The organism is Microbacterium sp. LMI12-1-1.1 (assembly GCF_040676455.1).
Taxonomy (GTDB): domain Bacteria; phylum Actinomycetota; class Actinomycetes; order Actinomycetales; family Microbacteriaceae; genus Microbacterium.
Genome location: NZ_JBEGIA010000012.1, coordinates 1,135,711 through 1,193,381, shown reverse-complemented (window position 1 = coordinate 1,193,381; position 57,671 = coordinate 1,135,711). Strand labels below are relative to the sequence as shown.

47 protein-coding genes (2 of these 47 only partly in view) are annotated in these 57,671 nt (G+C 69.4%); 28 read left to right on the top strand and 19 right to left on the bottom strand.

Going from position 1 to position 57,671, the window contains the following annotated elements; genetic code table 11:
* Positions 1-1,072, bottom strand: partial view of a sugar ABC transporter substrate-binding protein gene (locus tag MRBLMI12_RS13845; protein ID WP_363357007.1) — the 5' portion only. 218 nt of this gene lie to the left of the window's left edge; the window shows 1,072 of its 1,290 coding nt (coding positions 1-1,072); it begins with the start codon at positions 1,070-1,072; the stop codon falls past the left edge of the window.
* A 41-nt stretch (positions 1,073-1,113) separates the two neighbouring features.
* Entirely contained in the window at positions 1,114-2,199 is a 1,086-nt protein-coding gene (locus MRBLMI12_RS13840; RefSeq protein WP_349426444.1) for a LacI family DNA-binding transcriptional regulator, read from the bottom strand.
* Between the two features lie 195 nt (positions 2,200-2,394).
* On the opposite strand from MRBLMI12_RS13840, the gene MRBLMI12_RS13835 reads away from it, so the two are divergent.
* Together MRBLMI12_RS13835 and MRBLMI12_RS13830 are read left to right on the top strand one after the other, a co-directional pair.
* Entirely contained in the window at positions 2,395-4,011 is a 1,617-nt protein-coding gene (locus tag MRBLMI12_RS13835) for a glycoside hydrolase family 68 protein (RefSeq protein WP_363357006.1), read from the top strand.
* Between the two features lie 117 nt (positions 4,012-4,128).
* The gene (locus tag MRBLMI12_RS13830) at positions 4,129-5,805 is read left to right on the top strand and encodes a glycoside hydrolase family 32 protein (RefSeq protein ID WP_363357005.1); all 1,677 of its coding nucleotides are present in this window, start codon (positions 4,129-4,131) and stop codon (positions 5,803-5,805) included.
* A gap of 54 nt (positions 5,806-5,859) precedes the next feature.
* On the opposite strand, the gene MRBLMI12_RS13825 is transcribed toward MRBLMI12_RS13830, so the two are convergent.
* From MRBLMI12_RS13825 to rplM, 6 genes are all read right to left on the bottom strand, one after another.
* Positions 5,860-6,909, bottom strand: a complete 1,050-nt coding sequence (locus MRBLMI12_RS13825) for a LacI family DNA-binding transcriptional regulator (protein WP_363357004.1) — start codon at positions 6,907-6,909, stop codon at positions 5,860-5,862.
* Between the two features lie 125 nt (positions 6,910-7,034).
* The gene (locus MRBLMI12_RS13820; RefSeq protein WP_363357003.1) at positions 7,035-7,874 is read right to left on the bottom strand and encodes a universal stress protein; all 840 of its coding nucleotides are present in this window, start codon (positions 7,872-7,874) and stop codon (positions 7,035-7,037) included.
* A gap of 98 nt (positions 7,875-7,972) precedes the next feature.
* Positions 7,973-9,886 carry a hypothetical protein gene (locus MRBLMI12_RS13815; protein WP_363357002.1) on the bottom strand — a complete coding sequence of 638 codons (1,914 nt, stop codon included), beginning with the start codon at positions 9,884-9,886 and terminating at the stop codon, positions 7,973-7,975.
* Between the two features lie 179 nt (positions 9,887-10,065).
* Positions 10,066-11,424 carry a phosphoglucosamine mutase gene (gene glmM / locus MRBLMI12_RS13810; RefSeq protein ID WP_363357001.1) on the bottom strand — a complete coding sequence of 453 codons (1,359 nt, stop codon included), beginning with the start codon at positions 11,422-11,424 and terminating at the stop codon, positions 10,066-10,068.
* 16 nt (positions 11,425-11,440) lie between these two features.
* Positions 11,441-11,917 (bottom strand): 30S ribosomal protein S9, encoded by a 477-nt coding sequence (gene rpsI, locus MRBLMI12_RS13805; protein WP_349426437.1) that lies wholly within the window; start codon positions 11,915-11,917, stop codon positions 11,441-11,443.
* A 25-nt stretch (positions 11,918-11,942) separates the two neighbouring features.
* Positions 11,943-12,389, bottom strand: a complete 447-nt coding sequence (rplM, locus tag MRBLMI12_RS13800; RefSeq protein ID WP_308867931.1) for a 50S ribosomal protein L13 — start codon at positions 12,387-12,389, stop codon at positions 11,943-11,945.
* 304 nt (positions 12,390-12,693) lie between these two features.
* Here rplM and galU point away from each other — a divergent pair, with 304 nt between their 5' ends.
* Positions 12,694-13,587 carry a UTP--glucose-1-phosphate uridylyltransferase GalU gene (gene galU / locus MRBLMI12_RS13795; protein ID WP_363356999.1) on the top strand — a complete coding sequence of 298 codons (894 nt, stop codon included), beginning with the start codon at positions 12,694-12,696 and terminating at the stop codon, positions 13,585-13,587.
* A 55-nt stretch (positions 13,588-13,642) separates the two neighbouring features.
* On the opposite strand, the gene MRBLMI12_RS13790 is transcribed toward galU, so the two are convergent.
* From MRBLMI12_RS13790 to MRBLMI12_RS13775, 4 genes are all read right to left on the bottom strand, one after another.
* Positions 13,643-15,490: an HNH endonuclease signature motif containing protein gene (locus MRBLMI12_RS13790; RefSeq protein WP_363356998.1), complete on the bottom strand. Its 1,848-nt coding sequence runs from the start codon at positions 15,488-15,490 to the stop codon at positions 13,643-13,645.
* Between the two features lie 161 nt (positions 15,491-15,651).
* Positions 15,652-16,392, bottom strand: coding sequence for a CPBP family intramembrane glutamic endopeptidase (locus MRBLMI12_RS13785; protein WP_363356997.1), 741 nt, complete (start codon positions 16,390-16,392; stop codon positions 15,652-15,654).
* A gap of 70 nt (positions 16,393-16,462) precedes the next feature.
* Entirely contained in the window at positions 16,463-16,987 is a 525-nt protein-coding gene (locus MRBLMI12_RS13780; protein ID WP_363356996.1) for an LPXTG cell wall anchor domain-containing protein, read from the bottom strand.
* 317 nt (positions 16,988-17,304) lie between these two features.
* Positions 17,305-18,159, bottom strand: coding sequence for a CPBP family intramembrane glutamic endopeptidase (locus MRBLMI12_RS13775; protein ID WP_363356994.1), 855 nt, complete (start codon positions 18,157-18,159; stop codon positions 17,305-17,307).
* 34 nt (positions 18,160-18,193) lie between these two features.
* Between MRBLMI12_RS13775 and MRBLMI12_RS13770 the strand changes: the two genes are divergently transcribed.
* The 19 genes from MRBLMI12_RS13770 to MRBLMI12_RS13680 all read left to right on the top strand — a co-directional run bounded on the left by MRBLMI12_RS13770 (position 18,194) and on the right by MRBLMI12_RS13680 (position 42,963).
* Positions 18,194-18,784 (top strand): low molecular weight phosphatase family protein, encoded by a 591-nt coding sequence (locus MRBLMI12_RS13770; protein WP_363356993.1) that lies wholly within the window; start codon positions 18,194-18,196, stop codon positions 18,782-18,784.
* A gap of 71 nt (positions 18,785-18,855) precedes the next feature.
* Positions 18,856-20,547: a polysaccharide biosynthesis tyrosine autokinase gene (locus tag MRBLMI12_RS13765; RefSeq protein ID WP_363356992.1), complete on the top strand. Its 1,692-nt coding sequence runs from the start codon at positions 18,856-18,858 to the stop codon at positions 20,545-20,547.
* A gap of 12 nt (positions 20,548-20,559) precedes the next feature.
* Positions 20,560-21,447 (top strand): hypothetical protein, encoded by an 888-nt coding sequence (locus tag MRBLMI12_RS13760; RefSeq protein ID WP_363356991.1) that lies wholly within the window; start codon positions 20,560-20,562, stop codon positions 21,445-21,447.
* Between the two features lie 352 nt (positions 21,448-21,799).
* On the top strand, positions 21,800-24,772 hold the full coding sequence (locus MRBLMI12_RS13755; protein WP_363356990.1) for a hypothetical protein: 2,973 nt from the start codon (positions 21,800-21,802) through the stop codon (positions 24,770-24,772).
* 80 nt (positions 24,773-24,852) lie between these two features.
* Positions 24,853-26,331, top strand: a complete 1,479-nt coding sequence (locus MRBLMI12_RS13750) for a SpaH/EbpB family LPXTG-anchored major pilin (RefSeq protein ID WP_363356989.1) — start codon at positions 24,853-24,855, stop codon at positions 26,329-26,331.
* Between the two features lie 98 nt (positions 26,332-26,429).
* The gene (locus MRBLMI12_RS13745) at positions 26,430-27,344 is read left to right on the top strand and encodes a class C sortase (RefSeq protein ID WP_363356988.1); all 915 of its coding nucleotides are present in this window, start codon (positions 26,430-26,432) and stop codon (positions 27,342-27,344) included.
* A 664-nt stretch (positions 27,345-28,008) separates the two neighbouring features.
* The gene (locus tag MRBLMI12_RS13740) at positions 28,009-29,628 is read left to right on the top strand and encodes a sugar transferase (RefSeq protein ID WP_363356987.1); all 1,620 of its coding nucleotides are present in this window, start codon (positions 28,009-28,011) and stop codon (positions 29,626-29,628) included.
* 22 nt (positions 29,629-29,650) lie between these two features.
* Positions 29,651-30,724 (top strand): glycosyltransferase, encoded by a 1,074-nt coding sequence (locus MRBLMI12_RS13735; RefSeq protein ID WP_363356986.1) that lies wholly within the window; start codon positions 29,651-29,653, stop codon positions 30,722-30,724.
* 207 nt (positions 30,725-30,931) lie between these two features.
* On the top strand, positions 30,932-31,987 hold the full coding sequence (locus tag MRBLMI12_RS13730; protein ID WP_363356985.1) for a glycosyltransferase family 4 protein: 1,056 nt from the start codon (positions 30,932-30,934) through the stop codon (positions 31,985-31,987).
* On the top strand, positions 31,984-33,099 hold the full coding sequence (locus MRBLMI12_RS13725) for a polysaccharide pyruvyl transferase family protein (RefSeq protein WP_363356984.1): 1,116 nt from the start codon (positions 31,984-31,986) through the stop codon (positions 33,097-33,099). Before MRBLMI12_RS13730 ends, MRBLMI12_RS13725 begins: the two co-directional genes overlap by 4 nt.
* Entirely contained in the window at positions 33,099-33,977 is an 879-nt protein-coding gene (locus tag MRBLMI12_RS13720; RefSeq protein ID WP_363356983.1) for a glycosyltransferase family 2 protein, read from the top strand. Before MRBLMI12_RS13725 ends, MRBLMI12_RS13720 begins: the two co-directional genes overlap by 1 nt.
* A 5-nt stretch (positions 33,978-33,982) precedes the next feature.
* A complete protein-coding gene (locus MRBLMI12_RS13715; protein ID WP_363356982.1) occupies positions 33,983-35,032 on the top strand; it encodes a polysaccharide pyruvyl transferase family protein in 1,050 nt (349 codons plus the stop codon).
* A complete protein-coding gene (locus tag MRBLMI12_RS13710; protein ID WP_363356981.1) occupies positions 35,032-36,492 on the top strand; it encodes a lipopolysaccharide biosynthesis protein in 1,461 nt (486 codons plus the stop codon). Before MRBLMI12_RS13715 ends, MRBLMI12_RS13710 begins: the two co-directional genes overlap by 1 nt.
* Before the next feature lie 51 nt (positions 36,493-36,543).
* A complete protein-coding gene (locus MRBLMI12_RS13705; protein WP_363356980.1) occupies positions 36,544-37,815 on the top strand; it encodes an O-antigen ligase family protein in 1,272 nt (423 codons plus the stop codon).
* Between the two features lie 222 nt (positions 37,816-38,037).
* Entirely contained in the window at positions 38,038-38,196 is a 159-nt protein-coding gene (locus MRBLMI12_RS13700; RefSeq protein ID WP_363356979.1) for a hypothetical protein, read from the top strand.
* 154 nt (positions 38,197-38,350) lie between these two features.
* Positions 38,351-39,043 (top strand): hypothetical protein, encoded by a 693-nt coding sequence (locus MRBLMI12_RS13695; RefSeq protein WP_363356978.1) that lies wholly within the window; start codon positions 38,351-38,353, stop codon positions 39,041-39,043.
* Between the two features lie 22 nt (positions 39,044-39,065).
* Positions 39,066-40,115 (top strand): acyltransferase, encoded by a 1,050-nt coding sequence (locus MRBLMI12_RS13690; RefSeq protein WP_363356977.1) that lies wholly within the window; start codon positions 39,066-39,068, stop codon positions 40,113-40,115.
* Positions 40,112-41,392, top strand: coding sequence for a hypothetical protein (locus MRBLMI12_RS13685; protein ID WP_363356976.1), 1,281 nt, complete (start codon positions 40,112-40,114; stop codon positions 41,390-41,392). The genes MRBLMI12_RS13690 and MRBLMI12_RS13685 overlap by 4 nt, the downstream gene beginning before the upstream one ends.
* Positions 41,389-42,963: a lipopolysaccharide biosynthesis protein gene (locus tag MRBLMI12_RS13680; RefSeq protein WP_363356975.1), complete on the top strand. Its 1,575-nt coding sequence runs from the start codon at positions 41,389-41,391 to the stop codon at positions 42,961-42,963. The genes MRBLMI12_RS13685 and MRBLMI12_RS13680 overlap by 4 nt, the downstream gene beginning before the upstream one ends.
* A gap of 342 nt (positions 42,964-43,305) precedes the next feature.
* Here the strand turns inward: MRBLMI12_RS13680 and MRBLMI12_RS13675 are convergent, their stop codons facing one another.
* The 6 genes from MRBLMI12_RS13675 to MRBLMI12_RS13650 all read right to left on the bottom strand — a co-directional run bounded on the left by MRBLMI12_RS13675 (position 43,306) and on the right by MRBLMI12_RS13650 (position 50,048).
* The gene (locus tag MRBLMI12_RS13675) at positions 43,306-43,629 is read right to left on the bottom strand and encodes a GIY-YIG nuclease family protein (protein ID WP_363356973.1); all 324 of its coding nucleotides are present in this window, start codon (positions 43,627-43,629) and stop codon (positions 43,306-43,308) included.
* 581 nt (positions 43,630-44,210) lie between these two features.
* Positions 44,211-45,899, bottom strand: a complete 1,689-nt coding sequence (locus tag MRBLMI12_RS13670; protein ID WP_363356972.1) for a S8 family serine peptidase — start codon at positions 45,897-45,899, stop codon at positions 44,211-44,213.
* Between the two features lie 43 nt (positions 45,900-45,942).
* Positions 45,943-46,506: an acyltransferase gene (locus MRBLMI12_RS13665; protein WP_363356971.1), complete on the bottom strand. Its 564-nt coding sequence runs from the start codon at positions 46,504-46,506 to the stop codon at positions 45,943-45,945.
* Positions 46,503-47,909 (bottom strand): wax ester/triacylglycerol synthase domain-containing protein, encoded by a 1,407-nt coding sequence (locus MRBLMI12_RS13660; protein ID WP_363356970.1) that lies wholly within the window; start codon positions 47,907-47,909, stop codon positions 46,503-46,505. The genes MRBLMI12_RS13665 and MRBLMI12_RS13660 overlap by 4 nt, the downstream gene beginning before the upstream one ends.
* Positions 47,909-48,838, bottom strand: coding sequence for a glycosyltransferase family 2 protein (locus tag MRBLMI12_RS13655; RefSeq protein WP_363356969.1), 930 nt, complete (start codon positions 48,836-48,838; stop codon positions 47,909-47,911). Before MRBLMI12_RS13655 ends, MRBLMI12_RS13660 begins: the two co-directional genes overlap by 1 nt.
* The gene (locus tag MRBLMI12_RS13650; protein ID WP_363356968.1) at positions 48,825-50,048 is read right to left on the bottom strand and encodes a glycosyltransferase family 4 protein; all 1,224 of its coding nucleotides are present in this window, start codon (positions 50,046-50,048) and stop codon (positions 48,825-48,827) included. The genes MRBLMI12_RS13655 and MRBLMI12_RS13650 overlap by 14 nt, the downstream gene beginning before the upstream one ends.
* A gap of 247 nt (positions 50,049-50,295) precedes the next feature.
* Here MRBLMI12_RS13650 and MRBLMI12_RS13645 point away from each other — a divergent pair, with 247 nt between their 5' ends.
* Genes MRBLMI12_RS13645 through MRBLMI12_RS13620 form a run of 6 tightly spaced genes read left to right on the top strand, consistent with a single transcriptional unit; the run spans position 50,296 to position 56,508 of the window.
* Positions 50,296-51,189, top strand: a complete 894-nt coding sequence (locus MRBLMI12_RS13645) for a hypothetical protein (protein ID WP_363356967.1) — start codon at positions 50,296-50,298, stop codon at positions 51,187-51,189.
* Between the two features lie 31 nt (positions 51,190-51,220).
* Complete coding sequence (locus MRBLMI12_RS13640) at positions 51,221-52,795, top strand: O-antigen ligase family protein (protein ID WP_363356965.1); 1,575 nt, start codon at positions 51,221-51,223, stop codon at positions 52,793-52,795.
* Positions 52,792-53,649 carry a glycosyltransferase family 2 protein gene (locus tag MRBLMI12_RS13635; RefSeq protein WP_363356964.1) on the top strand — a complete coding sequence of 286 codons (858 nt, stop codon included), beginning with the start codon at positions 52,792-52,794 and terminating at the stop codon, positions 53,647-53,649. Before MRBLMI12_RS13640 ends, MRBLMI12_RS13635 begins: the two co-directional genes overlap by 4 nt.
* Positions 53,646-54,509 (top strand): SGNH/GDSL hydrolase family protein, encoded by an 864-nt coding sequence (locus MRBLMI12_RS13630; protein ID WP_363356963.1) that lies wholly within the window; start codon positions 53,646-53,648, stop codon positions 54,507-54,509. Before MRBLMI12_RS13635 ends, MRBLMI12_RS13630 begins: the two co-directional genes overlap by 4 nt.
* Positions 54,506-55,450, top strand: a complete 945-nt coding sequence (locus MRBLMI12_RS13625; protein ID WP_363356962.1) for a glycosyltransferase — start codon at positions 54,506-54,508, stop codon at positions 55,448-55,450. Before MRBLMI12_RS13630 ends, MRBLMI12_RS13625 begins: the two co-directional genes overlap by 4 nt.
* 38 nt (positions 55,451-55,488) lie before the next feature.
* Entirely contained in the window at positions 55,489-56,508 is a 1,020-nt protein-coding gene (locus tag MRBLMI12_RS13620) for a glycosyltransferase family 2 protein (RefSeq protein WP_363356961.1), read from the top strand.
* 1,100 nt (positions 56,509-57,608) lie between these two features.
* On the opposite strand, the gene MRBLMI12_RS13615 is transcribed toward MRBLMI12_RS13620, so the two are convergent.
* Positions 57,609-57,671 carry the 3' end of a glycosyltransferase gene (locus tag MRBLMI12_RS13615; protein WP_363356960.1) on the bottom strand. The gene runs 1,122 nt beyond the window's last position, so only the last 63 of its 1,185 coding nucleotides appear in the window; the start codon falls outside the window, past its right edge — the gene reads right to left on this strand; the stop codon is at positions 57,609-57,611.

The following is a 57,671-nucleotide window of genomic DNA, read 5'->3' as shown; positions in this document are numbered from 1 at the left end:
ACTCCGACGCCTGCGCGGCCGCCTCGGTGGCGGGGATCACGACCTGCTTGTCGGCGAACTCGGTGATGTACTCGTCCTGGAAGCTGAACTCGAGGTACTCACGAGCGCCGTCGGCGTCGTTGCACTCCGACGAGATGCCCCACTGCCACGAGCCGCCGCCGATCTTCGGGCCGTTGCCGAGGTCCGGCGGGGGCAGGATGAGCAGGTCGTCGCCGACCGCGTCGAGCGCGGCGACGGCGTTCCAGACGCCCGTGTAGCTGAGCGCCACCTCGTCGTCGACGAACTCCTGGTTGCCCACGGTCCCGCTGTTGTCGGCGTAGCCGTCGGCGAAGAGACCGGCGAACCACTCGCCCCACGCGACCGCCTCAGGTCCGTTGAGCGCGCCGTCGGCGGTGAGCATGGTCGAGCGGTCGATGAGGTCGCCGCCGAAGCTCTGCAGGAACGGCGAGTACGCGTACGGCCACCACTCGCCGGTGTCCTCGGCGCCGATGTCGATCGGGGTCTCGTAGCCGGCATCCTTCAGCGTCGCCAGAGCGGCGCCGAACTCGTCGGCCGTCCACGGCTCCTCCATCGTCGGGATGCGGATGCCATTGCCCTCGAGCACCGACTCCCGCGCGAAGATGGCGAGCGCGGCATCCCAGTACCCTGCCGAGTAGATCTCGTCCTCCCAGACACCGACCGCGGTGGGCAGCAGCGAGTCGGTGAGCTCGGTCGGCAGCTCGAGCGGCTGCAGGTACCCGGCCCACGCCCAGTTGGGCATGATCGGCCCGTCGAGGTCGAGAAGGCAGGGAAGATCTCCGGATGCCGCGGCCGCGACGATCGCGTCGTTGTAGGCGCCCTGCGGGAACGACTCGTGGACGACCTCGTACTCGTCCTGCGAGTCGTTGAAGTCGGAGATGATCTGCTCGTAGACCTCGAGCTCGGCGGGGTTTCCCGCCGAGTGGGTCCACATCGTCAGCTGTGTGCGGCCGTCCGCGGTCGTGTCGTCTCCTTGACCGGCCTGCCCGCAGCCGGTCAAGGCGATCGCCGTGACCAGCCCCGCGGACACGAGGATCGGGGTCCTTGTGCGCATTGTTGTGGTTTCCTTTTCTTGGTGACTCACGCCCGCGTGGGTCACCGATCGGTGGCCGCCTGTGGCGGCCTCTCGGTGTGTGAAGCCCGTCGCCGGTTCGGTTTGGCGACTTGCGCCGGCGGCGGGCCTACGGAGTCTCGTCGGATGACGGGACACTCCATGAGGTGCGTGGCGTCCTCGTCCCCCTCTGCGCGGACGCCGAGCGCGACCTCCATCGCCCAGCGGCCCATGTCGTAATGGGGCAGGGCGATGGTGGTGAGGGGGGGATCCTGTTCCGCGGCGATGAGCTGCTGATCGTCGTAGCCGACGATCGAGAGATCCCGCGGGATGTCGAGGCCGCGGCGGTGCGCGGCGATGTACACGCCGACGGCCATGCGGTCGTTGAAGCAGAAGATCGCGGTGGGGCGCTGCTCCTCGGGGAGCTCGAGCAGCTGTTCGAAGGCGGCGCGCCCGCCGCGGGCGGTCGTCTCGCCGTGAACGTGGAGCGCCGGATCGACGGGGATGCCGTTCTCGGCGAGCACTTCGAGATAGCCCTCGTGGCGCAGGGTGGACGCGATGGGAGTGTCGTCGGTGTCGATGTAGGCGATGCGCCGATGCCCCGCGGCGACCAGTTCGCGCACGGCCGCCGCGCCCCCGGCGCGATCGTCGGGGACGACGGAGCGGAAGCCGCCGTTCTCGGGCCGGCAGTCGAGGAAGACCGCCCCGGCGGGCAGTCCGGCCGGAGCGGGGACCACCTGATGCCACATGCACGCGTAGATGAGCGCGTCGACCTGCTGGGCGGTGAGCGCGCGGATCGCGTCGGCTTCGATCGCACTGTCGCCGCCGGTGTCGATGAGGAAGACGAGGTGGCCGTTCGCTCGCGCGGCGTCCTGCGCCCCGGCGAGCATGTCCCCGGCGAACGGAGTCGTCGCGATCTGGTCGGAGATGAGGCCGACCGTGCGGGTCTGCTGCGTGCGCAGCCCGCGGGCGACGGAGCTCGGCGCGTATCCGATCGCGCGCGCAGCTTCGCGGACGCGAATCCTCGTCTCCTCCGAGATGCGCGACTCCACATCGTTCATGACGAGCGAGACCGTGGTCACCGAGACGCCGGCTGCCGCCGCAACGTCTGAGATCCGGGCCCTCGCCATGTTGTGCACTCCGTTGTGATAAATCGATTTATCGAACGGGTCGATTATGAACCGACGAGCGGCGTCGCGTCAAGCGCCATGTCTCTGAAGCCCGTGTCCCCCGAACGGCCGACATGCGCGATCCGCCATCCCGTGTCACTATGAATAGGCGATGCAAATCGATTTGCATCGCTCGATCTCGAAGGAGCTCCAGAAATGAACACTCCCCCGAAGCGCGTCAGGCGCATCCTGACCGGCGGCGTCACCGCTGCCGCCATCGCGGTATCGGCACTGGTCGGACTGCCGGCCGCTGCCGCCGTCGGTCCCGTCACCGCAGCAGCGCTGCCCGACCTCCAGGACGGACCCGAACCGACCGTCCACACTCAGGAGGCCTTTGCCCCTGAGGACGACTTCACTGCCAAGTGGACCCGGGCGGACGCGCGGCAGCTCAAGCGCCTGTCCGACCCGACTGCGGGCTCGAAGCAGAACTCGATGCCCGCCGAGCTCACGATGCCCGCGGTTCCGCAGGACTTCCCCGACATGAGCAATGAAGAGGTCTGGGTCTGGGATTCCTGGCCGCTGACCGACGAGGACGCCAACCAGTACAGCGTCAACGGCCAGGAGATCATCTTCTCGCTCGTGGCCGACCGCAACCTGGTGTTCGACGAGCGGCACGTGTTCGCGAAGATCGGCTACTTCTATCGCCCGGCCGGCGTCCCCGCCGACGAGCGTCCGGAGAACGGCGGCTGGACATACGGCGGCCTCGTCTTCGACGAGGGCGTGACCGGCCAGATCTTCCCCGACCAGTCGTACAGCCACCAGACCCAGTGGTCGGGTTCGGCGCGCATCTCGAAGAGCGGCGAGATCAAGCTGTTCTTCACGGATGTCGCGTTCTACCGCAACGAGGACGGCAGCAACCGCAAGCCCTACGACCCGCGCATCGCGCTGAGCGTCGGCAAGGTGCACGCCAACAAGAACGGCGTGAAGCTGACCGGATTCGACGAGGTCACCGACCTGCTGCAGGCCGACGGCACCTACTACCAGACCGGTGCGCAGAACGAGTTCTTCAACTTCCGCGACCCGTTCACGTTCGAGGACCCGGCGCACCCGGGTGAGACCTTCATGGTCTTCGAAGGCAACTCCGCCATGCCCCGCGAGAGCGCGACGTGCAACGAAGAGGACCTCGGCTACCGCGAGGGGGATCCCTTCGCAGAGACGGTCGAGCAGGTGAACGCCTCGGGCGCCACGTATCAGATCGGCAACGTCGGTCTCGCGAAGGCGAAGAACGAGGACCTCACCGAGTGGGAGTTCCTGCCGCCCATCCTGTCGGCGAACTGCGTCACGGATCAGACCGAGCGTCCGCAGATCTACATGAAGGACGGCAAGTACTACCTCTTCACCATCAGCCACCGCGGCACGTTCGCGAACGGCATCGATGGGCCTGAGGGCGTCTACGGCTTCGTCGGCGACGGCATCCGCAGCGACTACCAGCCGATGAACGCCGGCTCGGGCCTCGCGCTCGGCAACCCGACGAACCTGAACTTCGCCGGCGGGCAGCCGTTCGCGCCGGACTTCAACCAGCCGATCGGGCACTTCCAGGCGTACTCGCACTACGTCATGCCCGGTGGACTGGTGCAGTCGTTCATCGACACGATCGGCACCGAGGGCGACTTCCGCCGCGGCGGCACTCTCGCACCGACGGTCAAGATCGACATCGACGGCGCCTCGTCGGCGGTCGACTACTCGTACGGGGACGGCGGGCTCGGCGGCTACGCCGACATCCCGGCGAACATCAACGTCAACTCCGCGGGCAAGCAGAAGCCGCTGCGCTGACCCGAACTGCGCAAGAACGGATGCCTCGGCACGGCCTCGTGCCGAGGCATCCGTCCCGCTCCGTCTCGCCCCGCTTGCCCGACATTCTCTGCCCGCCCGATCCGGAAGGAACCCGCGATGCACGACGCACACGATGCCCAGACCACGTTCCCCTGGCGGCGCGCCCTGCTCTGGGCGGCAGCGGCCATCGCGGTGGTCGCTCTCGTGCTCGGAACGGCGGTCACCCTGCTGAGGCCGTCGGAAGGCAGCCCCGGGGTTCGGCCCACACCGACGGCACCGTCGGCGGGTGCGGGCGAGCGGCCGGCGGACTGGTCGCCGCATCGGCCGGGGATCCACATCACGCCCGGCGAGAACTGGATGAACGATCCGCAGAAGCCGTTCCTCCTCGACGGCGTGTGGCACTACTACTACCTGTACAACGCGGACTACCCCGACGGGAACGGCACGGCGTGGTACCACGCGACCTCGACCGACCTCGTGCACTGGCAGGACGAAGGCGTGGCGATCGAGAAGTACGCCAACGGCCTGGGCGACATCTGGACCGGCACGGCGGTGGTCGACGAGCACGGCACCGCCGGGTTCGGCGCAGGTGCGGTGATCGCCCTCGTCACCCAGCAGGTGGACGGCGTGCAGCGGCAGTCGCTCTTCTTCTCGCGCGACGGCGGGTACAGCTTCGAGTCGTACGACGGCAACCCGGTGATGGACAACCCCGGCGTCGCGGACTGGCGGGACCCGCGCGTGTTCTGGGACGACGCCTCCGGGCGCTGGGTGATGGCGCTGGCCGAGCACCACCGGATCGGCTTCTACACCTCGGCGAACCTGCGCGAGTGGACCTACGCCTCGGACTTCCCGACCGCCGGGCTCGGCGTGCTCGAGTGCCCCGACCTGTTCCCGATGTCGGTGAACGGGGATCCCGACGACGTGCGCTGGGTGCTCGCGGCCGGTGCCAACGGCGCGGCGGAGGGTATGACGACCGGCACCGCGTACTGGGTCGGTCAGTGGGACGGCGAGCGCTTCACGGCCGACGGAACCGGGCACCAGTGGCTGGATCACGGACCCGACTACTACGCCGCCGTCACATGGGACGACCCCCGCCTCGAGGGCGAGGACCGTCTGGCGTCGCGGTACGGCATCGGCTGGATGAACAACTGGGCCTATGCCGGCAGCCTGCCGGGCGAAGACTGGCACGGCGGCTCGGACTCCCTCGTGCGGACGATCTCGCTGCGCGCGAACGGTGCTGGCGCCACGCTGCATTCGACGCCGGCACCGGAGCTGGACGCGCTGGCCGGAGAGCGCCAGGCGCTCGCGGACGCGCAGGTGGACGCCGAGACCGCGGTCGAGGTCGACGCGCCGGCGTCGGGCGCCTATCGGCTGAGGCTCACCGCGTCCGAGGCGGCCGACGACACCGGCGAACTCCGCGTGAAGGTGCTCACCGGCGACGGCACGTTCGCCACCGTCGGCTACGACTTCGCTGCGGGGGTCGCGTTCGTGACGCGCGACGCGGACGCGGTCGCCGAAGGGATGCCGGAGGCGTACCGCGAGGTGCGCACGGCGCGCGTCGCACCGGTCGACGGCCGGGTGGAGCTCGACATCGTCGTGGATGCGGCGTCGGTCGAGGTGTTCGCCGGCGACGGGGCCGTCGCGCTGACGATGGCGACCTTCGGATCGGCAGGCGAGCGCGGACTGCGCATCGAGGGGGCGGATGGTGCGGTGAGCGTCACCGACGCGAGCCTCACTCCCCTGCGCGTCGCGCCCGTCGAGCGGACCGGTCGCGGCCAGACCGGTCGCGGCTAGCACGCGGCGCGCGGGTCAGCGGACGGCGGTCGCGGCTAGCGCGCGGCGCGCGAGTCAGCGGACGGCGGGCGCGGCGACGGAGCCGCGCTCGACGAGCCAGCCCCGCAGCTGGTGCACGCCGTCGCCGACGGGCGGTGCGGTGCCGTCTATCCGGTCCAGCAGCCGCGTCATCCCCCACCGTCCGATCTCGTCGTGGGGCAGCGCGACCGTCGTGAGCCCGGGGTCCAGGGCATCGGCGACCGGGCGCAGGTCGTCGATGCCGACCACCGAGAGCCCCGCCGGCACGGGGATCCCGCGTCGTGCGGCGGCCTGCATCACTCCCATGGCGATCTGGTCGTTGAAGCAGATGATCGCGGTCGGCGGACGGGTCTGGTCGAGCAGGCGTCCGCCCGCCTCACGACCCCCGGCAGCGTTCGAGGCGCAGAAATCGAGTCTGCCCTCGTCGAGGGCGATGCCGGCATCTCCCAGAGCCGAGCGCACGCCGATCAGGCGTCCGCGCGCAGCCCGCGACTCGTCGGTCGTGCCGACGTAGGCGATCTCGCGGTGGCCTTCCCGGGTGAGCCTCTCGCACGCGAGCGTCGCGATCTGCGCCTCGTCGGGCACGACGGCATCCACCTGCCAGCCGGGCTCCGGCGCCGCATCGACAAGCACCACCGGCACGTCGTCGGGTACGGCGGGACGATCCACGCGCTGGTGGTACATCCGGGCGATGAGCAGGCCGTCGACGCGCTGGGCGAGGAATCGCGAGACGAGATCGCGCTCGGCCTCGGCATCTCCCCCGCTCTCGGCCACCATGAGCAGCACGTCCCGTTCGAGCCCCGCGCGCCGGGCGCCCTCGATGATGCGGCCGGCGAACGGCGTCGCGGCGAGGTCGTCGCCGATCAGGCCGACGACCCCGGTGCGGCGTCGGCGCAGGCCGCTCGCCACCCGGTCGGGAACGTAGCCGAGCTCGCGCGCCACCGCGAGGATCCGCTCCTTCGTCTCGGCGTTGACGGCGCGGGCGCCGCTGAGGGCGTGCGAGACCGTCGTCGGTGAGACGCCTGCCGCCGCCGCCACATCGCTGACGCGCGGGCGGCCGCCTCCGGTCGTCGAGCGGTTCCCCATGGCTCCAGGTTAGGCCGAGCGGGGCTCCCGACGAGTGCGCGGCGACGTCGCCCCGCGAGTCCGGTGCAGGAACGGCGTGCAGACGACGCGACGCACCCGCCCGCACGAGTGCGGGGCGCCGAGGTTCAGCGCACGACGGCGGTGACGGTCGCGAGCCGGCTGAGCACGTCCTGACTGACCGAACCGAGCAGGAAGCGCGCCAGCGCGCCGCGTCCGCGCGACCCGACCACCGCGAGCCGTGCCGAGGATGCGAGCTCGTTGATGATCTGCGACGGATACCCCCGCTCGACACGACGCTGGATCTCGAGGTCGGGGTACTGCGCGCTGAGCCCGGCGAGCGACAGGCCGAGGGCCTCGGCGGTGAGCTTCTCCATGTTCTCGAGATACTCCGCGGGGTAGACGGCCGCCATGTTGCGCGGCGCCTCGAGCGGGGTCCATACGGCGACGGCGATCAGCGGCTCACCGAGGCGATCCGCCTCCGCGGCCGCGAACGCGATCGCCTTCTCCGACGCCGGTGAGCCGTCGACGCCCACCACCACCCCGGTGCGCTTCGACACGTCCACGTCGGGCACGACCACCACCGGGCAGTGCGCGCCGGCGGCGATCCGCTGCCCGTGCGCGCCGCGGCGTCCCCCGGATCCGTCTTGCTGATCGCTCCCGATCACCAGCAGCGACGCGTGGGCCGAGGCATCCGTCAGCACCGCGACCGGATTGCCGCGATCGACCCTCATGTACACCTTCAGGCCGAGGCGAGGGAGAGCGGATGCCGTGGCCTCGACGCGTTCGCGTGCTGCCGCGACCGCGCGCTCGAGGACCTCGTCCTCGCCGATCGCGCCGACCGCGCCGCCCACGACCTCGATGAGCTTGAGGGGAAGGCGGTGGGCCGACGCGCGTTTCGTCGCCCATTCCACCGCCCGGAGCGCGGCGGGGGCGTCTGTGACTCCGACGACAATAGGTTCGACCACGGTGTCTCCTCTCGGCTGCCCTCAGAGTAGCGGTGACGGGGCGCGCGGCCGGGACCGCCGCCTGCGCGGTGTCGAGGCGCGCGGATGGATGCGCCGCCTCAGCCCTGCCCCGGCCACGGCCCCCAGGGCCAGCCGTTGCCCGGGCCGGGGTCCGGTTCCGGTTCGGGTTCCGGTTCCGGATCCGGCTGCGGGTCGGGCTCCGGCTGTGGGTCGGGCTCCGGTTGCGGGTCGGGCTGCGGCGAGGGTGCGGAGGGGGTCTGCGGCGCAGAACCCTGGTCCGGCGCGGGTGCCGGAGCCGGTGTCTGGCCCGGGGACTGCTGCGACCGTTGCCGTTGCGCCGCGCGCTGCTGCTCCAGCTCGCGCAGCCGCTGCTGTTCGGCGGCGAGCCGCTCCTGCTCGCCGCGCAGCGCAGCCACCGCGCCCGCGTACGACCCCATCGCCGCGAGGGCGTCGGCGTCCTCGCGTGCCGCTGCGGCTGCCGCCGCTGCCCCGAGCACCGCGTCTCGCAGCTCGGCCCCCGGCAGCGGGTTCTCGGCGGCGATCCGATCCGCGGAGGTCGGCAGCGTCGCGCCGAGCGCGAGGAGCGCCGCGTGCAGCGCGTCGATCCGGCCCTGCAGCGCCGCGGAGTCCGCGCGAACATCGGATGCCGCAGCGACGAGGTCGGCGCGGAAGTCATCGGCGTCGTCCGTGGCAGCGGTGACGGCCTCGACATCCGTCGTGTCGGCCCCCGTCCGCGCGCTTGTGTCCGGGCCGGCGACGGGCGAGGTGCCGGCAGCACCCGCGTTCAGATCGTCGAACGCCACCTGGGCTGCCTGCAGCGCCGCGTCGTCGCTGATCCCTCCGAGCTGGGCGAGGACGGGTTCGGTGGCGGCGACAGCGGCGTCGCCGGCAGCGCCGAGCGCGGCGTCCTCGACGATCGCGGCGTCGAGGTCCGCTTGCGCCGCGACGACGCCCGCCTCGGCCTCGTCGAGCTGAGCGACGGCGGCTGCGAGCCGGTCTCGGGCCATCGCGGATTGCACCGTGACGGTTCCGGCGGTCGCGAGCGCTCCGACGACGATGACGGATGCCGCCACCAGCCCCCAGCGCGCCGCCGCACTCCTTCGCGCGGGGCGTCTGGTGCCCGGCGCGGTCGCGGCCGTGTTCGGTGGTGCCGTGCGCTGCGCCTCGACGACAGGCGCGGCCCCGAGCGGCGCCGCGCGCGGAGGCACGACCTGATCATCGACCGGGGCAGGCGCGGGGCCCCCTGGACCCATCGCGGCGAGCGCGCGCGGACTGTCCCCTGATCCGGGCGCGCTCGCCGCGGGTCCCCCAGTGGCGAGGGAATCGCCGCCGATGTCGGCGGGTACGGCGATGGCCGCGGCGATCCCCGGCGGGGTCGCAGCGACAATGGTGGGCGGAAGTGGCGGAGCCGGCTTCGCCGGGCGAGCGATGGGCGTCTCGGATGCCGCCGCGACGGCGGGCGCCGGAGCGAGCACCGGAGCCGGGGTCGCAGCGACAATGGTGGGCGGAAGTGGTGGAGCCGGCTTCGCCGGGCGGACTATCTGCGCGTCAGGCGACATCACGACGGCGGGGACCGGAGCAGGAGCCGGCTTCGCCGGGCCAGCGATGGGCGTCTCGGACGCCGCCGCGACGGCCGCGGCCGGCTTCGCCGGGCGGACTATCTGCGCGTCAGGCGACACCGCGACAGTCGGAGCCGCAGCCGGAGCCGCAGCCGCAGCCGGAGCCGGAGACGGCGCCGGAACGGTGACACGCGCTGGCGGGACCGACATCAGCGCGGCCACGGTCGGCGCGGTCGCCGGGACCGACGCCGCAGCGGCACCGTGATGCGCCATCACGCGGGCGCTGGCGGCGGCCACGGCGATCGGCTGCTCCCGCTCCCCCACGCGGAGCGGGCCGAACAGTCCAGCGAGCGCCGCTTCGCGCTCGCGTTCCGCCTCGAGGTCGTCGTCGTGCTCGTCGTGTGGCCGCGACGGAGCGCCGTGCGGTGCGCCGGTCTTCCCCCGAAGTCCCATGCTCAGCTCCGTCCTCATCGCTGAGAGGACGCCAGTGTACGTCCGAGAGGGCGCGTGCAGCATGGGGGTTTTCCCCTGGTCAGTGGGGTCGCCGGATCGGGACGGTCACCCTGTGGGTCGACCGTCCACCGCCGGCGCCGCGTCTGCGCCGCGCCTGCAACGCGCACCGACGGCGAGAGCTACAGCGCCAGCCGCTCCCGCACGACATCGGCGAGCGCGTCGGCGTGCCGGCGGGCGTCGTCCTCCGACCCCGCCTCGACCATCACTCGCACCATCTCCTCGGTGCCCGAGGGTCGCAGCAGCACGCGTCCGGAGAGGCCGAGCTCGGCCGAGGCGCGGGCGACGGCATCCTGAACCACGTCGTCGGAGCCCGCACGCGTACGATCCACACCGCGCACGTTCACGAGCACCTGGGGGTACACGGTCATGATCGAGGCGAGCTCGGCGAGGGTCTTGCCGGTACGTGCCATCTCGGCGACGAGATGCAGACCGGTGAGCACGCCGTCGCCCGTCGTGGCGTAGTCGCTCATGATGACGTGGCCGGACTGCTCGCCGCCGAGCGAGAAGCCGCCCTCGTTCATGCGCTCGAGCACGTAGCGGTCGCCGACCGCCGTCGTCTCGACGCGGATGCCGTGAGCCGACATCGCGCGGTGCAGGCCGAGGTTGCTCATCACGGTGGCGACGAGGGTGTCGTCCTTCAGGCGGCCGCGGCTCTTCATCGACACCGCGAGGATCGCCATGATCTGGTCGCCATCGACGATCTTGCCGGTCGCATCGACCGCGAGGCAGCGGTCGGCGTCGCCGTCGTGCGCGATGCCGACGTCGGCACCGTGCTCGAGCACCGCCTGCGACAGCACGTCGAGGTGCGTCGAGCCGACGCCGTCATTGATGTTGATGCCGTCGGGGTCGGCGCCGATGACGGTGACGCGGGCGCCGGCATCCTTGAAGGTCTCGGGAGAGACTCCGGATGCCGCACCGTGCGCGCAGTCGAGCACGACGTGCAGGCCGTCCAGGCGGTGGGGCAGCGAGCCGAGCAGATGCACGACGTACCGGTCTTCGGCGTCGGCGAACCGGCGGATGCGTCCGATGGCGCCGCCGGTGGGCAGCAGCTTCGGGCCGGACATCGCGCTCTCGATGCGCTCCTCGACGACGTCGGGCAGCTTCACGCCACCTCGCGCGAAGATCTTGATGCCGTTGTCGGGAGCGGGATTGTGGGATGCCGAGACCATGACGCCGAAGTCGGCATCCATGTCGGCGATCAGGAACGCGGCTGCCGGGGTGGGCAGCACGCCGGCGTCGAAGACGTCGACGCCCGAGGAGGCGAGACCCGCCTCGACGGCGGCCGAGAGGAATTCGCCCGAGACGCGCGGGTCGCGCGCGACGACGGCGCTGAGGCGCTTGCCGGCGGCGCGACGCGCCTCGGCAGTACGGCCCTGGCCCAGGACGACGGCGGTCGCCTGGGCCAGGGACAGTGCGAGATCGGCGGTGAGGGGGCCGTTGGCCAGCCCCCTCACCCCGTCCGTGCCAAAGATCGGCATACGGAGATGAAGCCGATCAGCGCTTCGAGTACTGAGGCGCCTTGCGGGCCTTCTTGAGACCGGCCTTCTTGCGCTCGATGACGCGGGCGTCACGCGACAGGAAGCCGGCCTTCTTGAGGGTCGGGCGGTTGTTCTCGGTGTCGATCTCGTTGAGCGCACGAGCGATGCCGAGGCGCAGCGCGCCGGCCTGGCCCGAGGGGCCACCGCCCGAGATGCGCACGATGACGTCGTACGCGTCGGTGAGGTTGAGCACCGTGAACGGGTCGGTGATGAGCTGCTGGTGCAGCTTGTTCGGGAAGTAGTCCTCGAACGCACGGCCGTTGACGGTGATGGTGCCCGAGCCGGGGATGACGCGCACGCGGGCGATGGCCTGCTTGCGGCGACCGACGGCCGCACCCGACACCGAGAGCACGGGGCGCTCGGCGGCGACGACGGTCTCGTCGACCTGGGACTCGGTGGAGTAGCTCGTGGGGGTTTCTTCGATGTTCGCCATCAGTGTGTCCTTGTCTCTACGGCGCTTACTGGGCGACCTGGTCGAAAACGTACGCGGTGGGCTTCTGCGCGGCGTGCGGGTGCTCGGCACCGCGGTACACCTTGAGCTTCGACAGCTGGTCGCGGCCGAGCGAGTTCTTCGGGAGCATGCCGCGGACGGCCTTCTCCACGGCGCGGACCGGGTTCTTCTCGAGGAGCTCCGAGTAGGTGACCGACTTCAGGCCGCCCGGGTAGCCCGAGTGACGGTACGCCTTCTTCTGCTCGAGCTTCTGGCCCGTCAGCGCGACCTTCTCGGCGTTGATGATGATGACGAAGTCGCCCTGGTCGACGTGCGGTGCGAACGTCGGCTTGTGCTTGCCACGGAGGAGGGTGGCGGCGTGCGAGGCGAGACGGCCGAGGACGACGTCAGTCGCGTCGATGACCAGCCACTCGCGCTGGATCTCGCCAGCCTTGGGGGTGTAAGTGCGCGTCACAGTAGTGCTGCTTTCTTGATTCGAACGGAGGAGTTCGTGAATCCCACTCCGGGGTGGTTCTGCTCCGGATCGGAGGCGGAACACGCCAGTGGAGGGCTCACGTTCGTGGTGCCGGGTCAGCTGAGCCGCACACCAAAGATCAATAGTACGCGACACGGATGCCTCGGCCAAACCGGCGCATTACCCGCAGACCTCGTCATGTCGGGAGCGCCACGCCGTGCGCCTCACGCGCCGGCTCGTTCACGCGGCATATCGTGCGACATCTGTCACACCTCGTTCACACGACGTCTCTAACCTTCTTCTCATGAATGCACCGTCGATCAAAGCAGTGATCCCCGCCGCAGGCTTGGGCACGCGCTTCCTCCCTGCCACCAAGGCGATGCCGAAGGAGATGCTCCCCGTCGTCGACAAGCCCGCCATTCAGTACGTCGTCGAAGAGGCGGTGGCCGCGGGCATCGACGATGTGCTCGTCATCATCGGACGCAACAAGAACGCGCTCGCCAACCACTTCGACCGCGTGACCGAGCTCGAGGACACGCTTCACCGCAAGGGCGACATGACGAAGCTCGAGCGGGTCATGCATTCCAGTTCGCTCGCGGACGTCCATTTCGTCCGCCAGGGCGACCCGCGCGGTCTCGGTCACGCGGTGCTGCGCGCCCGCAAGCACGTCGGCAACGAGACTTTCGCCGTTCTCCTCGGCGATGACCTCATCGACGCCCGCGACCCGCTGCTCTCCCGCATGATCGAGGTCTCGCAGGGCCGGTCGGCGACGGTCGTCGCGCTCATGGAGGTGGATCCGAGCCAGATCCACCTGTACGGGTGCGCCGACGTCGAGCCCACCGACGAAGCCGACATCGTGAAGATCAAGGCTCTGGTCGAGAAGCCGTCGGCCGACGAGGCACCGAGCAACCTGGCGATCATCGGTCGCTACGTGCTCAAGCCTGAGATCTTCGACGTGCTCGAGCGCACCGATCCCGGCAAGGGTGGCGAGATCCAGCTGACGGATGCCCTCGAGGTGCTCGCCGACGACGAGCAGGTCGCCGGACCGGTGCTCGGTGTCGTGTTCGCAGGTCGCCGCTATGACACCGGCGATCGCCTCGACTACCTGAAGTCGAGCATCCGGCTCGCGCTCGACCGCGAGGACCTCGGCCCCGAACTCGCCCAGTGGATCAAGGAACTCGCACCGCAGCTCGACTGAGCCGGACGCCGTGCTCACGGACGCTGCCGGCTCGGATGCCAACTCGGATGCCGACTCAGGTGCCGGTTCTCAGTCCGCCGCCCCTGGCATGCCCCACGGGGTGTGACCCTTCGTGGGTCCACGCGCCCGGGCTGCCGAGTCTCGGCGGAAGATCCGGCGGTTGCCGCCACTCGGCGCGGTCGGGGGGTCGGGGTGGATCCCACGCCCAGCTCCACGCCGACTTGGAGACGAGCACGATCGGGCCGCCCTCGCCGGCCGGCGGGCGGAGCACGAACGTCCCCTTCCCGTCTCTGGTGATGCGCCACCCGGTGTTGTGCAGCTTCATATGGTGGAACCTGCAGAGCAGCACGCCCCGATCGACGTTCGTCTCTCCGCCCTCAGCGAAGTGGTCGCAATGATGGGCTTCGCAGTACGACGGTGGTCGGTCGCAGCCGGGCCAGACACAGCCGCCGTCGCGGACCGCGAGCGCGAGTCGCTGCGCGGCTGAGTAGATGCGGGCTTCACGCCCGAGGTCGAACGGGTTGCCTTCGGGATCGACGATGACCTCGATGGCCCCGTTCGCGCACGCGTTGCGGTCGATCACCGAACCCGGCAGCGCGCATCCGCCGTCCATGTCGTGCCCGACCGCGACCGGTCGACCGAAGGCATCGCGGGGTCCGGCGTCCTTGACGACGACCATCCGCACACCCGGCTGCCGGGATCCGAACACACGCTTCGCCTCGGCGAGCGCGCCGGCGCGAGTCATGTCCATCAGCAGGTCATAGGCGAGCTGGTCGTTCGTGCGCGGGTCTTCGATGAGGCTCTCCGCGGCCGCACGCTCTTCGTCGGTCATGAAGCGCGGTCCGCCGCGGCGGGGGCGCAGCCCCGCGGCTAGCACGGACCGCACGAACGCGCCCATCTCATCGTCGAAGGCGATCGTGCCGCGTTCCTGCCCATCCGCGTCGATCCACATCCGGAATCCGCGGTTCTCGAACCGTCGACCGTAACGTTCCTCGGCCCCGACCGGGTCGAGCATGTCCCGCATGGTCCGCGCGCGCTTCGCCAGTTCCTCCACCGGCTGCCCTGACGCCTCCGCCGCGAGCGCTTCCGCCGCCAGCGTCCACGCCTCACGCACCATCGCTTCGCGCGCGGCCTCTTCAGCCGGATCCACCGGCGGGAAGAGCATCGACTCCGCCCCCGGATCCCCGTCGTCTCCGGGTGCATCCGCCCCACCCGCGCCCGCAACACCACCCGGGCCAGACTCGCCCGGCGTATCGTTCGCGCTAGGCACGGCACCGCGCTCAGCGGTCGCCACTCGAGGCTCACCGAGCCCCCGCCGGATCGCGTCATGCTGTGCCGTCGTCAGCCGCCCATCGAGCAGTCCCCGCCGCAGCGGCTCATCCCACGGCCCCACCCGCACCGGCGTCTCATCCGGCACGAGACCGCCGACCTCGTCGTCAGCAACGGTCCCCGGATGTCCATCGCCCGAGCCGCTGCCGACCCCGTCGGCACCGAACCCCGGAAGCACCGGAACCCCCGAGACGTCGCCGCCTGGCATGACCGCCGGAGGCGCAGCATCCGTCCCCTCCACGAGCGACTTGCCGACGCGCACCTGGCGCACAGCGTCGGCCCTCGTGCCGCCGGTGATCGACTGGATCAGCTTCTCGGGCGTGGAGAACCCCTGCCCCGCGGCGAGGCCACCCTGACCGCGCTCGCGCGAGGACCTCGTGGCCGCGACTCCGGCGAGCACCGCCTGCAACCGGTCGGCGTCGTTCGCGATCGCGCCGACCTCGGCGAGGACCTCGAGCACCGACGAATCGCTCAGCCGCGCCGCGCTCGACGGGAGCGCCTCAGCATCGACATCCAGCTCCGACCATGCCGCGAGCCGGTCGAGCCGGCCCCGCAGATCGGTGAGGATGTTCATATCTGAAGCATCTCACCAACCCCTGACATTCGAATCTCTGTTCGCATCCACGTGACTCGAATCCCCGCCGCTCCGGCACGTCCACGCCCGAACGCTCCCCGCCGACAACCGCACCTCACGATCCCTCTATATAAGAGGAACGGATGCTGCGCCCCGCCGCCTCACCAGATCAGCAGCGCGGCCCCGACCGCGTTGAAGACGACGTGCGCCGTCAAGGCCCCGGCGAGCCTGCCGGTCAGCAGCGTCAGCACGCCGCACCCCAGCCCCACAGCGACGGTGCCGAGCAGCAGGCCGACGGGGACGAACGGTCCTGCCGCCAGTGCGTGCAATCCCGCGAACAGCGCCGTCGAGAAGAGCACGGCCACCGGACCGGCGACCCACCGCCCCGCGCCGGCAAGCGCATCGCCCAACGAGCGCTGGAGCAATCCGCGGAAGAACAGCTCCTCGATCACGGGAGTGACGAGAACGGCGCCCGCGAGGGTGACGATCATCGCGGCCATCACGCTCGAGCCATCCGGGATCAGCCCGCCCCCGAGGCCACCGGTGGAGGGCGCGACGAGCTCCACGATCGCTCGCGCGACGAACCCGACACCCAGCCCCGCAACGACGTCGATCCACGAGAATCCGCGCAACCCGGTGGCCACCGTGAACCGCTCCTGCGTCACCCGGGCGGCCATGATGACCGCGCCGAGCAGCGGAGCCGACAGCAGCACCAGGTCGACGAACGCGACCAGGATCAGCGGCCAGGCCAAGATCACCGCGTGCACCGACGGGAGCCAGAGGATCACCGCCGCGGCGAGCAGTGCGCCGACGGCCGCCACCGCCAGTGCCACCCATGGATGTCGCCACGCGCGCCGGCGGCCCGGCGCATCTACCGACACATCGGCCCCGTCGTTCACCATCGCACCCCTCGTGCTGCGGAAAAAGACGAAGACCCCGGGCCGCAGCCCGGGGTCTTCGTGATGTCGTAGGTCAGCGGTTGGCAGCAGCGCGACGACGGGCGACCGCAGCCGCGACGGCGATGCCGCCGAGGCCGATGGCGCCGACGCCGAGCCAGATGAACGCACCCGGAACCTCGCCACCCGTGGCGGGCAGCTGGGCCGAGCCACCGCCGGCAGCGGCAGTCCCGACGGTGAGCGTCTGCGTGGCAACCACGTTGCCCTCGCCGTCCACGGCGGTGACGACGTAGGTGCCGGTCTGGCTGGCCGTGAACTGGACCGAAGCCGAGCCGTCGACGACCTGCTTCTCCACCCCGCCGCTACCTGCGGCGTGGACCAGCGATGCGAGGGTGACGCCCTGGCCGGGGGTGACCGTGATGCGGACGAAGGGGACGTTCAGGTTGTTGAACGTGATGGTGATGGTCTGACCCACAGCCGGCGTGGTGTCGCTCACGACAACCGTCGGGGGGTCAGGCGTGTAGTCGGCGGATGCCGCACCGGCGCCGCCGAGAACCAGCAGGCCGGCGACAGCAATCGCGGCGAAAGTCTTCTTGAACATGGCAGAGATCTCCCGAGTAATTGGCACGTCATCGGCTGGGGGGATTTGTGTCGGGCAAGCGCTCCCCGGTCGCCCGACGTGTCACACGCTATCGCATTCTGAGAGTTTGGCGAGAGGGCCAAGGTTTCCAGAAAGTAACAAATTGTCGCACCTGTCCCCCGAACGGAGGACAAAACACAAACTGCGCGTCCCCCACAATGGCGAAAGGACGATCCGAGATGCCCCAATGTCCCCCTTTCGGGGGACATATTGAAGGCGAGGTGCGAAATGTCCCCCATTCGGGGGACAAATTGAGCCCACGCGAAATGCCCGAAGACCTAGGTCATTGCGCCTACGAGCAGGCCCAGACCCACGTACGAGGCGTTGTAGACCGCGTGCACGAGCACGGCTCCCCAGATGCGCCCGGTCAGCAGCACCAGCAGCGCGCACACCATCCCCAGAAGCGAAAGCGACACCACGCCGCTCGCACCGCCGTCGCCCGAGATGCCGTGCACCAGCACGAACAACGCGGTCGAGGCGAGCGCTGCCACCAGTCCGGCGGTGAGCTTGCCGAACGGGCGCCGCAGCACGGTGTAGAGCGCGACGAGCACCACGGCGCGGAAGAAGAACTCCTCGACGAGCGGCGCGACCACGATGGGCGCCACGACGTCGAGTGCGATCGTCGAGAGCGCCCACGAGCCGTCGACCTGCAGCAGGGTCGGCAGCGTCGCCGCGCTGCCATCCAGCCCTTCGATCCATCCCTGGGTGGTGCGCAAGAGTGCGCCCGGCACCAGCCCGTAGAGCAGGTCGATGGCTCGCAGCCGCAGCAGGCCGATCGGTCGCGACCGGGTGAACGCCCAGACGATCGGGCCCAGCATCCCGATCCAGATGAGGACGGTGGCGGATGCCGCAGCCCACGGCGAATCCCACACCGTGGCGACGAGCGACCCGAGAAGCACGGCGGCGCCCAGCGACACCAGGGCGACGGCCAGCAGCGCCTCGCGCCACCGCAGCACGGTGCGCCCGCCCAGACGCCAGTCGGTGCGAGCCTCGTGCGAACCGCGCCGCGAGCGCCTCGGCGCCGGCTCGTCCACGGGGGCGTCGCCGCCGTCCGCGTCGACGATCGCGGCGGTCGGCGGCTGGATCGCCCACACATCGACCGTGGGCGTGGCGTCGCTAGGCTGGTCAGGCACGCGCCTACGTTACCCGCCCCGTGGAGGCATCCCCTTGTTCGCGATCCTCACGGTCTGCACGGGCAACATCTGCCGTTCGCCGCTCGCCGAGCAGCTGCTGCGCGCACGGCTCGCAGACCTCGCTCCCTACGTCGCGAGCGCCGGCACGCGCGGTCTGCCCGCGGCGCCGATGACGGTCGAGGCGGCGCATATCGCGCGGGCGCTCGGCGTCCCCGCCGCCGAGACGGACGCCCACCGCTCGCGGTTCCTCACCGAACAGCACCTCGACACGCCCGACCTGATCCTCGCGATGACGCGCGTGCATCGCCGTGCCATCGCCGAGCTGGCGCCGTCTCGCCTGCGTTCGACGTTCACGATCCGTGAGTTCGCTCGACTGGCCGCGGCCGTGCCCGCCGACGAGCTGCGGGCGGCGGCGGATGCCGCCGCCTCACCGTCCGAGAAGCTGCGGGCTGCGGCATCCGTCGTCGCGTCGTATCGCGGTCTCGTGCCCCCACCGGACGATCCCGACGACGACGATGTGATCGACCCGTACCGGCAGCCGTGGGAGACCTACCTGCTGTCGGCGCAGCAGCTCGAGCCCGCCGTAACGGCGGTCGCAGCGACAGTGCGCGCTGCGCTGACGTAACCCGTTCCGGGCCTCGACCTGGCCCTGTGTAAGAATTCACGAACCACACCGGCACCCCCGCGAGAGGCGACATGGAGCTCACCGACTACATCCGGATCCTCCGCAAGAACTGGGTCATCATCGTCGTGGCGACCCTTGTAGGCATCGGCATCGCCGCAGCCTGGTCGCTCACCCGCACGCCCCAGTACGAGGCGCAGAGCACGGTCTTCGTGTCGACCCAGTCGGGTTCGACGATCCAGGATCTGCAGCAGGGATCGAACTTCACGCAGTCCCGCGTGCAGACCTACACGAACCTCGTCACGACGCCGATCGTGATGAACCCGGTGATCGCCGAGCTCGGGCTCGGCACGACGGCGAACGACCTGGGCGCGCGGGTCGAGGCATCCGCCGCGCTCAACACGACGCTGATCACGATCACGGTGACCGATGCCGATCCGGTGCGCGCCGCCGAGACCGCGAACGCGCTCGCGATGTCGCTGACGGCGGTCGTGGAGCAGCTCGAGACACCCAACGGCACCGACACGAGCCCGGTCAGCCTCGAACGAGTGAAGGACGCGCTGCCGCCGCTCACTCCCTCCAGCCCGAACGTGCCGTTGAATCTGGCGCTGGGCGCCCTGGTCGGTCTGGCCCTGGGCATCGGCGTGGCGGTGCTGCGCGCGGTGCTCGACACGCGCATCCGCACGCCGCGCGACGTGGAGCAGGTCAGCGATCGCCCGATCATCGGCGCCATCGCCTTCGACCCGCGGGCGAAGGAACGGCCGCTCATCGTGCACGCCGATCCGCTCAGCCCGCGGGCCGAGTCGTTCCGGTCGATGCGCACGAACCTGCAGTTCCTCGAGAACGAGGGGCGCGCGTCGTTCGTGATCACCTCGAGCGTGCCCAGCGAGGGCAAGTCGACGACCGCCATCAACCTCGCGATCGCACTCGCCGACGCGGGCAAGCGGGTGGCCCTGCTCGACACCGATCTGCGCAAGCCCAAGGTCGCCGAGTACCTCGGCATCGAGGGCGGCGCAGGTCTCACCGACGTGCTGATCGGCCGCGCGCGCCTGAGCGATGTGATGCTCCCGTGGGGCAACCGCAGCCTCTACGTGCTGCCCGCCGGCAAGATCCCGCCGAACCCGAGCGAGCTGCTCGGCTCGAAGAGCATGCGCCAGCTGCTCGAGGCGCTCGAGCGCGACGTCGACATCGTGCTGTGCGACGCCCCTCCCCTGCTCCCCGTGACGGATGCCTCCATCCTGGCGAAGCAGACCAACGGGGCGATTCTCATCGTGTCGGCCGGTCACACCAACCGCCATCAGCTGTCGGGTGCGATCGACGCGCTGCAGACCGCGGGTGCACACATCGCGGGCATCGCGATGACGATGGTTCCCACGCGCGGACCGGACTCCTACGCCTACGGCTATGGCTACGGCTCGTACGGGTACGTCGACGCGGCTCCGGCGAAGAAGGCCAAGCGCACCAAGCCCCCGAAGTCCGCGAAGACCGCGAAGTCCGCTCCCGCGAGCACGCCCACGGAGACCTTCGCGCCCGCTCAGCCCAGTGCGGCTCAGCCCGCTGCCGCTCTGGCGCGCCAGACTCCCGCGGCTGCTCGCCCGGTGTCTCAGGCGGCTCCCTCCGCTTCGGCGCCGGTGCGGTCGATGCCGGCGACGCCGCCGGAGGAGCCGCGAGCGACTCCGCTGGACGGGGGGATCACGATCGACGACATCGTCCGTCAGGCGGGCGGAGCGCCGACGTCACCCGGCCGCAACGACCCCCTGCCCTGAGCCACCGGCCCCATGCGACGGTTCGGCGCGGCGAGGTGGCTCGCGATCACGGGAGTGCTCGCGCTCGTCGTCGTGGTTGCGGGGCTCGCGTGGGCCGCGTACCAGCACGCCAATCCTGACGCCGCCCGGGGCGAGGCCCAGCCGGTGCCGACCTTCTCGGTGGGGGTTCGGACCCAGACGCCGACGCCGACACCGACGCCCACGGCGAGCGCCGTGGACCTCACGCAGGCCCGCATGCTCGCGATCGGCTCCGAGGTCTGGTGGCGCGCGACCGCCGGCTCGTGCGCCGGCCCCGCGCCCGTCGTCGAGCGCTCGTACGACCAGGGCGCGACCTGGACCGACGTCACGCCGGCCTACCTCGGCATCGCCCAGGTGCAGACGCTCGAGGCCTTCTCCGCCCGCGACGCCGAACTGGTCGGCGCGACTGCCGGCTGCGAGGCTCAGGCGCTGCGCACCTACACGCGCGGCGAGTTCTGGGACTCTTACCCCGACGTGCTCGCCGCCTCCCGCTACGTCGACCTGCGCGATGCCGGGTCCGTGCAGCTGCCGTCCGGCCCCGTTCCCGCGCCGTGCCCGGCCGCGTTCGGACTCCACGCGTTCGGCGACGTGGTCGCACTGGTGTGCGACGACCGGGCGTGGTCATGGTCGGGTGCGCAGTGGGTCCCCCTCGCCCCCGAGCGCGCACTGGCGGTGGCGGTCGACGATTCCGACATCCTGGTCGCGCATCAGGCCGCCGACTGCGCCGGCATCGCGATTGCGCGCGTGGCCGCCGACATGTCCGGTGTCGCGTCGGCGGTGGGCTGCGCGGAGGGGACGGATGCCGCAGGCGCCGTCGCGATCGCAGCTCGGGGTGATGGCGTCGTGGCGTGGATCGGTGATGCGCTCGTCGGCATCCCTTGACGTGACGGCCATCGACAAGGGACATATCCCCCGTCCGGCATAGCTCCGACCGGGTTGCTTTGTCCGGTTGCTGAGCGGCGTAGTCGCACGCGGCCGAACCTCAAGATCACCGCGGTTTCTCCTCAAGTCGCGTAATGGACTTGAACCGTTTCGATCGGCACCCCTAGGTTCGGGAATGTCGCCTTTCGCCGCGACGCCGGGTACCCGAAGTTCACCGGCGGTCTCGCGAAGCGCGGCAATTCTGAGGGCAGAGCCCGTGCGCCGTGGGGGCGCGTCGGGTTTGGGGCTGCCTTCTTGAGCGATGCCTCTGGGGGGCACCGATATGAACCACGACGCCTCATCGCGCCGCGAAATGCGCCAGCATGCTCGGAACCGTCGCCGTACGCGGCGCTCGGCCGGTGCGGTCGCCGCCACCGTGCTCTCGGCGGGCCTCGTGCTCGGCGGGCTCGCACCCGCCCTCGCCCTGCCGTCGCCGACGCCCGACGCGCAGCCCACTGAGGCGGCTGCGCCGAGCCCGAGCTCGACCGCGCCGGAGCCCGCCGACACCGCGCCCACGCCCGACGCGACGCCGACCGGCGGCGAGATCGAGCCTCAGGTCACCGACTTCACCGCACTCCGCTTCTCGGACACTGACGAGCAGACCGCGATCTCGTCCCTCGCAGCGGGACCGGACGGAGCCACCACGTCCTACGTCTTCTGGGATGTCCGCGACCTGGACGGCGTGCTTGTCGCCGGCGCGACGTTCCAGCTGCAGGGCCCGCGCACCGGCAGGTTCAATTCCAACTGGAACGAGGTCGTCACCGTTCCGGACTGCGTCTCGACGCCCTGCGCCGGCCCCGACCTCGATGCCGACGCCGGTGAGTTCCTGGTGAAGGCGATCGACGATCACACGATCTCTAGCTCCAACCGCTACCGGGTTCGTCAGCAGACGGCACCCGCGGGGTACTACTTCACCGTGGCGGGCAACGAGTGGCAGACCATCCCGGGAGATGGCAACACGCCCTCCGGCTGGGAGAACAAGACTTACGATTTCGGCACGTTCAGCGTCGCTCGGGCCAGCGACAGGATCAAGTGCCAGCCCGGCTACGTGTACCAGGTCTCCGGCAGCGGCTGGTTGCGCCAAGTCGCCCCCAACGGCGCGATCACCAACCTCGCGCAGGCCGGAAACGTGTCGAGCTTCAACGGCATCGGGATCGGAAACGGCGGTTCGCCGGTGTACGCATACAACCGGACGAACAGCGACCAGACCGCGAACATCTACACATACAACCCCGCGACCAACTCGTGGACGAACACGGGCGATCACCTCGACACGAAGCTCGGGAACTCCCTGGTCGCGGGAGCGGTGAGCCTGTCGAGCGGAAAGTTCATGTTCGGGGGCTTCACCGCGGACGGCAAGCAGTTCCGCATCTGGCGCTACAACCCCGGCGAGTCACCGCGGTTCACCTCCGTGGGTTACATCACCACCGGCTCGAGCGCGTCCGCCACCAACGGCGACATGGCGTTCGACAACAGCGGAAACCTGTTCGTGGTGCGCGGCAGCGGGTCGTCGACGACCGTCTTCAGCATCACCGCGGCGAACCTCGCGGGTGCCGGCGGCGGGTTGATCCCGTCCTCGCAATCCGCGTCGTTCACGACCATGAGCAACGTCAACGGCGTCGCGTTCGATGCCGACGGACGAGCGTTCCTCGGCGCCGGCAGCGAGCTTCGCCGCTACAACATGCCGGACTGGAGCGGTGCGTCGACGATCACCGACGACATGAGCAGCAGCACCGACCTGGCATCGTGCGGCTCCCCCGCGACGATCACCATCAAGAAGGACGTGCGAGGCCGCGTCAACGCGGCGGATCAGTTCGCGCTCACCCTCGCTCAGAGCGGCACGACGCTCGGGCAGGCCACGACGACCGGATCCAGCATCGGCGTGCAGACGGCGCAGATCGGGCCGCTGCCCACCGTTCGCGGTGCAACGCTGGCACTCTCCGAGGCGGGATCGAATGGAGCCAACCTCGCCGACTACGCGTCCAGTTACGCGTGCACCGTCGATGATGTGCCGCTATCGCCGGCGGCGAGCGGTGCCGGCACGTCGGGCAGCGTCACGATCCCGAGCAGCGGGCAAAGCGTCGTGTGCATGTTCACCAATGCGCCGCTGCTCACCGAGGTGACCGTTCACAAGGTCGTGCAGGACGCGGCCGGCAAGAACCCGGCACCCGGCGTGGGCTGGACGGTCGGCGCGGCCGCGAGCGGCGCGCAGAACGGCACCCTTACCTCGACCCCGAAGGCGGGGACGCAGCAGACCGGCGCCAATGGTGCGGCTACGTGGACGTTCAAGCACGGTGCTGTGAACACCACGACCGACATCACGATCTCGGAGTCCACGACTCAGCCGATTCCCTACACCTTCGTCGAGGGCTCGTGCATCGTGGTGACCCTTTCTGGTGAAGAGCGCGAAGTGACGCTCGCGAACGAGGCCGGCGCCAAGCTCGAAGACATCGCCCCGGGCTCGACCGTGGACTGCACCTTCGTGAACAAGAAGCTCGCGACCAACCTGACTCTCGTCAAGAAGGTCTCGTACGGCGAGGTCGCTGCGACGACGTGGACCCTGTCGGCATCCGGTCCTCAAGGATCGCTTCCGGGGCCCCAGGGCGTGACAGGCGCGCCCAAGGCGAGCGCCGACGTGACGCCAGGTGTCGCCTACCAGCTGGGCGAGGCCGGCGGCCCGGACACCTACGTTCAGCAGGGCGCCTGGGCGTGCGTGAATCAGGCTCAGAAGGCGGTCACGGTCGCCGATGGCCGCGTCAACATCGTGGCCGGTGACCAGGTGGTGTGCACCGTCACCAACACGACCGCGAAGCTCACGCTGCTGAAGAAGACCGCTGACGGCTCGGGTCTGGTGCCCGCCGACTTCACGCTGACCGGCACACCGGCCTCGGGCTTCACGCTCGCGGCCCTGCAGACGGCGGGGGCGACCACGGCGAGCGCCGGCAACACGTTCGAGGTGCGTCCCGCGCACACGTACACGCTGGCCGAGACGACGAGCGACGGCACCATCGCGTACCGCAACCTCGCGCTGCAGAAGCTCAAGCCGGGCACCGACCCGGCGGTCGACGCCAACTGGGAGGACGTCGGTTCGGCCGACATCCAGCTCGTCGCCGGCGAGCATGCAACCTACCGATTCGTCAACGACAAGGTGCCCGCGGTCGTGCTGCCGCTCACCGGTGGCACCGCGTCGGACGCTTTCCTGCTCCTGGGCGGAGCCATCGTCTCGGCGGTCGTCGCCGTGACCGCGTGGCGCGCCGCCCGCCGAATGAAGCGAGGAACCGCCTGACCCGATCCGACGAGACCCGAACTTTTCGAATCATCCATCCGAAGCACCACTTGACCAACTTTCTGGGGAAGTAGATCAACATGACCACGTCCATTTCGAAGCGGCTGACCGCCGCCGTCGGCGCCCTCGCTCTGGGGATCCTTGGCGCCGTCGCGGTGGCCACGCCCGCGTCCGCAACGCCCGTGACTCCCGTCAACGTCGGCAACATCACCGGCGAGTCCGGCTCGCTGACCATCCACAAGTACGAGCGCACGGCCGACAGCCCGCTCGACCCCGGCACCGGCGAGCAGATCCCGGGCTTCACCGGCATCGGTCTCGACGGCGTCGAGTTCACCGTTCAGAAGGTGACCACGCCCGCGCTCACCACGACGGCAGGCTGGGATGCCGTCGAGGCGATCGCCGACGCGGCCGACCCGATCGCCGCCGCCACCACTGCGGGTCTCACGCCCGTCACCAGTGTGACGACGGCGAACGGCGGTGTCGCCACGGCGAACCTGCCGTACGCGCTGTACCTCGTGACCGAGACGAACTCGCCTTCGACGGTGACCGACAAGGCCGCGCCGTTCCTCGTGACGATCCCGTTCCCGACCGGCCCCGACGCCGAGAACCCGAACGAGTGGATCTACGACGTCCACGTCTACCCGAAGAACGGCGTCACCGACCTCGAGAAGACGGTCGTCGCGCCCACCGCCGGAGAGCTCGCCTTCGGCGACCTCGTCCGCTGGCAGATCGTGGCCGGCGTGCCCGTGCTCGCCGACGGCGAGGAGCTCTCGGAGTTCGTCGTGCGCGACCAGCTCGACCCGGCTCAGCTCGCGTTCGTCACCGATGCACAGGCCACGGCCCTCGGCATCGCGCCCTCTTCGGTCATCGTGACCGACGGCAGCAACGCACCGGTCGCGCTCGTCGCCGGCGACTACTCGATCGCTCCTGTGGGCGCGAACGAGCTGGCCGTCACCTTCACCGCGTCGGGCCTGACCAAGCTCGCCGGCGCCCAGGGCGGCACCGTCACGTTCACCGTGCTCACGCAGGTCAAGGCGATCCCCGCCAACGGCGTGATCGAGAACGACGCGATCAGCGTCGTGAACGACAGCGAGCTCACGGCGTCGACCACGACGACCGTCGGTCAGCTGCGTGTGCTGAAGTACGCGAAGACCGACGCGAACCCCGAGGTTCCGCTCACCGGTGCGAAGTTCGCGCTCTTCCTCGACGAGGCTGGCACGAAGCCGGTGACCGTCGCGGGTGCGAGCGAGTGGACCACCGCCGCCGGCGGCCTCCTCAACATCCCGTCGCTGCGACCGGGCACGTACTGGCTGGTCGAGACGGCGGCGCCCGCGGGCTATGTCCTCGACGCCACGCCGCGTCAGGTGCAGGTCGTGGCCGGCCAGGCCACCACGTCGGTCAACTTCGTCAAGGTCGAGAACGAGCAGGTTCCCGCGTGGGAGCTGCCGCTCACCGGTGGTGACGGCGCCCTCTGGTTCGGTGTCGGCGGCGCGGCCCTCGTGGCCATCACCGTCGGTGCGGCGGTGCTTATCAGCCGTCGCGCGAAAGCGAACGCCTGACCCGATTCGCCGCCGTCCCCCGACGGCGGTGAAACCGGACGGTGGCGGGCCCCCTCCCCTTAGCGCCCGCCACCGTCCCTCTCACCCGAAAGACCCGTGTGACTCTCACGTTCCAGCAACCGACGCGACCGGAACCGCCACTGCGGGACCGGTCGCGTCGGCGTGCGCGGCGCCGCTTCCCGTGGCCGGCGGCAGCGCTCGCCCTGGGCTTCGTGCTCGGCATCGCCGTGCTGCTCTACCCCTCAACGGCGGCCTGGTTCACGCAGTACCAGCAGTCGCAGCGCATCGACGCCTACTCCGCGACGGTGCGAGATCTCACGGTCGAGTCGCGTCATGCCGCGATCCAGGATGCCGCTGCCTACAACGATGCGCTCGTCGACGGCACGTCGGTGGTCGCCGCCGGCGAGAACAAACCTCTCGCCCAGGCGGGCGCCGAGTCCGGCTACGACCAGCTCCTGCACGCCGACGACACCGGCCTGATGGCCCGCATCAAGATCCCCTCGATCGATGTCGACCTGCCGATCTACCACGGCACGAGCGACGCGACCCTCGCGAAGGGCATCGGCCACCTCGAGGGCACCGCCCTCCCGATCGGCGGCCCGAGCACGCACTCCGTGCTGACCGGACACCGCGGTCTCGCCGACGCCGAGCTCTTCACCAACCTCGACAAGGTCACCGTCGGCGACACCTTCACGATCGAGGTCTTCGGTGAAGTGCTGACCTACCAGGTGACCGACACGAAGGTCGTCGAACCCGAGCAGACCGAGACCCTCTACGCGCAGCGCGGCGCCGACCTCGTCACCCTCGTCACCTGCACACCCCTCGGCATCAACACCCACCGCATCCTCGTGACCGGCGAGCGCATCCTCCCCACCCCGGTTCGTGACATGGATGCCGCAGGCCAGCGCCCCGACATCCCCGGGTTCCCCTACTGGGCATTGGGCCTCGGCGGCGCGGTCCTGGTGGCGGGCACCTACGTGGTCTTCTCGTCGCGCCGTCGCCCCGCCCGCTGACCGCCGCCCCCTTCCCCTCCGGTCGTTGAGCGAGCGAGGAACGAGCGAGTCGAAACGCGCCGAACCGTCCAACACCCCTCCCGGTCGTTGAGCGAGCCCGCGAGTCGAAGCGCGCGGAACCGTCCAACACCCCTCCCGGTCGTTGAGCGAGCCCGCGAGTCGAAACGCCCCCCCGAGCCGTCGACCACCCCACCCGGTCGTTGAGCGAGCTTGCGAGCCGAAACGCCCCCGAGCCGTCGACCACCCCACCCGGTCGTTGAGCGAGCTTGCGAGTCGAAACGCGCCCAACCGTCGAGCACCCCTCCCGGTGGTTGAGCGAGCTTGCGAGTCGAAACGCAGAGCCGAAACGCCCGCGATTCACATGTGGTCACAATCGCGGGCGCGTAAATAACACACACCGCGAACCAGCGCAAATCGACAGACAGAGGAACCGCATAGTAACCAGCGACACCCACAGTCACCCTCCGGCCTTGAGCGAATCCTGAGCCTGAACGCCACGCAGCGAAACATGGACATGAGCAGGATGAGAGGGCTCTAATAGTGGAGTCGCCGTTCTCTCCTCCCCCATGGATGCGAATGCGGATTTCAGCTATTCGGCCGAAACAAACACCTGCTACTCTGCCGATGGTGGCCGGGTAATCCACCACAAAAGCGAGAAGGCATCGTGACGTCGAATCCCCACATCGACGCGCCAACGGAGTCGCCAGCCCATCCCCAGGCACGGGCAGCCGCTATTTCGGCGACCCCTGAGAGCGGCGCGGACACATCGTCCGCCACGTCTCGCCCGGTCGTTGAGCGAGCGAGGAGCGAGCGGGTCGAAACGGCCCGCACCTCTGAGCAACGCCGCCCCTCCTGGCGCCGTGACTACGCCGCGCGACTCTGGTTCAGCGACCTCTTCGTCCTCGTCTGGGCCGTCTACGGCACGCAGTTGCTCTGGTTCGGCTGGGGCAATGCGCAAGTCGCCATCCGCGAAGACTCTCGCTTCAACGAACTCTCGTATTGGGGCTTCTCTGCGGTCGTGATCATCGCCTGGATGTGGGCTCTGTCCCTCATCGACTCCCGCGACCACCGCATCATCGGTGCCGGCAACACTGAGTACGTGCGGGTCGCCCGTGCAAGCTTCACTCTCTTCGGCGCGATCGCCATTCTCGCGTTCCTCCTCCGCGTAGATGTTGCGCGCGGCTATCTGCTGATCGCGCTGCCGCTGGGCATCTTCGTCCTGCTCCTCGAGCGCTGGTTGTGGCGCCAGTGGCTCATCGCAGAGCGCGGGCTCGGGCGGTACTCGGCAAGAGTCCTCCTGGTGGGATCCGAGGAGTCTGTCGCTGCCATCGCCCGTGAGCTGCACCGGTCGCCGACTGCGGGATACCAAGTTGTCGGCGCTTGCGTGCCGTCGGGCAAGGTGGCGGACGTTATCGCCGGGACGTCCGTGCCCGTCATGGGCAGCGTCGACAACGTAGGACTCGCCATCGCAGCTACCGGTGCAGACACGGTCGCGGTGACGAGCACCGACGACTTGCCGCCGATGAAGGTCAAGCAGATCTCCTGGGCGCTGGAGGCTGGCCACCAGCATCTGGTACTTGCGCCGAGCATCGTCGACATCGCGGGTCCTCGCCTCCACACCCGCCAGGTCGCCGGCTTGCCGCTCATTCACGTAGAGACCCCCAAATTCAGCCGCGGTCAACGGCTTGTGAAGCGTGCGGTGGATCTTGCGGCCAGTCTGATCGGCGTTGTACTGCTCAGCCCACTGCTGGCGTTCCTTGCCATCAGCGTGCGCCTCACCAGCCAAGGTCCCGTGCTCTTCCGTCAGACGCGCATCGGCCTGCGCGGCGACGAGTTCACGATGCTGAAGTTCCGTTCAATGGTCGTCAACGCCGAGGATCTGCTCGAGCAGCTCGCGAAGCAAGAACGCGACTCCGGCAATGAGGTCCTCTTCAAGATGAAGAACGACCCCCGAGTCACGCCGGTCGGCCGCATCATGCGCAAGTTCAGCCTTGATGAGTTGCCGCAGCTCTTCAACGTCCTCGGCGGATCCATGTCCCTCGTGGGCCCACGTCCGCCGCTGCCCAAGGAAGTCGCGCAGTACGCCGACCACGTGCACCGCCGCTTCCTCGTGAAGCCAGGGATCACCGGCCTGTGGCAGGTGAGCGGACGCTCCGCACTCTCGTGGGAAGAGTCGGTGCGCCTGGACCTGTCGTACGTAGAGAACTGGTCACTTATCGGGGACATGGGGATCCTCGCGAAGACCGCGAAAGCAGCCCTCAGCCCGGGCGATACCGCCCACTAGAGACCATAGGACTCAACCGGAAATGACTAGTCTGCAACAGACCGTCGCGAGCGCACCCACACCCGCTCGGACGCTTCGAGTTCTTCACGTTACAGATGTGTTCCAGGGCGGCATCAGCCGGGCGGTGCACTCGATGCTCGCGAACTCACCTGATGGGGCAACCCATCACCTGCTCTACGAAGGTTCCGAAGTGCCAGACCTTCGGTACTTTGACTCGGTCGAGCGTCTTCCGCGATCCTTCGCAACCCGCATCCTGGCCGTGGGACGGCACGCGAGACAGATCGGCGCCGACGTAATCTACGCGCACTCCAGTTGGGCTGGCGTCTTTGCCCGAGCGCTTCCCAAGCATGTGCCCGTCATCTACCAGCCACACTGCTACAAGTTCGAAGACCCGACAATCAGCCCGCTGGCACGGGCATGGACTCACCTCGCAGAGAAGACCCTTGCCCCGCGATCGACGTGGACTGTGGTCTTGAGCGACCATGAGCGCCGTCTCACACATCGCCTCTACGGCGCGGCACGGACGCACCTGCTGAACAACGTTCCTGCGATCGACCTGAACTCACCGATTGCGTTGCCCGAGGCACGACGTGCCTTCATGATCGGCCGAATCTGCCCTCAGAAGGATCCAGCGTTCTTCGCTCAGTTTGCTCGAGCACTCCGTTCGACGGACAGGGAGACCGAGTTTGTGTGGATCGGCGACGGCGAGCCGGAGGCTCGCGCGAAGCTCGAGGCAGCTGGGGTCCGCGTCACCGGATGGCTCACAGGTGAAGCTCTGATTGCGGAGCTCTCTCGGCCAGGGCTATACGTTCACACCGCGTCCTACGAAGGCTTCCCGCTAAGCCTTCTAGACGCCCTTCAATCTGGACACGTCGCGATCGCTCGACAGATTGAACCCCTTCGCGGCGTGCCGATCGTGCAGCGGACTTCTCCAGAAGACCTTGCCCGGGTCGCGCACGAAGTGTTTGTGCCCGGGTCTCCGGAAGGGGAGGCAGTCCTTGCTGGGAGCATCGCACTCAATCAGTCGATGAGCGACGACGCACAACGGGAGCAATTGCGGGCGCTGTATATGAAGGTCGGCCTGGAGAGAAGCTGAGTGACCGACGAGAACTTGGCCGACGTGGAGGTGTTCGCGCATCCGGCGCGATTCTCTCTACTCGTTCCGATGCCCAGCCGGCACGATGGGATCGCTCAGGCACAGCGTCAACGCCATCAGCGACAGCCGGGCACGCGCGACAGCCCATCATTCGCCGCCCGCGAACACTATGAGAGTTGAGGACCGTCGTTGAGCTCCGAACCAAACGTGCTGCTCTCCGCACGCGTCTACGACCGCCAGGTTGGCGGGAACACCAGGTACGTCCGAAGTGTCTACGAGCGGATAGAGCAGTTCGGCGTCCGCTTCACGCTCGGACGTCCTCCTCTGGCTGACACGTCGGCGAGACTTCGAAGTGCCCTCTACGCCGGTTCGGAGAGCGTGTACTGGCCGGTCCGTTCGTCGCGGCGGTACACGGCACTTCACTTTCCTGCGGATACGGGTGCCATCGTGCGGGGCAAGGTGCCGATCGTCGGCACTATTCATGGTCTTGCTACCCTGCACATGGAGGGAGTGCGGACCCCGCGAGCAGATAGCCTCTGGCGATCTCGCGTCCGCAAGCTCGCCCGCGTGAGCGATCGGGTCATTACGGTCTCCCAGTCGTCGGCCGATGACATTGCGTTCTTCGAGCCGACGGTCGCTGATCGAATCTCGGTGATCCACCACGGTATCGATCACGACAGATTCAACACGACACGGCGTGGCGACTTCGCAGCGACACAGGCTCGGCTTGGAGTTCCGTCGGACTACTTCCTATACGTCGGCAACCTGGACCCGCGCAAGAATATCGTGGCGCTTGCGAACGCAGCTCAGCGTGTATTCCGCGCAACGGGGATCCCGCTCGTTGTATCCGGCTCGCCTGCCTGGGATAGCGAGGACTCGTTGAAGGCCGTCGAGTCCAACGAAGGAGTCCTCTACGTCGGCCGGACTTCGGATGACGACATGATCAGTCTCCTTCAGAACACGCTCGCGTTCTGTTTTCCGTCACTGTACGAAGGGTTCGGATTCCCTGTGCTGGAGGCGATGGCGTGCGGCGCCCCCGTTATTTGCAGCGACCGCGGCTCGCTGGGCGAGGTTGCTGGACAAGCAAGCTTGATGCTCGCCGACGTCGACGATGCGTCGATCGCCGATGCGATGCTGAGTCTCATCGAGGAGCCAAGGGAGCGTGCTCGGCTCCGCGAACTCGGCATCGCGAATGCAGCGAAGTTCCAGTGGTCAGAGTCTGCGGCGATGCATGCCGACGTCTTCAGGGAGGTCGGCCGGTGAAGATCGTCGTGCTCCACGCATACAGCTCAACCAATTCTGGAGACGGCCTCCTTGTCGCGGAGGCGCTCGATCTTGTGAACGCAGCGTTCGACTCACCGCATGTCCTAGTGCTAGCACTTGACCCAGATAGCTTCCGATCGGTCGGGAACGTCACGTATATCCACCCACTTACCGGAGCGGGCGCTACACCGTCGACCAAACTTATGCTCGGCGCGTCGATCAAAGCGCTCCTTCGCGGGAGCCGGCTCCCTCGCCGCGTTCGCGAGGCAGTTCGGGATGCGGACCTGGTGGTCGCAGTGGGTGGGGGATACATGCGCGGAGCAACCCTGACAGAAGCGATCAAGACGTACCTCGCTCATGTCCCGCAGACGGAGGCGGCCATTCTCAACGGATCATCTGTCTATCTCCCGCAGAGCGTCGGCCCCTTTCGGTACTTGCCCACGCCAGTGCTCGCGCCGCGCCTCCGAAAGGTCGGGACGTACTTCGTGCGCGATGATCGGTCGCTCGACTTGTTCAAGGGTGCGTCCAACGCACGCCGCGCGCCCGACAATGCACTTCTTGCGCTTGCAACCATCGCGCCTGCGTCGCGCAACGGCAGTGGGATCAAGCCCATCGGTCTGGTAGCACGTTCACTCTCGTCCACACGCACGAGAACCCGCCACTACGTCTCGAACATCCGGGCACTGCGCGAACTCACCGGGGCAGAGCTTCTCGTCCAGGCCAGCGCGCGGGGGAACGACGACGGTCATTTCTATCGGAACTCCCTGGGCTTCAGTGCGTCTGCTCGGAGTCTCGTGCAGGCGACTTCTGCTGGCCAGGACCGCGTCGGGGTGGTGGTGTCAGTTCGACTGCACGGTGCAATCCAAAGCATCCGAAATGGCGTGCCAGCCGTTCACTTGAGCTACGAGCGGAAGGGATGGGGCGCGTACGAGGACCTCGGGCTAGCCGAGTACGTCCACAACGCATTCGACTTCGACCCTGCTGCGGTAGCTGATCAACTGTCCGAACTGGCATCAGCCCCGCAGGCCTATTGGACACAGGTGGACAACGCGGTAGAAAGTCTGCGCTCGAGCCGTGAAGAAATCCTCAGTGCTGTGCGGGGTGGTCTGTGATGCCGGCGACCCTCGGTGTAGTGATTCCGGCGTTCAACTCGGCGGACGTCATCACACACGCTATCCAGAGTGCAAGAGCGGCGGGAGCGACAGAGGTCATCGTCGTTGACGACGGCTCTTCAGATGCCACCGCCCAAGTTGCGAGCTCGAGCGGCGCGACGGTTATTCGCCAGGCAAACGCGGGTGCAGCGGTAGCCCGCCAGCGGGGGGCGGAATCCGTCTCCACCGACTTCGTCATCTTCCTCGACGCTGATGACGAGCTCGTGGTCGATGGCGTTCGACGGTCCATCGAGGTGTTGGTCGACGATGAGAGCATCGCGGTCGCGGCCGGTGTCGTCGTGGGCTTCAGCCGATCAAGCGGGAAGGAGGAACGCTTCCCGGTGCGATTCACGCCTGTCACTACGACGAGCTTGCTGGTAAAGGGTCATGGCCCGTGGCCGCCGTGCAATGCGGTTGTCCGCGTGGCGGCACTCCGTGCGTCGCAACGGATGTCGCCGGAACCACTTCACCCGCGCTTCGCCGACGACTACGAACTCCTTATCCGGCTATCGAGAGCGGGCGCGATCGCAGTGAGGGATGAACCGACCAGCCGGTACAGCATGGATGGTGGCAAGTCAGTCGCGTCAGCCGAACGTGCCATCACCACGAAGGAGCAGGTGCGGAGTTACTACGCCGAAGCTTTCGATATCGAGATCACCCACATGACACCCCGTGAGATTCGCAGGTCCGCTCAGGCAAGAATCGCGCGAGCTCACGTGTCATCGAGGAACTGGATCGGCGCCGGCCTCGCTCTCACACGCTGGGTACTGCTCGACTTTGCGGGAAGCGCAAGCCTTGTCGCCCAGCAGTTGGTCGGCGCGAAATCAAGAGATCGGTAGAACTGATGACGAATCGACCAAGACACTTCATCTGGGCATCTGGCCAGCTCGATAACATCGGGGACTCGCTCCTGCGTCGGCCTTACATCGAAGCGGTCGCCCCTGAGAAAGGCGACGCGTGCGTGTGGACCCGGGATGCTGACGCGCACTTCCTTTCCGGTATGGGCCTGACTGAAAATGATCGAGTCGAGCGGTCCTACTCAAGGTGGTACTGGGCCGCTGCAGGCGCTGCTCTTCGTGGCAAAGCGACAATCGCACTAAATGCCGGCGAGGTTCCCGTGTCGAGGAGCGGCGCCCTGCGCCTAGCTTCGCTGACTTTGCTCGGCGGTCTCGCGCGCATACGGGGCGGTCGCTTGCTTTGGCTGGGGGTTGGCATCCCGCCTACCGAGTCCCTCCTGTCCGCGCCATATAAGTCGGCCGCCAGAATCGCAACACACGTGTGGGCCCGCGACCCCGACACGCAACGACTTCTCGTTGGGAGCGAGTTGGTTCCAGACTGGGCCTTCAGCCTAGGCACACCGACTGACGAGTGGGACGCGAGCAACCGTCAGCTCCTGGTGGTCAGCCTGCGAGGCGACAGAAACTTGCCAGCGGACGACTGGCTCGACTGGATCCGAAAGCAGGCGTCTGACCACGAGCTCGAAATCGTCACGGTCTCTCAAGTCGCCCGAGATAACGAGCGAACCGCCGAGCTCGCGACGCGGCTAAGCGGGAAGCTGATTCTGTTTGAAGGACGAGATCACGCCGAGCACGAGTCGGTCGTACGCGACGTCTATGGTCGCTCCAAGTTCGTCGTGAGCGACCGCCTTCATGGTCTGATTGTGGCGGCTTCTGAGGGGGCAATCCCGATCGGTTGGGTTCCCACCTCGAAGGGAAAGGTCCGACGCCACTTCGACGGCGCAGGAATGCCGTGGGTGGGCAAGTACGAGGGTATTCCAGCACCAGAACTTCCTGAACTGGTGTCTGCGCCGACACAGGAGTACCTCGCATCGTCGATTGGTGCAGCGCGCGACAGGATCGCCTCTCAGGCTGCGTCCCTCACACTGGTTCGGTAATGGCGACAGACTCGCTCAGCGCGAAGGGAGCAAGAGGCGCAGCTTTCGTCATGGTCGGACAGCTAGCGCGAATAGTCGTCCTACTGCTTTCTACCGTCATCCTCTCGCGACTGCTCGCTCCAGAGGACTTCGGCGTCATGGCAATCTGCCTTAGCGTTCTCGCGCTCGGAGAACTGATCCGCGACTCCGGTCTCGCACTGGCCGTCGCGCGCGCGGTGCCGCTCAGCCGCAAACAGAAGTCGAACCTCTTCTGGATCAACCTCGGCCTGGGAGGAGTGATGGCAACTGCAACATTCGCAGTCGCCCCCCTCCTGTCAACGATTTTCAAGCTGCCGATACTCACGCCGCTGATGCACTGGCTCGCGCTGTGTCTCGTTTTTTCCGGCTACTCCACCCAGTTTCGCGGTGAACTGAATCGACGACTGCAGTTCATTCGCCTCACCATCGTCGACACTGTTCCAGTCGTGATTGGGCTCGGCGCCGCGATCGCATGGGCGGCCATCGACCCCTCTGTGTGGGCTCTCGCCGCTCAACAAATAGCTACGGCCGCGAGTGGCGCGCTACTTGCGACCCTCTTCACGCGGTGGTTCCCCGGGTTACCCAACCGGGAGTCGGTGCGCGAGTTCATGAACTTCGGCGCCGGATTGCTAGGGGCCCAACTACTGGCGTATGCGGCGCGCAACGCAGACAACTACCTGCTCGGGTGGGCCTGGGGGTCGACCCAACTCGGATACTACAGCCGTGCCTATCAGTTGCTCATGGCGCCGATGAACCAACTCCTGGCGCCACTTACACGCGTAGCAGTGCCTGTTCTGTCAGGCACCCCGGGATTGGGTGCGTTCAACCGCCGACTGCTGGCAGCTCAGCTTGCGGCTGGCGCTCCGATCGCCGCGGGCTACGCGATGTGCTTCGGATTGGCCGGTCCATTGGTCGATTGGCTGCTCGGTCCGCAGTGGATTGCCGCCGTGCCAATCTTCCAAGCCCTCTGTGTGGGTGGGGTGTTCAAAGCCTTGAACCAGGCTACATACTGGTCGTTTGTTGCTACTTCGCGCACGAAGAATCTCTTCCGCTCCTACCTTGTGACGCAGCCGCTCGTCGTAGCCACAATCGCCTGTGGGCTACCCTGGGGCGCTGTGGGAGTCGCATGGGGGCACAGCATCGGGTACGCCCTGGCTTGGGCGATCTCCACGCTGTGGAGCGCACGCACGACTGCGCTCGACGGGCGCGCAGTCTTCGCACAGGCCGCCACGATTCTTGCACTGTTTGCAGTTCCCTTTGGAGTAATCGGATGGGTGATCGGCGACGTGACATCGACGGCGATTGAGCACCTGCTCTGGTCCCTCGCTGGCTTTGGTGCGTGGTTCGCGATCGTGGGATTGCTCGTGCCATCCGGTCGGAAGAGTATTCGCACCGCCGTGCACGTTGCCAGGCTTGGGCTTCGCGGGGGACGCTATGCGTAGTTCGACCCGATCCGGCGTGATGCTCGTACCAACCAAGGGTAAGGACTGCTCGTGAGTGCCGTTGTGCATGACGAAACCCGCCGTACCCAGAAGCAACGCCAGCTCGGACTCGACGGCTGGGTGTGGGTGCTCGTCATCGCGACAGTCCCGATACAGCAGCTCCTCTACGTCCTCGTCTCCAACGAGGTGAGACTTCTACCGATCGCGGCCGCGCTCATGAGCCTGCTCCTCGGCCGCCTGGCGCTGCCGCGGATGCAGGGGATCCTCGTCGGAGCATCGGCACTCATCATCATTGGAGGACTCGCCTCGGGATCGAACAGCAGTGCGGGGGCAAGCGTGACTGTCGCGATCACTATGGCTGCCTTCATCACGCTCGTTCCTCCAGCAATACTCTTCCAAATGCGCCGATACCCGAACTTTCTGCGCGTTGCACTCGCATGCGCCCTCACCGTTCAGACAGCGTCCGCTGCTGCCGGGATCGTTCAGATGACAGGGCAATCCGTGTTCGGTGTAATCGCGCGAGAGGGGCGAGTGAACGGGCTTGCCTACCACCCAAACGTGCTGGGCGTGATGTCCGTCCTCGCCGTACTCGTTCTTCTGGAGCTTCTACGTCGACGGGCGGCACCCCGGTGGATACTTCTTGCGTCGTTGCTCGTGAATGCGTCAGCGCTCGCCGCTACCGCGAGTCTTAGCTCTTTGCTCACGCTCTTGGTTGGTCTTGCGTTCTATGCAATGCGAGTCGCGACGAGGTACCGGGTTGCCGCTATCGTGCTCCTGGCGCTTGGACTAGTGATCGCGCTGGTTGCCACCGGTGGCAACTTGGCCACTCTGCTTCCCGACGCGCTCTCTGACCGTGTTGATCAGGTGACCGGGGTTACCGACGACGGGACGGCGTCATGGCTTGTCCGAGTCGAGACGTACAAATGGTCCTGGGACTACATAACCTCTGATCCCCTCGTCGGCGTCGGGATGGACGCCATGAACCAGGGCACCCTCACTCCCTCGCTGGTCGTCCACAACTTCCTACTTCGAGGGTGGTACCAGGGCGGCGTATTCGTCTTGATTGGGTTCGGATTGCTCGTCGTCGTGATGGTCGTTCAAGCGTTCAGCGGGTTTCGTCACACGGACTACATCTCACCTTCGGCCGTCATCGTCTCAATGCTCGCTTTCGCGATGACCTCCGCGTTCTACACCCAGTCCCACTACTGGCTCCCGGTCCTGATCGCGTTCGCGTTCATCTCTGAACAACTTCGGGGCAGAATCCACAGCCCCGACGAGAAGCTGCGACGCTCGCCGCAGGCCGCGCAGACGACCCGCGGGTGATCGGATCGCTGACAACGTCCATGCTGCAGCGCGGCGCAGAGCGGGCATCGCCGCACGGGAACCGCGCTGACGGGCAGCCCGCCGCTGCGCGGCCAGGCGACAGCCTCGACACATGCAGCCGCATGGGCGACCGCACCGCGCGTCCCCGGTGAGCAATCGCGTGAACGCCTAGGCTTGATGCGCACCCCACACCGCCAGTCCCCCCGGAGCCTCGCCCCCACCGTGATCCGAGTCATCGTCACCGTCGCCCTCACATTTGTCGCCCTCGTCGCCACCGCGGCCGTCACGCTCTACGCGCTCCTCGTCATCGACTCGCGGAAGTCCGTGCGCCACTACTACGGCGACAGCGCGGCATCCCAAACTCCTGAACACGGGGCTTAACCGAGACGAAACGCGACAGTAACCCCCCGCCGGCCGGATCGCCGTAGCGTGGCACCTAGATGGGGCACTGCCGCCCGGAGCCGGAAGGGAACGGCCCCGGGCGTTCTCTTTTGGGCTTGGGGAGCACATGTACAGAGGCAGACGAGTCACAATCATGGCGGCCGCGATCACCCTCGGCCTCGGCGGAGGAGCACTTGCCGCCGTTCACGCGGCGTCGGCCGAGAGCAGCGCCGTGCTCGGCGAGGCCAGCGTCGTCATCGAGTTCACCTCGCCCACCGTGGCAGACATCTCGGTCTACACCCGCAACGCGTCATCGGTTCCCGCGTGGGGCGCCGCACGCATCAACGGTCCCGACGGCAACGTGAACACCTGGGGGCCGAGTCGCTACGAACCGGGCGAAGTGCGCACGTACGACGCGACCATCACCGGGCACCGCTGCGAAGACCTCCACGACACGTCTGCGATCGCCTACGGCTACGCCACTCCCGACGATGCTGAGCCATCGTGGACAACCGGCCTCATCACCTACCCGAGCCCGCTCGTCACCGTCATCGGCTGCGGCACCACGCCGACCCCCACTCCCACGCCGACCCCGACGCCGACTCCCACCCCGACGCCGACTCCCACACCCACCCAGACGGCGACGCCGACTCCCACCCCGACGACACCTGTGCCGACGGCCTCGGCGACGCCTGTGCCGTCGGCAGCGGCGACCCCCACGTCCCCCGCTGCCGACGGTGCGCTTGCCGCCACCGGCGCCGCCGTCGGCTGGACCCTCGCCGCGACCCTCGCCGCCGTGGCGGCCATCACCGGCGGCATCGCGCTGAGCCGGCGCCGGAGAACCTGAGCACGCCGAAGCTCGGAGACAGATGGCAGCGGTCGAGAAGTCGCGCATCGAGTGGATGGACGTCCTTCGCGGGACGTCGATCATCCTCGTGGTGTTCAACCACGCCGTGCTCTTCGCGAGCTCCTCCCCTCTCGGCGCACCCGAAGTCGCGTGGGTGCTCAACACCGTCTTCTCCCCCGTGCGCATGCCGCTGATGGTGTTCCTCTCGGGACTGCTCGTCAGCGCATCGCTCGCCCGCGGCCCGCGCGCCTACGTCGCCGGCAAGGTGCGCCGAGTGCTGTACCCGTACCTCGTGTGGTCGGTCATCGCGCTCGCACTGCTGTACGCGTTCGGCATCCGTGAAGGGATCGTCGGCGGCGTCACCGCGCACGTCGTCACCCCGTGGGACCTGCTGCTGCCGCTGTACGACCCGGTCGAGCACCTGTGGTTCCTGTACGACCTGTTCCTCTTCTATATGATCGCGCTCGTCACACCCCGCGTACCGCCGCTGTGGATCGCCGCCGGCGCGCTCGTCGCCGCCGCGCTCGTGCCCGACTTCGGCGCCCGGCGATTCTTCCTGCTGCTGGTGTTCTTCATGATCGGCGTGTGGTTCTCGCAGCACGTCGGCGCCCTCGAGCGCACCCTCGCGCGCCGCTGGGTCGTCTGGGGCTGCGCGGCACTCGCCCTCGCCACCGTCGCCGCGGCGGCCGTCGGCGTCGGCCTGCGATACACCGCCCTGTCGGCGCCCTTCGCCGCCGGCGGCATCGGCATCGCGATCGTGATCGCGCGCCGCATCGGATCGGCACGGATGCTGCGACCGCTGCGCGCCGTCGGGCGCGACTCGCTGGTGTACTACATCGTGCACTGGTGGCCGGCGAGCGCCGGCGTCGCCCTCGGCGCGCTCACCGGCAACGCCTGGATCGCCCTCGCCGTGGGCTTCGCGTTCGGACTCGGCGCGGGCGTCGTCATGGTGCGACTGCTGCACGTGCTGCCCGCTCTCGACCTGCTGTTCGCATGGCCCTCTCGCCGCGTGGGTGCCGCCGCCTCGTCCTCCGGTTCGCTGTCCACCTCCGACGGAAGGTCTCCACGATGAACAACAACCCGCTCAGCCGCCGATCCTTCGTCCGCCTGCTCGCCGTCGCCGCACCCGCGGCGGCCACCGCCATGTGCACACCCGCCCAGACCGCGGCGTCGCCGTCGGCGACGGCATCCGTCCCCTCCGCCTCTTCGGTTCCGACCGCTGCGCCCGCGGCCATCGTCGGCGCCGCCCGCCCCGCGGTGGTCCGCTCGTTCGGACCCAACGGCACCCACTGGCCCGCCCACACGCCCTGGATCAAAGACACCGTCACGACGACGGTCGAGGTCGCCTGCACGTGGGCGGCCATCCGCACCGCACTGCTGGCGGTCACCGCATCGAAGGCCGCCGCCGGCGTGCACATCAAGGTGCGGCCGGGCACCCTGCCCGGCCTGGGCGCGTCATCGGGATCGAAGGCCGTGCTGCAGGGGCTCGGCAGCGCCCAGTGGAGCAAGAACGTGCTCGTCTCACCCCGCGACGGGTGGGGCTCGGTCATCATCACCGAGCCGGCGCGCCTGCGCGAGGTGTACGGCGTCACGTTCGCCCGCATCAACGGCGTCGACGTGCTGATGACCAACTGCACGCGCAGCGCCTGGGCGCAGTCGACCATGTCGGAAGGCCTCAGCATGGCCTCGTCGTACGGGGCCACCACCCGCGAATGCGGCGCCTACGAGATCGTCATGAGCAACGCGAAGGCCGACATCTCGGACCCACTCGGTTATGCCGCGGGCGCCGACTGCGTGCTCACCGACAGCGTGTGGGACGGATGCTACTCGGCACCGGTGTTCCGCCCCACCGGCGCCAGCGACCACGTCGACACGATCCAGATGTACGGGTCGGGCTGGTACCGCGGGCTCACCGTGCGCGACACGACCTTCTTCGGCTCGCTCAACTGCGCCCTCCAGATCGGCGGTATGCGCAGCGACGACCCGAACAAGGGCACGCCGTTCCTGACGCTCGACCACAGCATCATCACGTCGCAGTCCACCGCGATTCGCGCCCGCTACCCCAAGCCCGCCAACGCCGACGCCCCGAAGCTCGCACAGGCCCTCAACGGGATCGGCGAGGACTTCCAGCTCTACGCCAAAGACTCTTACATCTTCGGCTCGATGTACCGCAGCAAGTGGGGCGGCGTCTCGAACACCAAGGTCTCGTACGCGGAGGCGACCACCCGCAACCCTGTTGCGTCGGGCCGGTGGACCTACGACAGCTCGATGGACTCGTGGGGCGCCAGCCAGTTCGACGCCCTGGTGCCCACCCCCACCGACGCGTACCTGAAGTCGATCTGGACATGACCGACCTGGCTCACCGCGCGTCGCGCGGCATCGTCGTGACCATGGGCGGGATGTGGGGCAAGACCCTCATCCAGATGGCCGCGATCATGCTGCTCGGGCGCCTGCTGAGCCCCGAGGACTTCGGTCTGGTCGCGATGGTCACGGCGATCTCGGGAATCATCGACCTCGTCCGCGACTTCGGCCTCACCGGTGCGATCATCCAGGCGCGCGAGATCTCGGAGCGCGCCTGGCGGAGCCTCTTCTGGCTCGCACTGGCGCTGGGCGTCGTGCTGGGCGGCATCCTCGCGGCGTGCGCCCCGCTCATCGCGAACCTCTACGACGAGCCCCAGCTCGTGCTCATCACGCTCGTGATCGCGCCGAGCCTCATCGTCAACGGGCTCACCATGCCGCTGCAGGCGCGTGCGACCCGCGAGCTGAAGTTCGCGCTGCTGGCCCGCATCGACGTGGTCTCGATGGTGGGCGGCGTCGCAGCGGCGATCACCGCGGGTCTGCTCGGGTGGGGGTACTGGGCGCTCATCGTCATGGTCGGCACCGGACTCGTCGTGCGGCTCGTGATGCTGTGGCTCGCGATCCGGCCCTGGCCCGGCTGGCCGCGCATCCACCGCGACGTGGTGCCCCTCGTCACGCGCGGCGGGAGCATCTTCGGCGCCGAGCTGCTCAACTACGTCGAGCGCAACGCCGACACCGTGATCATCGGCCAACAGCTCGGCCCCGCCGTGCTCGGCCAGTACTCGCGCGCGTACGCGCTGTTCCTCATGCCGCTGCAGCAGCTGAACGGGCCGATCGGGCGCGTCGCGCTGCCCGTGCTCAGCAAGCTGCAGGACGACGGCGACCGCTACCGCCGCTACATCCGCGGCGCCCTCCTCGTGATCGGCTATCTCACGCTGCCCACCTACGCGATCCTCGCGACGGTGTCGGAGCCGCTGTTCGCCATCCTGCTCGGCCCCGGCTGGGAGCAGGCCGCCGTGCTGTTCAGCATCCTCGCCATCGCGGGCATCGCCCAAGGCATCGGCAAGGTGCGCGGCTGGCTGTTCATCACCATGGGCCGCTCGCACCAGCAGCTGCTCTACGACCTCGTCGCGCGGCCCCTCGTGGTCGTCGGGTTCTTCGTCGGCATCTGGTGGGGCGGGATCTACGGGCTCGCCCTGACCTACGGCATCCTGTCGGCACTGCTCCTGATCCCCGGCTTCGCGTTCGCGATCCGCGGCACCTTCGTGCGCGGCAGCGACATCTTCTACCCCGTGCTGCGCCCGCTGCTGTTCGCGCTGCTCGCTTTCGGCTCGGCGTTCGCCGCGACGCGGGCCGTCGACCTCATCGCAATCCTCGAGATTCTGGTGGGTGGGGTTGCGGGGGCTCTCGTGCTCGGGCCGCTGCTGCTGATCCCCGCCTACCGGCGCGACGTGGCCCAGATCATGGGGTTCGTGAAGCAGATGCGCAAGCCGAAGGACCGCGCCGCCGCGCCGGAAGCTGCGGCCGAGGCGTACGAGGATGTGCTGCTGGAAGACGCCGCCACCCCGGGGGACGTGCTCGACGCCGAGATCGAGAAGAAGCAGCTCGAGCAGAACCGCTGACGACGGCGCGATGACGCCGTCTCCCCGGTCGTTGAGGGCGCGAGGGATGGGCGAGTGGGACTGCGGCTGACGCTTCCGAACACTCGGCGCGTTTCGACTGCGGGCGCTAGAGCGCCCTCCGCTCAACGACCGGGGGGCGGCGGGGGCGTTTCGACTGCGGGCGCTAGAGCGCCCTCCGCTCAACGACCGGGGGGGAGGCCACGGTCGTTGAGCGAGTGAGGAATGGGCGAGTGGGGACGCGGCTGACGCTTCCGAACACTCGGCGCGTTTCGACTGCGGGCGCTAGAGCGCCCTCCGCTCAACGACCGGTGCGGGGCGGCGGGGGCGTTTCGACTGCGGGCGCTAGAGCGCCCTCCGCTCAACGACCGGGAGGGGGCGGCGGGGCGGAGGGGAGCCGCGCTTGCTCCAGCCGATCACAGCGTCGAGGCCTCCGGCCATGAACGCCTCCCGCTTTTCGTGGCTCCACCCCTGAATCCGCTTCTCCCACGCGAAGGCGTCGGCGATGCGCTCGTACTCCCCCGACCACGCGAGCTCCACCGGCAGCCGCCGTCGCGTGTATGCCGACCCCATGCCGGCGTTGTGCGTCTCGAGGCGCCGAGTGAGGTCGACGGTGCTGCCGACGTAGAAGGTGCCGTCGGCGCAACGCAGAATGTAGACGTAAGCCATGAGGTCATCCTGCTTGCGGCGGGTAGGCCATGCGCCGCGGACGGGGTGCTGCGTGGACAGGGCGCCCGCGGGGGTCCTTGTGGAGGAGTCGAGAGGGGCCCGACGCCCCGGCACACTCGGCGCGTTTCGACTGCGGGCGCTGGAGCGCCCTCCGCTCAACGACCGGCGGGGCAGGGGGCAGGGCGTTTCGACTGCGGGCGCTGGAGCGCCCTCCGCTCAACGACCGGCGGGGCAGGGGGCAGGGCGTTTCGACTGCGGGCGCTGGAGCGCCCTCCGCTCAACGACCGGCGGGGCAGGGGGGCAGCGCGTTTCGACTGCAGGGCGCTGGGGCGCCCTCCGCTCAACGACCGGGGGGTGAGGGGGCAGCGCGTTTCGGCTGCGGGCGCTGGGGCGCCCTCCGCTCAACGACCGGGGGGAGTGAGGGCCCGGTCGTTGAGCGAGCGAGGGACGAGCGAGTCGAAACGCGCCTCACCCTCCCCGAACACTCGGCGCGTTTCGACTGCGGGCGCCGGGGCGCCCTCCGCTCAACGACCGGGGGGCGGGGCGCCGGAGCCCCTCGGCTCAACGACCGGGGGGCGGGGTCAGTTGAGCAGGGTCAGCGAGATCGTCGGGCTGTAACCGGTGTTGCCCGCGGCATCCACCGCCCGCGCATGCACGGGGTAGGTCGCGTTCGGGTAGCTGCGCGACGACAGGCTGCCGCTCCACGAGCCGTCGGACTGCTTCGTCAGCGTGCCGAGCCTGGTCGCACCCGACCACAGCGTCACCCCGGTGACCGCTACGTTGTCGGTGGCGACCACCCGCACCGTGACGGTGCCCGACACCGTCGAACCCGCCGCGGGCGCGGTGATCGTCGCGTTCGGCGCCTGCGTGTCAGGCGTCGGCGTCGGCGTCGGGGTCGGAGTCGGCGTCGGGGTCGGGGTCGGGGTCGGCGTGGGCGTCGGGGTCGGCGTCGGCGTGGGCGTCGGCGTGGGCGTCGGCGTGGGCGTCGGCGTGGGCGTGATGCCCGTGGGCACTGTCGACGCGAGCCAGCCGGAGTACCGCCCGGAGATCGGGCTGAGCGGGTCGCCGGCGAAGCGCTTGCCGCGCGTGGTCGCGGCCGCCTGCGCCTGCGCCTCGAGGACCTGGAACACCTCCCGCGGCGTGCGACCCTCGCACGAGCCTTCGGCGAAGCACGCCAGCACGACGCCCGACATCACCGCCGCCGACATGCTCGTCCCCGACGCGATGTAGCCGTACCGGTTGCCCTTCTTCGTCGTGTACGGGCACGTGCCGGGAGCCGCGATCGTGTGCGCACGATCGGCAGCGCTCACCGCCCAGTTGCTCTTCGGGTTGATCGTGTCGTCGACCGGAGCCGACGACTCGGTGCACAGCTTCGCGGCGCGCGAGCCCGGCTTGCCGTCGTAGTCGGCGACGTTCGTGACGGTGATCACCTCGTCGAAGTTGCCCGGCGAGTACTGCGCCAGGTCGCGCGTCGAGTTGCCCGCCGCCGCGACCACGACCACGCCGTCGTCGACGAGCGCGCAGATCGCCTGATGGATGACGTCGCCGTTGGTGTAACCGCAGTTGCCGTCGTCGGCCTGCCCGAACTGCATGCTCATGTTCATCACGGCGATGTCGTAGCGCTCGTGGTTGTCCATCACCCACTCGAGGCCGCACATGAGGGTCGCGAGCGTCCCCTGCATCTTGTTGTCCAACACGCGCACCGACGTGATGGGCGCCCCCGGCGCGATGCCGACCAGCCCCACGCTGTTGTTGATCGCCGCCGCGGCGCCCGCGACGCCGGTGCCGTGCCCGTTCGCGTCGGTGCCGTCGCCGCTGCCGAAGCAGTTGATCTGCCGGGCGACGTTGAGATCCGAGTGCACGCTCACGCCCGAGTCGATGATGGCGAGCCCGGGGCCGTCCCACGCGCCCGCCGACGTGGCGCTCGTCGGCGGCAGATCGGCCTCCACTGTTCCCACCGCCGGCGGCACCGTCTGCGCGGCGCCGGTCACCACCTTGTTGGACGAGATACCCCGCACCGTCGGCGACACCCGCAGCAGCGCGACCTCGTCGGCCGTGAGGTATCCCGTGAAGCCCTTCACGACGCTGTCGTAGACGGCGTCGGGTTCTGCCGCGATGCCCGTGAGCGCGGCATCCATCCCGTCCATCGATCGGAAGCTGACGGTGTACACGCCCGCCGTCTCGCCGGCGGCGAACGATGCCGACGCCGCGCCGCCGCCGATGAGCGACGCCACGACGGCGGTCCCCACCGCCAGTCCCGCGAACCGCATCCCCTGTGTCGAGTGCTTCCTCCCGCGCGCCGAAGACCTGGCGCTACTGCTGAGCTTCCCCACTGCTCATCCCCACTTTCTGGCCGGATGGCCTCTCGCCGATGACGCGCGCCGGAACCCCTCCGACGATCGCGAACGCCGGAACGTCCTTCGTCACCACTGCCCCTGCAGCGACGACGGCGCCCTCGCCGATCGTCACGCCCGCCAGCACCACGACGTTCGCGCCGAGCCACGAGCCCGCACCGATCACGACGTCGCTCTCGATCTTCGGCTGGTCCATGATCGGGACCGGGCCGCGCTCTACCCCGTAGTTCGACGCTGTCACCATCACGTGCGGGGCGAACAGGCACTTCTCGCCGATCTCGATGCGGCCGGTCTGGTTGCCCGCCCAGATCAGGCTGAACTCGCCGATGTGCGTGCCGGCGCCGATCGAGATGCGCTCCCCGTTGCGGAACGACACGTTCGGAGCCATCGACACCCCCGGCCCCATCCGGATCAGCGGCACCTGCCGCACGAACGAGTAGCCGTGGAAGTGCGCCAGGCGCAGACCGTGCACGAGCGTGCGCGGGTCGAACACCGACGCGAGCGCGCTCCGGAGGCGGCTCATCCCGCTACCCCCGCGACAGGATCCACACGGCCCGAAGCGCCGCTCGGGGCGCCAGCCGGGGCGCCGCCCGGGGCGCCGGCGGCGACCGGCACCGGCACCGGCACCGGCGCCAGCAGCTCGCGGTAGACCGCCATCAGGGCGGGCAGGTCGACGGACGAGCGCGCCGTGACGCTGATCACGAGCTCGCGACGGTACGAGCACGCCAGGCACGCCACCTCGTCGCGCGGATCGCCCGCCGGCCAGCCGGTCACCGTCTCGACCGCGGCGGTGCCGAAGAAGCGGTCGTCGCGACCCCAGGTCACCGAGGTGGCGTAGCCCACCCAATCCTCGGCACCCTCGACCACCGAGCCGCCGGAATCCACCGCAGCCTGCACCTGCGCGCGCACGCTCGGCACGATCTGCTCGAGCGGGGCGGATGCCGCCACCGCCACCTTGACGACGCTGATGTCGTTGCGCACCCCGCCGTCACCCGCTCCGCGCCGCGAGATCGGCACGAGGATCGACAGGGTCTCGGCGTCGGGCCGCTGGCGCGCCATCGCGACCAGGGTCGCCGCCGTCACCAGGTCGTTCACCGTGCCGCCGAGCTTGTACGCGCGCCGGGTGGCTGCCGCGAGGTCGACCGCCTCGTACGCCGAGCGGCGCCCCTCGCGCACGTCGTCGAGCAGTCCCGTCCGCGCGATGCGCGCGTTCTTGACCGGGCGCAGCAGACGGCCTCCCCAGCGGCGCAGCCGCATCCGGAACGACTTGCGCCAGTACGCCCGCCACGCCTGCCGCACACCGGGGTGGCGCGAGCGCCACTGCGCGAACGCGAGCGCGAGCACCTCGATGCCGTTGCGGGGCGGGATGCCGAGCTCGAGGTACTGCTCCTCCCCCGGCTCGGGCGGCTCGGCCATCGCCGCGGTGCCGGCGATCACATCGCCGATCCGCAGGCCGTACATCGCGTCGCCGACCACGTGGTGGTAGCGCATGACGATCGCCACGCGCCCGGAGTCGAGCTCGACGAACTCGAAGTCCCACAGCGGGCGCGAGGGATCCATCGTCGGGCTCAGCCGCCCCGTGAACCGCTCCACGCGGGTCGGATCGTCGGGCTCGATGCCCTCGGCGAACCGCACGTGATAGTCGAGGTCGAGACTCGTCACCGGCACCCACGCCGGCGTCGTGAAGCGCAGCAGGGTCGGCACCAGGCGCTGCCGCATCGCCGGCGCGAACCAGCTCAGCCGCTCGACCCGCCGTCGGATCGCGGCACGGTCCAGCGTGCCGTCGGGCCCGCGCAGCGGCGCGCCGTCGACGATCATCGTGCCCGCGGCGTGCATCGCCGCGAACGTGACCGCATTCGACACGTACTTCTCGTCGAGCGAGCTGATGAGCTCGGCCCGGCGTGGGAGATCGGTGTGCGCGCTCATCAGTCGTCGCCTCCTCTGCGTGTCTCGACCCCGAGCGAGATCGGGGCCGGCGGGTCGTGGTCGACGAAGACGCGCCCGTCGAGCGCGAAGCGCACGGCGATGAAGAAGCCCCCGAGGAATCCGCGGAACAGTGCGAGGTCGGCATCCCGTCGCCGCGGTTCGCGCCGATTGCGCACCGCGCGCGACAGCGTGCGCTTGGTCGCCACCGCGAACAGCCGCACGCCGACGAGCGCGCGCAGGCGCACCCACTTCGCCGTGAGCGCCCCGAGCCCCAGCCCGTACCCGTGATGCAGCGCGGTGTAGGCGTCGTCCGCGCGGGTGTGCACGTGATGCACGACGCACGAGGGGTCGTAGACGATGTGCGCGCCGTCATCGAGGATGCGGCAGAACATGTCGAGGTCCTCCGCACCGGCGAGCCGGCGCCCCGCGCCGAGCACGGGATCGAAGCCTCCCAGCGCGACGAGCCGCTCGCGCCGGAACGCCATGATCGCGCCGTGCCCGGCGTCGATGCCCTCGATCGTGCGGGTGAAGCGCCGGGGCGGCGGTGACGGCTGCGTGCCGACGAGCGTGTGGTCCAGCATCCGTCCCGTCACCGCTCCGACGACCGGCGCGTCGAAGCCCTCGAGGATCGGCGCCATCCAGCCGTCGACCGCGGCGCAGTCGTCGTCGGTGAACACCACGATCGGGCGGTCGCTCGTGTGGAGCGCCAGGTTGCGGGCGATCGACAGCCCCTTGATGTCGCTGCGCACGTAGTCGACGCCTGCCGCCTCCGCGACGATCCGGGTCGCCGTCGTCGTCGACGCCGAGTCGACCACGAGGATCTGCACGCCGGGCGGTGTCACCGCCGTGAACGAGGCGAGCGCCGCGGTCAGCATCTCGGGCCGCTCGCGCGTGCAGATCGCCAGGGTCACGTCCTCAGGCCGCGGCATGCGACGACCCCCTCACCAGACGCGCCGCCTCACGGTAGGCCGCGAGGGTCGCCTGGATCGCCGCCGCCCAGCTCAGCTCGTCCGCCCGGGCCATCGCGGCGCGCGACATCGTGGCGAGCGCGTCGGGGCGGGCGATCAAGAGGTCGAGCTGCGCCGTCAGCGTGCCGACATCGCCCACGTCGTGAGTGAATCCGGTCACGCCCTCGTCGATCACCGCGCCCGCAGCGGTCGAGACAAGCGGCACGCACCCGGCCACCTGCGCCTCGTAGGTCACGAGGGCGCTGCCCTCCTCCACCGTCGGGAGCAGCAGCACATCCGCCGATGCCAGCACGCGCATGGGCTCCGAGGTGACGCCGCGCACCTCGACGCTGGGGTGAGCGAGCAGCGGTGCCAGGAGCGCCGCGTAGTCCTCGTCGAGGAGCCCGTAGACGAGGAACCGCCCGGTGGCGGCCGCCGTCGACGCCGTCCACGCCTGCAGCGCGGTGTGCAGTCCCTTGCGCGGGGAGCCCCTGCCGAGGAACACCGCGGTGAACGGCCCGCCGCTGCCGCGGGCAGGCGGTACGGCCACCGTGCAGCCGTAGCGGTGCCGCAGCAGCCGGCTGTCGTCGAACCCGCGGTCCAGGAACGAGACGGCGACGGCCTCGCTCGGCACCAGCAGCCCGGCCGCGGCGGCGTACTCGCTCTCTTCGGTGGCCAGTCGGCGCGCGTTGACGGTGTGGCTCTCGCCGCGACGCGGCTCCAGGCCGAGCGACGCGTACTCGCGCGCCACGACCTCGTACGCGTGCGCCGTGTGGGTGTTGGGAACTTCGCGCACACCCGGGATGCCGCGCCGCCGCGCCGCCCGCAGCGTGCGGGCCGACGCGAGCGGCCATGCGTGCACGACGTCATCCGCGCCCCCGTCGAGCAGCCGTCCGACGAGACCCGCAGTGACAGCATCGTGGATGCGCATCGCGCGGTCGCGACCGATCGCGCGGTGGGGCACGCGCCGACCGCGCACGGTGAGGGTCGCGCGCACGGATGCCGCACCTTCGATCGGCTTCTCGACCGACCCGGCGACGATGTGGACGTCGACTCCGGCGCGCACCAGTTCGTTCGCCTGGTTCCATGCGGTGAAGCCGATGCCCGGCGAGCCGAGCGCAAACGGGAAGCTGTACAGGACTGCCAGAACGCCACCTCCCCCAGGACGAGGCCCGCCACCAACGGGAGCCATGCCGGCTCTCGCTGACCACTCTGTGGGAGCCGTCAAGACGGACACAACCCGGGCTGGCGAATGTCGCTCAGTCTTTACACCCGTGCAACAAACGCACAGGGCGCCGTTAACAATGCGGGGCGACTATGGCAGTGCAAGTCTTGTCGCGACACCACATCTGGGATCCGGTGCGCGACGTGGACGGCCCGATGGCGTGCTGGGGGTTCGGACGGTCTGCGTCCGGAAGCACACGGAGAGAGGGTGTCTCATGGAGACTCCGAAGTATCTGCAAGTCCTCTGGAACTACAAGTGGGTGCTGGCTTTCGGCGCGCTCGTCGCCGCCGTGGCCGCGTTCTTCGCCGGCTTCGCGATCGTCGAAGGGCAGGTCGTCTCGCGAGCGCAGCAGACGTGGACGGCCGCCACGACCATGCTGCTCACCAGCGAGTCCGACCGGCTCTACCAGTCGCAGGTGCCGGGTGTCCCCATCGAGCAGGGGACGTCCGACCCGCAGGTCATCGACATGTCCTCGACCGCGCTCGTGTACGCGTACATCCTGTCGAGCGACATGATCCAGGACACGGTCGAAGCCGAGATCGGTCCGCTCGACGACGAAACCGAGTCGATCACAGCGCTGCGACGCACGACGCAGCCCACCGGGGATGAACGCTTCCCGGGTCGCTACGACCTGCCCGTGCTCGAGGCCGTCGGCACCGCCGAGACCGCCCCGCGCGCCGAGGAGATCTCGCGCGCCGCCGCGACCGCCTTCACGGCCTATGTCGTCGCCCAGCAGGACGCGCAGGAGATCGCACCCGAGCTGCGTGTGCTCATCGAGCCGCTCGGCGCGAGCGACGCCGTCGAGGGCGACTCCTCTAACCCGGCCATCCCCGTCGTCGTCACCTTCGTCGGCGTGTTCCTCGCATTCGTGGTCCTGGTGTTCATCATCGCCGGGCTGCGCTCGCGCTCCGCCCGGCGCAAGGCCGCACGCACGAAGGCGGCCGGCGATGCCGCAGCAGAGCCCGCGAGCGGAACGGATGCCGAGCCCGGCGTCACCGCGGCCGAGCCCACCGGCATCGCACTCGATGCCGAGGTCGGCGAGCTCGTAGGCGCCGGCCCGCCCTCGCGCCGAGCCGGGCGCGCCGCTAACGAGAACGAGACCGCGTAGGCCGTCGGTCGCCCGGGTTCGGAGCCACGACATGTCGTCCGGAAGCGCACCGCCCATCACACCCGCCGACGAGACCGACGCTCCACCTGTCCAGGTCGCGCCCGGCGACGGAGGACGCCCCCACTGGGGCACCGTCGCCGGGATCGCGGTCCTGTTCGCCGCGATCGTGATCGCCGGGGTGATCTTCCTTCCGCCCATCGCGGTGGGGGCAGCCCTCCTCGGCATCGCGCTCATCGTGCTGCTGCGCCGAATCCTGTTCACGTGGCCGGCGCTGCTGTTCCTGCTCGCCGCGACCGTCATGTTCATCCCGGCCCGCCGCTACGCGCTGCCGATCCCGCTGCCGTTCGCGCTCGAGGCGTACCGCCTCATGATCTTCATCGCGATCGCCGCGCTCGGGCTCGCGTTCCTGTTCGACCGGTCACGGCGCTGGCGCCCTGTCGCCTTCGGCTGGCCCATCGGCATCTTCCTCGCGACACTGCTGGTGTCGTTCATCGCGAACGGCATGCGGCTGGTGAACGAGGGGCTGGCCACGACCGCACTGTCGGGCTTCTTCCAGCTCGGCGTCCTGCTGTCGGTGTTCTTCTCGGTGCGCCAGATGCTGACCAGCGAGCGCATGGTGATGGGCTTCCTCATGGTGCTCACGTGGATGGCCGTGATCGTGGCCTTCCTCGCCGTCTTCGAGCGCGTCGCCCGCACGAACGTCTTCCTGATGCTCGCGAACTTCCTGCCGCTGGTCGTGATCCGTGACGACGGCGGCGACGCCATGCGGGCCGGGGTGAATCGCGCGTATGGCTCGGCGCAGCATCCGATCGCCCTCGCGGTCATGCTGTGCATGTTCCTGCCGATCCTCATCTACCTGGCCAAGTACGCCATCTGGCCGCGCAACGTGTGGAATCGGCGCATCGCGTACGGGATCGGCACCGTCATCGTGTTCGGTGGAATCGTCGCCGCCATCTCGCGCACGGCCGTCGTGGTGATGGGCGTGATGTTCCTGCTCACCCTGCTGCTGCGGCCCAAGGTCGCGCTGCTGCTGGCGGCGTTCGCGGTGCCGGCGCTCCTGCTCGCGATGTTCCTCGTGCCGGCCCAGGTCGAGTCGATGCTGCTGTCGTTCCTCGACGTCGACACGCTCATCGCATCGCAGTACACCTCAGCGGGGATGACGGGCGCCGGGCGTCTCGCCGACCTGGAACCGGCCTTCGTCGAAGTGCGCCAGTACCCCTTCTTCGGGCAGGGGTTCGGCAGCCGTATCGTCGTCGGCGACGACGCGAACTCGTTCATCCTCGACAACCAGGTGCTCAGCATCCTGATGGAAGGCGGCGCACTCGGCGTCATCGGCTACGCGATCTTCATGCTCGCGCCGGTCGTCATGCTGCTCGTCTACGCCCTGCGCTGGGCGGCCGAGCCGCGGCACGCGCTGCTCGCCTTCGCCCTCGCCGTCTCGATCGCCGGCTACAGCGCGGCGCTGTTCTTCTTCGACGCGTTCGGCTTCTTCCAGTCGTTCCTCGTGCACATGATGCTGCTCGCGGTCGCCGCGTGGGTCGTCACCGAGGGATCGCGCACGGCCGCGGCGCCGAAGCCGGCATGGACCCCGGAGGCCGGCCGGTGACCGCGCGGCTGAGCATCGTCATCCCCGCGCACGACGAGGGGGCGGTGATCGACCGCGTGCTGGGTGCGCTGTGCGACTCCGGCCGGAGGGACGATTTCGAGATCGTCGTCGCGGCGAACGGCTGCACCGACGACACCGCCGCCCGCGCCCGCGCCTACGACGGCGTCCAGGTCGTCGAGACGCCGCATGCTTCGAAGATCGCGGCGCTGCAGGCCGGTGACGACGCGGCGTCCGTCTTCCCCCGCGCCTACGTCGACGCCGATGTGCGGATCGACGCCGACGCCCTGCTGGCACTCGCCGACGCCCTCGACGCGCCCGGCATCGAGGTCGCATCTCCTCGCCTGCACGTCGACACCTCCGGGGCGTCCTGGCTCGTCCGTCAGCACTACCGGATCTGGGAGCTCAGCGACTACCGCCGGAGCGATCACATCGGCTCGGGGGTCTACGCGCTGACGCGGGCCGGCCGCGCCCGGTTCGACGCATGGCCCGACGTCATCGCCGACGACCGGTTCGTGCAGCAGCTCTTCGCCCCCGCCGAGCGCGCGATGCTCGCGGACCACACGTTCAGCGTGCGCTCGGCGGCCGACATGCGGGCGCACCTGCGCCGCTCGGTCCGCATCGCCCGTGGCAACCGCGAGCTTCCCGACCGGGTGCAGCACCAGGATGCCGCGCGGCCGTCCGCGGCATCCCGCGGCGGGCTCGCGCGACGGGTCGCGGCACGGCCGGGCCTCTGGGTGCCCTTCGCCGTGTACTGCGTCAGCTGGACGCTGCCGAACGTGCTCGCCCGTCGCGACATCGCTCGCGCGCGCACACGGACCTGGAACCGAGACGACACGAGCCGGGTGATGGCATGAGAAGACCAGCCGCGACGACCGCCGCGATCGCACTGCTCCTGGCGGTGCTCACCGCCTGCGCGGGGGCGCCCGCACCCGAGCCAGTCGATCTCGACGAGCTCGAGTCGAGTCCCACGCTCTCGCAGGTCGCCACGATCGGCGCGCTGGGAGACTCGATGACCCTGGGCGTGAACGCTTGCGCCGAACCCGGGCGCTGCACCGCCGCGAGCTGGGCCACCGGCGACGAGCCCGCCGTCGGCTCGGTCGCGATGCGCATCGGCGCAGCCAACGGCAGCGTTCCCGACACCGTCAACGCCGCGAAGGACGGCGGCACGGTCGCGGATGCCGTCGCGCGCGTCGACGAGGTGATCGCGGCCGAGCCCGAACTCGTGCTGGTGCTGCTCGGCGGCAACGACGTCTGCGCCCCCGACGTCGACGGCATGACGAGCGTCGAGGACTTCCGGGCGTCGTACACAGCACTTCTCGCCGCGCTCAGCGAGGGCCTGCCCGACGCCCGCGTGCTCGCGCTGTCGATCCCCGACCTCCACCGGCTGTGGGAGGTCGGCCGCGACGACCAGGGCACTCGGGACGTCTGGGACAGCAGTCCGTCGTGCAGCAACCTGCTCGGTGACGCCGCCGCCACCGACGCGGCCGCGACCGAGCGGCGCGACGCCGTCGCCGCGCGCACCGACGAGCTCAACGCGGTCATCGCCGAGGTGTGCGCCGCCGACAGCGCCTGCATCTCGGACGGCGGCGCCGTGTTCGCCTACGAGTTCTCGCCCGCCGAGATCTCGGCGATCGACCACTTCCACCCGTCCGTGGCGGGCCAGCAGGTGATCGCCGAGATCGCCTGGGACACCCTCATGGAGGCCGCACCATGACCACGCTCCTCGTCGCGATCTCGGGCGGCCACCTCACTCAGCTGACCATGCTCGCCCCCCGCGTCGCCGACGGCGACGACGTCGTCTGGCTCACCGACGACACCGCGCAGAGCCGGTCGCTGCTGGAGGGCCAGACGGTGTACCACGTGCCCACCCGGCCGCCGCGCGACTACGCGGGCGTCATGCGCGACACGGGCATCGCGCTGCAGGCGATGCGGGATCACCGGGTCGACCGTGTCATCAGCACGGGCGCCCAGATCGCGCTGTCGGCGCTCGTGCCCGCGTCGGCGCGGCGCGTGCCGTTCACCTACATCGAGAGCGCGACGCGCGTCACCGGCATCTCGGCGACGGGCAAGGTGATGGAGCGCGTGCCGTGGGTCGACCGCTACGTGCAGTACCCGCACGCCGTGAACGCCCGGTGGCGGTACGCGCTGTCGGTGTTCGACGGCTTCCGCGTCGAACCCGTCGACGACCCCGCGCCGATCCGCCGTGCCGTGGTCACCGTCGGCGGCAACGGCGACTTCGGGTACCGACGGCTCGTGGACGGCGCGCGCGCCGCTCTCAGCGACCTCGACGGCGACGTCGAGACGCTGTGGCAGGTCGGCGCCACGGACGTGTCGGACCTTCCGATCACGGCGGTCTCGTCGCTGCCCTCGAGCGAGCTCGGCGCGGCACTCCGGCAGGCCGACGTGATCATCGGGCACGCCGGCACCGGCACCGCCCTGGCCGCGCTGTCCGCCGGCAAGGTGCCGGTGCTCGCACCGCGCTCGGTCGAGCACGGCGAGCACGTCGACGCGCACCAGCAGGATCTCGCGCGGTTCCTGGGCGACCGCGGGCTCGCCATCGTCTGCGAGCCCTCCTCGCTCCGCGCGTCGACCCTCGACACCGCGCGCCGCTGGCGTGCCGTGAGCTCGGAAGACCTCGCCCCCGTGCCGCTCTGAGCACCGGCATCCGTCGCGATCACCTCTGGGAGGACCCCGTGCAGACCCCGGCGCCCGACGTCACCGTCGTCATCGTCAACTACCAGACCCGCGACGACACGATCGCGTGCGTCGGCTCGGTGCTCGCGCACCTGGGCGGTCTCGACGCGCAGGTCGTCGTGGTCGACAACGGATCGGGCGACGGCAGCGCCGCGGCGCTGCGTTCGGCGCACCCGGATATCGACGTGGTGGAGGCCGGCGAGAACCTCGGTTTCGCCCGCGCGGTCAACCGCGGGGCCGCCCTCGCGCGCGGCGAGTTCGTGCTGCTGCTCAATCCCGACGCTGTCATGCTCGAGCATTCGCTGCCACGGATGATCGGCTTCGCCCGCGAGAATCCGCAGTACCGCATCATCGGCGGGCGCACGCTGCGGGCCGACCTCACGCTCGAGCCCTCGTCGTGCTGGGGCGCACCGACGCTCTGGTCGCTCAGCATGTACGCGACGATGCTGTCGACCGTCTTCCGGCGCTCCCGCCTCTTCGACCCCGAGTCGCTGGGCACGTGGCCGCGCGACACGATCCGCGAGGTGCCGATCATCACCGGATGCCTGCTGCTCATCCGCCGGGACGACTTCGTCGAGCTGGGCGGCATGGACGAGGAGTTCTTCCTCTACGGCGAGGACGCCGAGTTCAGCATGCGGGCGGCCGCACGGGGCATGGCGCGCGTCGTCTATCCCCCGGCGGCGATCATCCACACCGTGGGAGGGTCGTCGGCGGGCAGCTCGAAGGGCTCGATGGTGCTCGCCGGCAAGGTCACCTACCTCGAGAAGACCTGGCCGCCGCGACGCGCGGCCGTCGGGGTGCTGCTGCTCAAGACGGGCGTCGCCGTGCGCGCCGCCCTCGAGACCCTGACCCGCCGGGCGAACCGGCCGTGGACGACGGTCTGGCGGCGCCGCGCCGACTGGGCGTCGGGCTACCCCCACGCCGAGGCCGCGCTATTCGGCCGCGCGCTGCCCGAGCCCGCCGCCGCCACCCCCGGTCGTCGAGCGAAGGGCGCCCCAGCGCCCGCCCCCGGCCGTTGAGCGGAGGGCGCTCTGGCGCCCGCCCCCCGGTCGTTGAGCGGAGGGCGCTCTAGCGCCCGCAGTCGAAACGGGACCTCTCCCCCCGGTCGTTGAGCGGAGGGCGCCCCAGCGCCCGTAGTCGAAACGGGGCCTCTCCCCCCGGTCGTTGAGCGAAGGGCGCCCCAGCGCCCGCAGTCGAAACGCCCCGGGTACGCGGGATCGTCGGGGTCGGGGTGTACGCCGAGTGCGGCGCGTTTCGACTCGCTCGTACCTCGCTCGCTCAACGACCGGCAGACGTCGGTCGTTGAGCGGAGGGCGCTCCAGCGCCCGCAGTCGAAACGGGGCCTCTCCCCCCGGTCGTTGAGCGGAGGGCGCCCCAGCGCCCGCAGTCGAAACGCGCCGGATATGCGGGAATGTCGGGGTCGGGGTGTACGCCGGGTGCGGCGCGTTTCGACTCGCTCGTTCCTCGCTCGCTCAACGACCGGCAGAGGTCGGTCGTTGAGCGGAGGGCGCCCCAGCGCCCGCAGTCGAAACGCGCCGGGCACGCGGGATCGTCGGGGCCGGAGTGTGCGGCGGGTGCGGCGCGTTTCGACTCGCTCGTACCTCGCTCGCTCAACGACCGGCAGACGTCGGTCGTTGAGCGGAGGGCGCTCTAGCGCCCGCAGTCGAAACGCGCCGGGCACGCGGGAATGCCGGGGTCGGGGTGTACGGCGGGTGCGGCGCGTTTCGACTCGCTCGTACCTCGCTCGCTCAACGACCGGCAGAGGTCGGTCGTTGAGCGGAGGGCGCCCCAGCGCCCGCAGCCGAAACGCGCCGCGTATGCGGGAATGCCGGGGTCGGGGTGTGCGGCGGGTGCGGCGCGTTTCGACTCGCTCGTACCTCGCTCGCTCAACGACCGGCAGAGGTCGGTCGTTGAGCGGAGGGCGCCCCAGCGCCCGCAGTCGAAACGCGCCGCGTATGCGGGAATGCCGGGGTCGGGGTGTACGGCGGGTGCGGCGCGTTTCGACTCGCTCGTTCCTCGCTCGCTCAACGACCGGGAAGGGGCGGTGCGGCGCGTTTCGACTCGCTCGTACCTCGCTCGCTCAACGACCGGGAGCAAGGCGGAGAGGCGGGTCCCGGCGTCAGGTCGAGACCCGCGCGGCGTCGGCGCGTACGGACGCGGGCGCAGACGAAGCACGTGGCGA

Excerpts from the sequence above, each read along its gene's own strand:
- MRBLMI12_RS13840 (WP_349426444.1), bottom strand. The coding sequence starts at position 2,199 with ATGGCGAGGGCCCGGATCTCAGACGTTGCGGCGGCAGCCGGCGTCTCG.
- MRBLMI12_RS13835 (WP_363357006.1), top strand. The coding sequence starts at position 2,395 with ATGAACACTCCCCCGAAGCGCGTCAGGCGCATCCTGACCGGCGGCGTC.
- MRBLMI12_RS13830 (WP_363357005.1), top strand. The coding sequence starts at position 4,129 with ATGCACGACGCACACGATGCCCAGACCACGTTCCCCTGGCGGCGCGCC.
- MRBLMI12_RS13825 (WP_363357004.1), bottom strand. The coding sequence starts at position 6,909 with ATGGGGAACCGCTCGACGACCGGAGGCGGCCGCCCGCGCGTCAGCGAT.
- MRBLMI12_RS13815 (WP_363357002.1), bottom strand. The coding sequence starts at position 9,886 with ATGGGACTTCGGGGGAAGACCGGCGCACCGCACGGCGCTCCGTCGCGG.
- glmM (WP_363357001.1), bottom strand. The coding sequence starts at position 11,424 with ATGCCGATCTTTGGCACGGACGGGGTGAGGGGGCTGGCCAACGGCCCC.
- rpsI (WP_349426437.1), bottom strand. The coding sequence starts at position 11,917 with ATGGCGAACATCGAAGAAACCCCCACGAGCTACTCCACCGAGTCCCAG.
- galU (WP_363356999.1), top strand. The coding sequence starts at position 12,694 with ATGAATGCACCGTCGATCAAAGCAGTGATCCCCGCCGCAGGCTTGGGC.
- MRBLMI12_RS13790 (WP_363356998.1), bottom strand. The coding sequence starts at position 15,490 with ATGAACATCCTCACCGATCTGCGGGGCCGGCTCGACCGGCTCGCGGCA.
- MRBLMI12_RS13785 (WP_363356997.1), bottom strand. The coding sequence starts at position 16,392 with ATGGTGAACGACGGGGCCGATGTGTCGGTAGATGCGCCGGGCCGCCGG.
- MRBLMI12_RS13780 (WP_363356996.1), bottom strand. The coding sequence starts at position 16,987 with ATGTTCAAGAAGACTTTCGCCGCGATTGCTGTCGCCGGCCTGCTGGTT.
- MRBLMI12_RS13765 (WP_363356992.1), top strand. The coding sequence starts at position 18,856 with ATGGAGCTCACCGACTACATCCGGATCCTCCGCAAGAACTGGGTCATC.
- MRBLMI12_RS13760 (WP_363356991.1), top strand. The coding sequence starts at position 20,560 with ATGCGACGGTTCGGCGCGGCGAGGTGGCTCGCGATCACGGGAGTGCTC.
- MRBLMI12_RS13755 (WP_363356990.1), top strand. The coding sequence starts at position 21,800 with ATGCGCCAGCATGCTCGGAACCGTCGCCGTACGCGGCGCTCGGCCGGT.
- MRBLMI12_RS13750 (WP_363356989.1), top strand. The coding sequence starts at position 24,853 with ATGACCACGTCCATTTCGAAGCGGCTGACCGCCGCCGTCGGCGCCCTC.
- MRBLMI12_RS13735 (WP_363356986.1), top strand. The coding sequence starts at position 29,651 with ATGACTAGTCTGCAACAGACCGTCGCGAGCGCACCCACACCCGCTCGG.
- MRBLMI12_RS13720 (WP_363356983.1), top strand. The coding sequence starts at position 33,099 with ATGCCGGCGACCCTCGGTGTAGTGATTCCGGCGTTCAACTCGGCGGAC.
- MRBLMI12_RS13715 (WP_363356982.1), top strand. The coding sequence starts at position 33,983 with ATGACGAATCGACCAAGACACTTCATCTGGGCATCTGGCCAGCTCGAT.
- MRBLMI12_RS13710 (WP_363356981.1), top strand. The coding sequence starts at position 35,032 with ATGGCGACAGACTCGCTCAGCGCGAAGGGAGCAAGAGGCGCAGCTTTC.
- MRBLMI12_RS13695 (WP_363356978.1), top strand. The coding sequence starts at position 38,351 with ATGGCGGCCGCGATCACCCTCGGCCTCGGCGGAGGAGCACTTGCCGCC.
- MRBLMI12_RS13690 (WP_363356977.1), top strand. The coding sequence starts at position 39,066 with ATGGCAGCGGTCGAGAAGTCGCGCATCGAGTGGATGGACGTCCTTCGC.
- MRBLMI12_RS13685 (WP_363356976.1), top strand. The coding sequence starts at position 40,112 with ATGAACAACAACCCGCTCAGCCGCCGATCCTTCGTCCGCCTGCTCGCC.
- MRBLMI12_RS13680 (WP_363356975.1), top strand. The coding sequence starts at position 41,389 with ATGACCGACCTGGCTCACCGCGCGTCGCGCGGCATCGTCGTGACCATG.
- MRBLMI12_RS13675 (WP_363356973.1), bottom strand. The coding sequence starts at position 43,629 with ATGGCTTACGTCTACATTCTGCGTTGCGCCGACGGCACCTTCTACGTC.
- MRBLMI12_RS13670 (WP_363356972.1), bottom strand. The coding sequence starts at position 45,899 with ATGCGGTTCGCGGGACTGGCGGTGGGGACCGCCGTCGTGGCGTCGCTC.
- MRBLMI12_RS13665 (WP_363356971.1), bottom strand. The coding sequence starts at position 46,506 with ATGAGCCGCCTCCGGAGCGCGCTCGCGTCGGTGTTCGACCCGCGCACG.
- MRBLMI12_RS13660 (WP_363356970.1), bottom strand. The coding sequence starts at position 47,909 with ATGAGCGCGCACACCGATCTCCCACGCCGGGCCGAGCTCATCAGCTCG.
- MRBLMI12_RS13655 (WP_363356969.1), bottom strand. The coding sequence starts at position 48,838 with ATGCCGCGGCCTGAGGACGTGACCCTGGCGATCTGCACGCGCGAGCGG.
- MRBLMI12_RS13650 (WP_363356968.1), bottom strand. The coding sequence starts at position 50,048 with ATGGCTCCCGTTGGTGGCGGGCCTCGTCCTGGGGGAGGTGGCGTTCTG.
- MRBLMI12_RS13645 (WP_363356967.1), top strand. The coding sequence starts at position 50,296 with ATGGAGACTCCGAAGTATCTGCAAGTCCTCTGGAACTACAAGTGGGTG.
- MRBLMI12_RS13640 (WP_363356965.1), top strand. The coding sequence starts at position 51,221 with ATGTCGTCCGGAAGCGCACCGCCCATCACACCCGCCGACGAGACCGAC.
- MRBLMI12_RS13630 (WP_363356963.1), top strand. The coding sequence starts at position 53,646 with ATGAGAAGACCAGCCGCGACGACCGCCGCGATCGCACTGCTCCTGGCG.
- MRBLMI12_RS13625 (WP_363356962.1), top strand. The coding sequence starts at position 54,506 with ATGACCACGCTCCTCGTCGCGATCTCGGGCGGCCACCTCACTCAGCTG.